Source organism: Streptomyces sp. NPDC001532 (genome assembly GCF_040298625.1).
Taxonomy (GTDB): domain Bacteria; phylum Actinomycetota; class Actinomycetes; order Streptomycetales; family Streptomycetaceae; genus Streptomyces.
In genome coordinates, this window is record NZ_JBEPAL010000041.1 from 1 (window position 1) to 56,795 (window position 56,795).

The window sequence follows — 56,795 nt, forward strand, 5'->3', positions numbered from 1 at the left end:
CGCACCGCCGCCTCCGCGGCCCGCCGGGCGGCGTGCTCGGCCCGCTCCCGGGCGCGCTGTTCCTCCCGGCGCCTGCGGGCCGCCGCCTGGGCCCGGCGCCGTTCCGCCTCGCGCCGGGCGTAGGCCGGATTGACGGTGACGGTGCTGTACTTCGGTGATCCGCTCATGCTTCCCTCCGCGCCTGGGTGTGCAGCACGAAGCCACGCGCCGCGAGTTGTTCCTCCAGGCCCTCCCGGAAGCCGGGGGTCGGTGGCACCCCGGCCCAGGAGAGCGATCCGTCGCCCTCCACGGACAGTTCGACGCCCGCGCCGGTGTCGGGCTGGTCCGCCAGCTCGGGGTGGCGGTCGGTGAGCGCGACGATGCGCTGGTTGGCCGAGCCGCGCCAGCGCAGATCGCCGTGGCGCGCGGCGATGTAGGGGCCGTCGACGAGCAGGTCGAGGCGCCGCAGCAGGGCGCGCCGGTCGGGGCCGCCCCGAAGCAGGGCCTCGTACCGGAATCCGGAGTACGCCATCGCGCTGAAGCCGGGCCGCCTCTCCCGGACGGCGTCGAGCAGCGCGGCCAGTGCCGCCGCCTGGCTGAAGGGTTCACCGCCGGAGAGGGTGACGCCGTCGATGCCGGGCAGGGCGCAGAGCCAGTCGGCGAGTTCGGTGACGGAGTGGGTGGTGCCGCCCTCGAACGGCAGGGTCTCCGCGGCGACGCAGCCCCGGCAGCGCAGGGGGCAGCCCTGCACCCAGACGACGGCGCGGGTGCCGGGGCCGAGCACGGTGCAGCGGTCGAGCCTCCTGGCCACCGAGACAAGGGTCGCTCGGGCTTGTGTCATCCGGCCTTCTCCTGCCCGTCGTCGGTGTCCCGGTCGGTGTCACGCTCGGTGGCCTCGTCGGCGCCGATATCGGTGCGGGCGTCGGTGCGGGCGTCGGTGCCGGCGTCGGCGTCTGCCTCGGCGTCGGTGCGGGCGTCGGTGCCGGTGCCGATGCCGGCGTCGGCGTCGGCGTCGGCGTCGGTGCTGTCGTCCGGGTCGTCGGCCGTGTTCCGCATGGCGCGGTGGGCGTGGGTGCCCGGCGGCCCGTGCGGTGCCGGACAGCTGTCCGTGCCCCGTTCGGCCAGGTCGCACCAGGGGCACCACGGCCGTTCCACGGTGTGCACATGGCAGGGGTTGGCCGCGCAGGTCCGCAGCCGCCCCGGCGCCGACTCCGCGGCCAGCGCCTCGGCCCAGGCCGCCGCGGTGGGCCGGGTGCCGCCGAACGCGGCCCGGAAGAGGGTGAGGAGCCGTCGCGGGAGCAGGTCGGCGGGCGGTGCGGAGCGGGGCAGCACCACCGATCCGCGGTCGAGCAGGCGGCACCGGCCGCGCAGCACGTTGTCGTCGTAGGAGAGGTAGTCGCCGCCGTCCGCGGGATGCCCGGCGAAGGGGTGCAGGCCGCACATCAGCACCTGGTGGACGAGGACGGCGAGCACGAAGTCGTCGGAGGCGTCGTCCGGTGCCGTGCCGGCGGGCGCGCCGATCCGCTCGGGGGCGGTGTGGCCGGGGGTGCCCATCCGGCCGGGGAAGCGTTCGGCGCCGTCCCGGAACTGCCAGGAATCGACGTCCGCGATACCGACGTCGCCGCGGGCGTCGACCCAGAGGTTGTCGGGTTTGAGGTCGCCCACGACATAGCCCTCGGCGTGCAGATCGGCGAGGAGCCGGGCCAGCGAGGCGGCGGCGGTGAGCGCGGTGGCCCAGGTCGCGCGGGGCGCGAGGACGCGGTGATCGGCCGGGGTCAGCAGGTGTGTGAACGGCTGGTGGGCGTGGCGCATGTCGGTCATGACGTAGCCGTCGACACCGTCGGCGCCGGGCCCGCCGGCCCGCACCCCGGCGAGCGGCCAGGCGATCCGCTCCGGTGTGCCGGTGAGCAGCCGGACGGTGCGGGGCTCGCGGCGCTGCCGGACCAGCCTGGCGATCCGGCGGCGGTAGGCGGCCGGGTCGGGCGGGTCGGGGACGAGCTTGGCCACCAGGGGCCGGGCGTCGTCGACGCCGTACACGACTCCTTCGGAGCCGCTGCCTATCCGCTGGGTGAGCCGCCATTCCCGGCCGCTCGCGGAGACCACCGTGAGGGCCACCGTCACCCGCCGTCCACCAGTGCGCACAGCACGGTCAGGTCGTCGCCGGTGCGGGCCGCCTCGGGTCCGGAGAGCAGGGCCCGCAGGGGTTCGGCGTCACCGCCGTTGGCGCGGAGCGTCGCGGCGAGTCCGCCGAAGAAGCGGTCGGACGGCAGCGGCCCGGCCTCGGGCGGGAGCCGGTGCACGCGGGGGTGGTCGAGGGTGAGGGCCGCGCAGCCGTCGGTGGCGAGGACGACTCCGCTGAGGTCCGGCTCCCACACCGCGAAGGTGCGGGTGCGCAGGGCGGCTCCGGGCGAGGAGAGGAAGACGGGTCCCGGTCCGCCGGGTGCGGGCGGTGGCAGCACCAGGTGGCAGCGCTCCGCGCGGTCGGCTGCCGCGCCGGTGGCGGCGGGTTCGCGGGTCAGCACCGTGCCGAAGCAGTCGCCGACCGAGACGAAGGCGGCCCACGGCGGCCGTACGGCGACCGCGGCGACGGTGGCGGCCAGCGCGCCGGTGTCCACCGGCCGGTCCGGCGCCGCCGCTGCCAGGACACCCTGGACGCACCGCAGGTGCTCCGCGACCAGCCGGGTGCCGGCGGCGGCGATCCACCGCGTCCAGGTCTCCGGCGGCTCCGAGGGGCCGGGTGTGTCCTCGGCGAGGACACGGCAGGCGGTGTCCACGGCGATGTGCGCGCCCAGCGCGCTGCGCTCGCGGCCACCCGCGCCGTCGGCGACGGCGAGCACCACCGTGTCGCCCAGGTCGGCGGCCTTGAAGGCGTCCTGGCACCCCTGCCCGGCGGCGAGGTGCCCGGTCCCCTGCACGGCGGCCCCGGCGACGATCACCGGACCCGGTCCTCGATCGCCTGGAGGCGCCGCCTGCGCTCCGCCAGGTTCGCCACCTGCTCGTAGATCTCGTCGGCGGCCTGCACCGCGCCGATCCGGTCGGAGCTGTGGAACATCAGCTCGAGGATCTGCCCGAAGTCCAGGCCCTCCAGCATCAGCGCGGACTTCGGTGCGAGGACCCGCAGCAGTTCCAGGTCGGCGCCGCGCACCCCGATCGCCTGGAGCACGCACTCGCCGCGCTCCTCGCCCCGGCGCACCCGCTCCGCCGTACCGGCCAGGGCGGTGGGGTCCATCGGCTGCCCGTGCGCGTCGCTCGGCGCGCCGTCCGTCAGGACCCACAGGAAGGGCCTGCGCACCTGTACGCGCTGCTGCTGGAGGGTGCGGTAGCGGGCCCGGGCCAGGTCCAGCGCGGTCTCGACGGCGTCCGTCATGCGGGTGAGCCCCGAGGCTTCGAGCCGGGGCGGGCGCATCCGGTCCACCGGCACGAACAGGCTGTCGCGCGGCGCCTGTTCGACGGGCACCAGCCGCTCGCGGGCGGGGTCGAAGACGCGCACCCGCGAGTCGAAGGTCATGAGGCAGACCTCCACCCGGGCCCGCAGCCTCGCCTCGTTCCGCACCTCGGCGAACCAGCGGGCGAGCGCCTCGGACAGTTCCACGATGCGAGGGCTGTCGGCCGGGCGGCCCATGGAGGCGGAGGTGTCGAGGATCAGGACCACGGGCTGCCGTTCGTCGTAGCCCCGCGCGAAGCCGAAGCCGAACTCACTCATCCCCGGACCACCCCGCCCTCGTCCCCGCCCGGTTCCGCCGCTTGCGCGACGAGCCGGCCGTGTGCCGCGTCGTGGCGCACGACGACCTCGGTGCCCGGGGGCAGACCCGGGGGGTCGGGGAGCATCCGCAGCAGCACCCCTTCGACCAGTACGTACGCGTCCGGAGCCGGCCAGGTGACGATCCGGCCCCGAGCTCCATGACCCCACACATCCATCCCGCCACTCATGCGCTCACGTTAGGTGACACCACGTCAACTGTCCGCGCGCCTGCGGAAATCAGGCGGCAGAAGGTCTCGGCGTGCTTCCGTGCGCCCCCCTACGCCTCCCTGCTCGCGCCGGGGCACTCTTCCATTGCACCGGATCACCCGGTCGGCCTCGGGTCACGGACGGGGCGGATTCCGGCCGGGAGGCGCTCCACGAGATCCGCCGCCGCGGCGCTGCGCACCACGAAGTGGACGTCCCAGCCCGCCCCGCGCGCCAGCTCCGCCTCGACGGCCGCCCACACGGCGGCGAGCGAGACGTGGTACGGCAGTCCGCCGCGACCGGAGCCGAGCAGCGGGAAGCACACCGAGCGCAGCGGCGGGGTGTGGTGGTCGTGCTCCTCGCCGAGCACGGCGAGGACTCGGGCGACGGCCCGGGTCACGTCGGCCGGCAGCACGTTGTAGTCGTTGGTGCCGGCACGGGGCACGGCGATCGCCGCGTGGTAGATCCGCCGTACGCCCTGCGCGGCGAGGGCGCCGGCTCCGGTGGCGGCGACGGTGCCGGGCAGCACCGCCCGCCCCGACGTGCCGTGCCGCGCCGCCCACCGGCGCAGCTCCTCGGCGAGCGGGTCCTCCATCACCTCGCCGGTCACACCGTGCACGGCGGCGGCCCGGCGCAGCGACGCGGCCACGGACCCCTTGTAGCGTTCGGGCAGCGCGAAGTAGACGTTGGCCGGCGAGACCACCACGTCCACGTCCCGCAGCAGGTCCACGGAGTGCAGATGGACGGTGAGCCGCACCGGCCGGCCGCCGGCCTGCGCCTCCACGACCCGGTGCGTGCCGGTCCGCCACGCGGCCGCGTCCGCGCCGGGAGGCGCCCCGTCGGTCTCGCCCGCCAGCCGGACGATGTGCTCGGCGAGCTGGCCGAGCACCATCACCTCGTGGTCCTTGCGGAAACGCTCGACGCTCACCCCGTACACCGAGGCCGCCCGGGAGCGCCGGGAGGACGCCGGCCAGTCCCGGGTGCCCTGCGCCAGGCCGAGGGTGTACTCGGCGGCGGTGCGCAGGGTGCCCGCGTCCAGCCGGGACGCGGCGAGCCGCAACAACGCCTCGACGGCCGCGCCGGGCGTGCGGGCGGCGGTCGCGGCCACCGTCCGCGCCGCCGACTCCAGCGCGGGCAGCGAACGCCCGTGCAGCCGGACCAGTCCCGCGCGCCGAACTTCCTTCAGTTCCAGCAGAAGTGACGCATAGTCAGGTAAAGACGTTGCCATGCGACCACCATGGCACCAGTCTTCTCAGGCGGACAAGCCGAATCCCCGGGCCCCGAGGCCTCACTGCCACACGGGTTCCGAGATCTCCGCGCGGAGCGGTTCGAGGATCTCGTTGGCGCGTTTCATGCCCTCCTGGGAGCCGAGGTCCGCGATCCCGGTGTCCGTCAGCACCTCCAGCGGTCCGCCGTCGCGGTCCTCGAAGCGGTCGTGGTAGAGCACCAGGGCGAGCCGGGACCGGTTGCGCCGGGACTCCCAGACCAGCCCCATGGCGTCCGGTGCCTGCGCGCGGATCTCGCTGGACCAGCGCCGCGCCCTGGCGTAGTTGCCCTCGTCCTCAAGGAGTGTGGCGTCCTGGCAGACGGCGGCCAGGTCCTGTCCCTCGATCAGGGAGACCAGGTGCAGGTCGTAGCGGGTGCGCAGGCCGCTGAGCGAGCGCTGCCAGACCGTGCGGTAGGGGATCCGCCGCATGCCGACGGGCCGTTCGAAGGGCCGGGAGCGCAGCACGCTCTCCGCGAGGGCCGTGAGCGGGTCGTCCGCCAGGTAGAGGCTGTGGTACGGATCGAGCACGGTGCCCTCGAAGCGGCCGCCGTCGAAGTGGATGTCCGACAGCTTCGGGTTGAACTGGTCCGGCGCGTACTTGGAGTGGTGCACCCGCCACAGTTCCGTGCCCGCCGGGATCACCTTGCGGTGCGGCCGCAGCTCCAGGTCGATCATGGGGAAGAAGCCGTTCATCATTCCCCCTCCGCCAGTGCGCCGGCCGCCCCGACCAGCCGGTGGTCGGGCAGCCGGCCGAGGAGCGACGCGGGTGTCCCGCCGAGCCAGGTGTTGCCGCTGAGCCACCAGGTCGCGGCGCCCCACGGGTCGATGTCGGCGAGCAGCAGCCGGTTGACGCGCAGCACCACCTGGTGCGGGCTGCCGGTGCCGGCCGGGAACTGGAACTCCGGGTAGCGGTCGCCGTCGTGGGGATCGGCGAGCCTGATCAGCTCGGCGGGCGGCGCGCCGCCGCAGCGGGCCCAGGTCTCGTCGGTCGTCAGAGCGGGTGCGCGCAGCAGCTGCTGCTGTCCGGCGTCGAGGGTGTACGCCGGTTCCGTCGGCGGCGGCGGAAGGGTCAGCCACGTCATCAGTTCTTGTGCGCCCGCCACCGTGGACGGCCCCGGCGGTGCCGCGACCAGCCGGATCGAGTCCAGCTCCTCACGCACCGGGTGGGCGAGCGGCAGCGGCAGCAGCGCCAGGCGCACGCCCTGGAGCGCCCTGCGGACCGCCCTGTCGTCGCCCGGCGCCGTGTCGGCGAGCGCCGCCAGCCGGGTGAGCAGCAGCGCGTGCTCCTCGTCGTCCAGCGCCTCGCGGATGCTGTCCCGGTGTTCGCCGATGAGACCGAGCAGCCGCTCCGCCGCGTCCGCGCCGTCGTCGTTCACGCCTTCCTCCCTTCAGTCGTGGCCCCGCCGGCCTCGGCGGTGGCCTGGCCGGCTTCTGTCCGGGGCCGGGCCGGGCCGGGGTGTCCCTGGTGGATGAACGGCGCCCACAGCGCGGTCCGTTCGAGCCCCGGCCGCCTCATCTGCCGCAGCAGTTCGCCGTGGAGCGAGCCGGGGTTCTCGCGCTCGGGGTCGAGCATCCACAGCTGCGCGGCCCGCAGCGCGTCGACCGGGCTGAGCCCGGTCACGGCGAGGTGGTGGTGGAACACGGCCATGAGCAGCGCCGACGCGCTGTCCGTGGCCGTCCACCGGGTGCCGACGACATCGCGCGCCCCGCCGGCGAGGAACGCGGTGGTGAGGGTCAGCGCCTCGTCGTGGTCACGGGTGCTGAGATCGGTCTCGCAGGCACTCAGCACGACCAATGGTCCGTCGGCCGCGGCGGAGGCGTCGGCCCTGGCGGCAGCGTCCGCCTTGGCGGCCCCGGCGGCAGCGTCGGCCCCGGCGGCCCCGGCGGTCCGGGCGGCAGCGTCGGCCCCGGCAGCAGCGTCCGCCCCGGCGGCAGCATCGGTCCGAGCGGCAGCATCGGCCCCGGCACCAACGTCCGCCCCGGCGGCAGCGGCCCGGGCGGCAGCATCGGCCCCGGCGGGTCGCTCCTCACGGTCGAGAAGTTGGGTCACCGTCAGTCTGCCGTCGTCAGCGAGATCCAGGCCCGAGGCGGTGGGTCGCGTCCCTTCCGATCCGTGGCAGGCCACATGGAGCAGCGAGGCCCCGTCGGCGAGGAAGCCGAGGATTTCCTCCGGTGTGCCCGCGGCCGGGTCCGCCCCGTCCGGGTCGTAGAACGCCCCGCTCAGCCGCGCCTTGGGGTAGTGGGCGTCACGCAGGGCCATGACCTCGATCTCGGCGTGCGTCATGGACATCCGCGGGTCGGCCACCAGCACGGGTGCCGCCGCCGGGTCGCGCGGCGCGCGTGCCACCGTACGGAGGAACTGGCCGCCGGAGGCCGCGTAGCTGATGACCGCCGTCTCGCAGAGATACGTGTACGGCGCCCCGGGCGGGAAGCGGGCGGCGTGCCAGGGGACGATGCCGAGGCGTCCGCAGGGCACCAGGACGACCCGGAGCGGCGGCCGGTCCTTGCCCACCGGCTGCCCTTCGGCCGTCAGGCGCTGCTCGATGTCGGCGAGGACCGGGCCGAGCACCTGGAAGGCCCAGTCGCACAGCTCGTCGAGCGCCCTCTCCCAGGTCTGCGCGGTCGCCGCGTCACGGGGCTGCCGCTGACGGGCCGTCATCGCGTCGAGGTAGCGCTCCAGCGGGGCGCTCTCCGTGCCGGACAGCGGAGGCCGCCCGCCCACCCCGACCCCGATCCCCGGACCCACCGCGATCGTCAGGCCGGGGTCCGCGTCCTCGCCGGGGACCAGGTAGACGAGGGCGTCGGCGCCGCTCGCCTCGACGCCGTCGGCGAGGTCGCTCAGCGTGGGCGTGCCGAGCAGGCCGCCCTCCCGACGGTAGCCGAGGGCGTCCAGGGCGCGGCGGCGCAGGGTGCTCGGCAGCATGCCGGGGACCTGCGGGCCGCGGTCGGACCCGGCGCCGTCGGACCCCGTGCTGCCGGACCCCGTGCCGTCGTTTCCGCCGCCGTCGGGCCACGCGCCCGGTGCCGGGCCGGCCGCCCGCCAGGCCTCGGCGAGGTCGGGGTGTCCGGAGCGTTCCAGGAGTTCGGGCACGGCCGCGGAGGCGGACGCCGCCTGGAGCACCAGGGCCCGGCCCAGTTCCAGGACGGCGACGGCGTCGTGGACGTTCCCGCGCCAGGCCGCCCATCTGGCGGCCTTCCCCGCGCGGCTCGCCCCGGAGCGGGCCGCCATCAGCCCGTGCTCGGCGCCGGTCTGCAGGAGGACGTCGGCGGCCAGGGTCGTCAGCGACTCCTTGACCGCCTCCAGGGCCGCGGTGTCCTCGCGGTCCTCCCGGACGAACGCGCGCGCCTGGTAGGCCTCGGCCAGGTTCCACAGCGCCTCGGCGGCGATCCGTGGCGCCCGTCCCTGCCGTACCCCGTCGCGCACCCGCTCCAGTTCGGCGATTGCGGGGTCGAGGAGGGCCGGGTCACGGGTCAGGTCGTAGCGCATGATCAGGTCCGCCGCGGAGGCGTGGAGGTCGGACGTCGAGGCGTCCGTGGGCGGCGGCACATGGTCGGGAACGTCCGCGGGCAGCTCGCCGGTGAGGCCGGCGCGGAGCAGGCCGAAGTCCGGGAGGTACGGCAGCGGGATCTCGTCGCCGTAGGGCAGGGGGCTGTTCCTCGCGCCCGCCATCCCCTTCTCCATAAGGGACACGGACCGCAGCAGGATCTCCTTCTCGCGGGTCAGGACGCCGAGCCGGCCGTAGGCCGCGCCCAGGACGCTGTCGGCCATGAAGCGGAAGGTGTGGTCCTCGGGGACGGTCTCGCTCATCGCCTCGGCCTCGTCCACCAGGCCTCGCAGCGCCTCGGTGTCCGCCGCCTCCCCGGCGGCCATCACCCGGGAGTACAGCGCCAGGGCACGGCCCAGCACGGCGGGGTCGCCGATCCCCGGGGGCATCGATCCGGCGATCTCCGCCATGTGACGGGTGATCGCGTCGGTGTGGGCGCGGCCCGCCGACCAGTCCTGGAAGGTGCCGCCGGCAGCGGGACTGATGTGGAGCAGCAGCGCCCGCAGGCTCTCCAGGGCGGAGGACGCGTCCGGTCCCGGCAGCGGCAGGCCCTGCGCGGAACGCAGCTTGCCGAGCAGGTCGTCGAGCGCCTGCGGGGCGCCGCTGCGCAGGACGTCGTCCAGCCCCAGGGTGGTGGCGTGGACGGCGTCCATGGCGGCGGCGAGGTTGCGCAGGTCGTCACGGGTGAGGGGCGGCGCCTGGGCCGCTTCCGGTTGCGGCTCGGGCTCTAGCTCCGGCTCCGGCTCGGGCCTTAGCTCCGGCTCGGGCTCCGGCTCCGGCTCCGGCTCGGGCCTTAGCTCCGGCTCCGGCTCCGGCTCCGGCTCCGGCTCCGGCTCCGGCTCCGGCTCCGGCCTGAGCTTTGGTTTCGGCTCCGGCCTGAGCTTCGGTTTCGGCTCCGGCTTGTGTTCCGGTTCCGGTGTGGGCGCCGCGGTGGCCCGCTGGTGACCGGTGGCCCCGGCCGTCCCGAGGAACTGCTCCAGCCGCTCCCGCGTCTGGTCCGCGAACGGGGACCCGCCGGGCGCCATGCTCATCAGCAGATCGGTGAAACCGGGCCCCGCCGGAGCCGACATGAACGCCAGCACCTGCCGCAACTGCCCCACGAACTCCGGCGGAAGGGGCAGCTCCACCGCCTCCGCCAGGAGCTGGGGGAACTCCGCCGTCAGGGCTGCCGGCCCGGCCGGCCCCACCCGCGCGCACCAGTCGAGGTAGGCGGAGAGATCGGGTGGCGCTCCAGGGGCGCCCTGCTGCGGCGGGACGGGCGAGAGGAGGGCCACCAGGAACAGCGCGGCCCAGCGGCGGTCCTCCTGGGTCACCGAGGCGCCCAGCGGGGTACCGCGGTCCCGGGCCTCCCGCAGCATGCGCTCGGCCCGCTCCCGGTCCGCGGGCGTCCCGCCCCCGGCGAGGTGCCGCGCGGCCAGCGCCGCCCCGAGCCAGAGGCCCACCGAGGCGCGCAGCTCCTCGTCGTGGTCCACCAGCCGTGCGAGCTGGTCGAGTTCCGTGACGGAAGCGTCGTAGGGCCGGGCGGACACCGCCGCGGACGCGCCCAGCGCGGGGATCAGCCGCTTCACCCGCTCCGCGGCGTCCGCCGCCCAGACGCGCAGGCCCTGGACACCGCCGCTCTCCTCCTGGCTCACCGGCATCCCGCCTCTCCGCGACCGACCGCCCATGAAGGCACCTCACTATGCCGAGCCGCCGGGTGGGCGGGGGCGGATTCCACCGGTTCTCCCGCTCAACGCCCCGAATCCGCCCGGGCCGCACCCAGATCGGCCCGCATCTGCCGCCGCATCTCCCGCAGCCGCTCCCACAGCGCGTCGATGCCCCGCTCCACGGCGGCGGGCGACTCCCCGGGCCTGGCCGTGCCGTCGTCCAGCCGCCGGACCATGCCGTACAGCGCGCCCAGGTCGTGGCTGACGGTGGCGGCCGGTCCCAGGACCCGCTCGGGCAGCCGCATCTGGGCCTCCGCGTACACCTCCCGGTGCTGGTCGCGGGCCGCGGTGAGCCGCTGCCGCACGGACGGCAGATCCGTCTCGCGGTCCAGTGCGTGCAACTGGTCGGTGAGGGCGGCCAGATAGTGCCGGGCCACGGTGTTGAGCGCCACGTAGCAGGCGCGCAGCTCCAGTGCCTCACTGCGCCGCTCCCACAGCTCCTCGGCCCTCTCCTGCTCGCGCTGCCGACTGCGGTCCGCCGCCCGCTGGGTCAGCAGCGCGGACAGCAGCGTCCCGACCACTCCGACGACCGCCGCCACGGTCGCGGTCCCCAAACCGACGTCCACCGGGCCCCCATCCCTCGTGCCGCTCGGACCAGCGAAGCAGCCGGCCCGCACCGCGTGAACCGCCCGGCCGGACGTCGCCCCGTGTTCGCCCGGTGTTCGCCCTGCCTGCGACCGACCGACCGGGCGTCGCCGGTGTCCGGGCGGCCGTCGGGCGAGTTCCGGTTGTCCGGCGGGTGGTTGGCGCCGAACGTGCGCGGGCCGCGGGTGCGCCGCAGCATCATGGGGCCACGGGAGCGACCGGGGCGCTCCACCGCGGCGGGCGAGGCGTGGAGGCAGTGTGAGCGACGAGGAGAGCGGCGGCGTACGGGGGCTGCGGGCGTGGGCCGCCGAGGCGACGGCGCGGGCCGACGAGGTGGTCCGGCGCGTGAGCCAGGAGCCGCTGACGGCCGAGGACTTCGACGGCCCGGTCGCGGAACTGCGCCGGCTGCGCGGGCTTCTGGACCACGACGTGGCGACGCTCGGCAGGGTCACGCTCAGCCTCGGAGCGCTGCTCGCCATGCGGCATGTGTCGGGGCAGGGCGAGCCCGGGGACCGGGCGGAGGCCGGGCGCCTGCTGGAGGAGGTCCGGGACCCCACGGCCCCGGCCGGTACGGCGGTGACCGAGGAGGGCCGGCGGTGGGCGGCGCTGTTCCTGCTGACGCTGACCGGCCACGCGGTGCCGGGCGCCCGGGGATCGGCGCCGGACTTCTGGCCCGTGTTCGACGGGTCGATGCGCACCCTGCCGGTCGATGTGAACGCCGAGGCGGCGAAGGCCGCCGCGCTGGCCGCCGAGGTGCGGGAGCTGTCGGTGCCGCCGGAGGACCAGGAGCGGCTGCGTCAGATGCACGACGTGCTGTCCTACGCCTCGCGGACCGACTTCTCCGATCCCGCGACGCTGGTGAGCATGCTGCCCGCGGACTTCCCGTTCACCGATCAGCTGCGGATGCTGATGAACGTCCTCACCACCCTGCCGGACGCACCGGCGCCGGCGCCCCACGGCGAGGGCGGGGACGACGGCGGGGACGGCGGCGGTGAGGGCGGCGGGGACGGTGGGAAGGCCGGCGGTGAGGGCGGCGGTGAGGGTGAGGGCAGCGGCGCTGGTCAGGCGCGGGTCCCCGACGCCGACCACACCGTCACCGGCGCGTGGCTCGCCGGGCTGCTCGGCACCGCGGAGGCCCTGAAGAGCGGGGACCCCGAGGCCGTCGGCCGGCTGCTCCAGCGGCTCGCCGGTGACCTCGACCGGCTGCCGGACGGGCATGGCAGGGCTCCGGAGATCGAGCAGGTGATGCGTCTGGTGATGCAGACGAGCGAGCCGCTGGGCGGCAGCCGCAGCGACGGGGACGTCGCCCGCGACCAGTGGAAGGCGGTCAGCGAGCACTACGGGCGACTGGCCGCCGACGATCCCGCCGCCGCCCGACTGACCCTGGCCCTGCGGGTGATGAACCTGCTCAACCGCATCCAGGCGGCGGAGGAAGGCGAGCACCGGGAGGAGTTGCCGGCGCTCTTGGCCGAACTGGAGGCACTGGAGCGGTCCGTGCCCGAGGAGCACCCGTTCCGCTCGCTGGTGGTACTGGCCTACGGCAACGCGCTCGCCCAGCACGGCCACCACACCCGGGACAGGGAGACGACCGAGCGGGGCCTGGCCCTCCAGCAGCAGGCCCTGGCCTCCCCGACGATCCGCGAACTCGGGCTGCCCGCCGCCCTGCTCACCTCGGCCGAGGAGGCGCTCCAGGCGGTCCGGGCGGTCCTGGGCGAGAGCGTCGACCTGATGCCCGCGCCCACCCCGCTGCCGCCGGACGCCTCCACGGAGACCCGCTATCTCGCCGGGCTCTCGGCGACCCTGCGGCACTCCATGAGCCACGACCCCGCCGACCTGGACTTCGCCATCGACGCGCTGGAGCAGGTCCGCGAGCGGGTCCGGCAGGGCCGCTCGCCGCAGCTCGCGGCGCGCGCCCTGTGGCAGCTCGCGGAGAATCACCGCGTCCGGCTGCGCCGCACCGAGGACGAGGCGGACCGGCGAGCGGCCACGGACGCGGCGCTGGAGTCGTTGCAGGCGCTCGCCGGTGACGTCGTCCTCCAGACCGGGCCCGACCACGGTCTGCTGGCCGCCCGGTCCGGTGCCGACCGTGGCGTGCGGGCCGCCGTCTGGGCCGCTTCGCAGGGCCGGGTCGAGGCGGCCGTGGCGGCGCTGGAACTGGGCCGGGCGCTGGTGTTGCGGGCGGCGGCCACCTCGCGGGCCGTGCCCGAGCTGCTGGAGGCGCGCGGCCACCACGAGCTCGCCGAGGCGTGGCGCGCGGCGGGCGGCACGCCGCAGCCGCGCTCGGACGCGCCGCCCCGCGAACTGCCCGGCTCGCTGCGCCGCCGCGCGCTGGCGGCCCTGGGGCACCGGGATCCGAACGGAGTGCTGTTCCGCACCCCGACGGTCGGCGAACTCAAGGCCGGTGTCGCCCGGGGCGGCGCGGACGCGCTGGTGTACCTCCTTCCCGGCGAGGGCGACACGCCCGGCACGGCCATCGTGGTGGGGCCGGACGTCGGCACCGGCGTACGGGCCCTGCCGCTGCTGTCCGAGGAGCGGAGCGGTCCGCTGGAGCGGTACGTCGACGCGACGGCCGCGCATCAGCGGCGGCCCTCGGACACCGCTGCCGCGCAGGCCTGGGAGGAGGCGCTGGCCGAGCTGTGCGACTGGGCGACGGAGGCGGTGATCGGCCCGGTGATGACCGGCGTCGCGCAGCGGCTCGCCGCCGACGGGAACCGGCGCCGGGACCGTACCGGACCGCCCAGGATCGTGCTGGTGCCCTGTGGCCGGCTGGGCATCGTGCCGTGGCACGCGGCCCGGCTGCCGGCCGGGGCGCCGCACGACTACGTCTGCCAGGCGATGGTGATCAGCTACGCCGCGTCCGGCCGTCAGTTCCTCGGCACCGTCCGCCGCGGCCGGCGGGCCCCGGACACCGCGCCCGTCCTGGTGGCCGACCCCACCATCAGCCTGTCGTTCGCCGAGCTGGAGGTGGCCGCCCTCCAGCAGTCGCTGTACCCGCGCGCACGGCTGTACGGCGAGTTCTACGAACCCCCGGCCGAGCCGGCGGGCGAGGGCACTCCCGACGACCTGCTCGACGCGCTCGCCGGGGCACCGTCCCTGCTCCACCTGGCCTGTCACGGCTCGGCCGGCACCAGCCCGACGGAGTCCGCGCTGCGGCTGGCGTCCCCGACGGCGGCGGAGGGCGCGGACGCGGCGGAGCCGGACCCCGCTCTGCTGACCGTCACCCGGTTGCTGAGCCGTCCGCCGGCCGGACAGGACGCCGACGACGGGCCGCTGGTCGTGCTCAGCGCCTGTCAGACGGATCTCACCCGGCGCGACCACGACGAGGCGCTGACGCTGACGACGGCGTTCGTGGCGAGCGGCGCCCGGGACGTGGTCGGGTCGCGCTGGACCACGCGTGACTCCGCGTCGGCACTGATGATGGCGGTGTTCCACCACTACCTGGCCGTGGACGGGCTCAGTCCCGTCGACGCGCTCAGGGCCGCCCAGTTGTGGATGCTGGACCCGGACCGGAAGAACCCGGGCTCACTGCGCGGCCGTCTCCTCGACGAGCTGGCCAAGGGCCCTCGGCTGGACCGCCTCGCGTCGTGGGCGGCCTTCATCCACCAGGGTCATCCGGGGCCGTCCGGGACGTGACCGGCGCCGTGCGTCACTCGGCGGGGCTGGTGACCCAGCGCAGGACAGCGGTGGTCACCGTCTCGCCGAGGGAGCTGATCGCGTCCACGGCGTGCTGGTCGCCGGGGAGCGGGGCGATGCCGCGGATGGTGAGGGCGGCGTGCAGGTCGAGGCGGCGGCGGTCGGCGGGGCTGAGGGGGATGTCCAGCCGGGTCGCCGGGTTCGGCGGCGGCAGCAGATAGTCGCCGCCGGTGCCTTCGTCGGGGGTGGTGGAGCCGTACGGGTCGCAGACGGGCCAGGCGTCCATGGCCGGGGCGATCGTGTCGCTGTAGGGGTGCACGGCGAGCTCCCTCGTTCGGGGTGGTCTGTCTGTCCGTTGAAGTCGCCAAGCCGTCCGTCGCGGTTGCGGTGCGGCGCGACGGTCCCCCGGATGCCGCAATAAGTCGGGCTACCCGCCTATCGGACCCCGGAGGCGGCCCGGCCCGGCGGCTATCTCTTGTGGACGGGCGTGAGGACGGCGAGGGTGCCGTTCGCCTCGCGCAGGGCGAGCTCCAGGACGGCCGGGGTGTGCAGGGCGCCCGTCCCGTCGGGCGGCACGATCCACTCCAGGCCCGCGACGGCCCGGCAGGGCGGGGGCACGGCCACCCAGCAGCCCCGGCCCGCGTGGCGGACGCCGTCGCCGACCCACTCGCTCTCCGGATCGGGCGGCAGGAAGAAGCCGACGCGGCGGGCCGCGCAGTCCACCAGCGTGGGACCGGGGACGTCCAGCGGGTCACGCCACAGTAAGTCCAGTGCCAGCAGGCCGAGATGCTGCGGAACGCTGAGCACGTCCCAGAAGCGGCCCGCCTCCAGCAGCACGGTTCCCGCCCCGTCGTCCCACTCCCGCTTGCAGGCGCGGGGGTCGGTGGCGGCGGCGGCGAGCCACTCGACCCCTTGCTTCCAGGTTGTGCTCGGCATGTTCCGTCCCCGCGTCGTTCTCGGCCTGTGTGAACGGGTCCGCGCGCGGCGGAACGGAGTCACGGCCCCAGCCATGCCCCGCGCCGTCCGCGCGCCAACCCGGCATATGCATGGTGGTGGATATTTCTATCCGCCGAGAAGGGTGGCGTGCCGTGGCGTTTCCGCCGACCACCGTGCGACACGCGGCCGTTGAGCCCCGGGGTGCCACAACGGCCCAGGTCGGCACGGGTCCGGCGTGAGCCGCCACCCACGGCGCCGCCACCACCGCCCCGAACGGCACCCAACGGCACCCAACGGCACCGATCAGCACCGATCGGCGCCGGTCAGCACCAGTCGGCAACGATCGGCGTCGATCAGTACCGGGAGACGCCGACCGCGGGGACGCCACACCCTCGCTCCCCGCACCTCGACCACCGCAGCACCGAAGGCCCGCAGCACCACAGCACCGCGCGAGAACCCGCGCACGCGACCCGCGCATGCGGCGGCGGCCGAGACGACCGTCCGCGACCGGCACACACCACCCGCCCACCGCCGCCCGCCCCACCGCAGCCCGCCCCCGCGCTCACCCCAGCCGCGCGACCCGCCCGCCTACCACCCGGGCCCCACCCCGCGCACCACCCCGGCGGCACCCGCCGAAGCCCCCACCGCCGCCCTCGTCCGCACCGACGACGGCCCGCGCTCCGACACCGCTCCCCCGGACACCGCTCCCCCGGTCTCCACCTCCGCCATCAACTGCCGCAGCGCGGCGCGGATCTCGGGCGCCGCCGGTTCGGTGTGCGGGCCGCCCAGGGCGCGGTGGGCCCGGTTCCAGGCACGGGCGTTCCGGCCGGTGCGGTGGTCGACGTAGGCGCGGGCGTAGCGGGCCAGGAGACAGGCCCAGGTGTCGTCGCGGACGCCCGGTTCGGTCAGGGCGCGCCGGGCGTCGCGCCGGGCGGCGTCGGGGGCGAAGCCGGCCTGGGCGACGGCCGCGGCGGCACGGCTGACGGCCGGGGACGGGCCGCCCGGGGCGTGCGGCGGGATGGTGTCGGCGGCCTCCCGGAAGTGCGCGGCGGCGGCCGGGGCGTCGCGGGCCAGCAGGCCGTGCACATGGGCGATCCGGCCGAGGGTGGCGTCGTCGCCGGCCAGCACGGCGGCGGGCCAGGCGCGCGCCAGCAGGGTGCGCGCCGCCCGGGGGTCGGCGGCCGCGCTGAGCCAGGCCGCCAGCCACAGCCCGCGCACCACGGCGGGGCTGTCGGCGTCGCAGCGGGGCAGCAGCCGGGTGAGGTGCTGTCGGCCCTCTTCGGCCCGGTCGTGCACCGCCCACCAGAACCACAGGGCGACGACGGTCTCCAGGGCGTCCTCGGCGTGTTCGGGGTGGGCGAGGGCGTACCGCACCATGGGGTGGATCTCGGCGTGTTCGTCGCGGACGAGCTGGACTGCCTGGCGCTGGCTGCCCTGGTTCCACAGGTTCTCGGCGACGGCGGCCGTCCGTCGGCAGTGCACGAGGTGCCGTTCGGCCGCGACCGCCGACTCGCCCGCCGCGCGCAGCCGTTCGGCGCCGAACTCGCGCGCGGCCCGGCGCATCCGGTAGCGGGGCTGGAGCGCCCCGCCGGGGGTGCCCACCGGTTCCAGGACACCGGCCGCGGTGAGCTGGACCAGGCAGGCGGCGACCCGGTCCGGTGCCACGCCCGCGCCGCCGCACAGGAACACCGCGGTGGACTCGGCGAAGGAGCCGGTGAAGACACTGGCCCGGCCCCAGACGATCCGTACGTCCCGGTCGCAGAGCACATAGCCGGCGGCGATCGCCTCGCGCAGTGAGCGGTGCCTGCGCAGGCTCGGGTGCGGGCTGCTCAGCCAGCCCTGGTGGCGTTCCAGGAGTCCGGCGAGTTCACCGACGGGGTGCCGGGAGGTCTGGGCGGCGGCCAGTTCGATCGCCAGCGGCACTCCTTCCACCAGCCGGCAGACCTCCGCCGCCGCCCGCAGCTGGTCGTCCCCGGCGCGGAACTCTCCCGCCGCGCGGGCGCGTTCGACGAACAGCCGTACCGCCGGGGCCGGTTCGCCGTCGGCCGCCTCCCAGCTCAGCGGGGCGAGCCGCAGCACCTGTTCGTCGCCGAGCCCGAGGACGCGGCGGGCGGTCACCAGCACCCGCAGATCCGGGACGGCCATCAGCAGCCGCTGGACGAGGCCCACGCACTCGGCGTGCACGGGGTCCGCGTCGTCCAGGAACAGCAGTACGGGGGCGGAGCGCAGCCCGCGCATCAGGGTGATCGCGTCGGTGTCCGCGGCCGGCCGGCCCGGGCCGGCCACCGCCCGGCCGAGCGCCGCGCCGAGCGCTCCGGGCGCGCCCTGTCCGCTGCCCTGCCAGCGCACCCTGACCGCGCGCCGCCACGGCACGCCGTGTCGCGCCGCCGCGGCCTCGGCGGCCAGGCGGCTCTTGCCGACGCCGGCCGTGCCGGTGACCGTCACCAGCCGGTGCCCGGCCAGGTAGCCGCGCAGGAGGTCCGCCTCCCGCTCCCGGCCGACCAGCGCGTCCGATTCCCAGCTTCCCGCTTCCCAGCTCCCCGGTTCCCGGTTCTCCGGTTCCGGGTCCTCCGACGCGGAGGGGGACCCGGTACTGCGCACACTTGTCCACACTTGCCTCGACTCCCCGTGCCGTTCGCCACGTGACCGTCCGCCGACGCCGCCGTCCGGAGCCGGCACCTGCCGGTGCAGAACCGTCACTGCAACGGCGTCATGGCAACCCCAACGCCACCTCGCCTCCGGGGTGGCGCCGACGCGCCGGGGATCACCTCAGGCGACGAAGCCTCGAACGCCCACGCGTCAAGGCCCCGGCACGGCACGGCGGTGCCGCGCGGACGTCAGGGGAGGATGTCCGCGCGGCACCGGGCCTTCCGGTCAGCCGGTCGCGCGGACCGCCTCGCGGATCAGGTCGGCGACGTCCTTCGGCCGGGAGACGGCGACCGCGTGGGACGCGCCCTCGATCTCGACGACGGTCGCGCCGGCGCGCTTCGCGGCGAACCGCTGCACCTCCGGGTTGATCGCCCGGTCGGCGCCGGCCACCAGCGCCCAGGCCGGCGTGGTCCGCCAGGCCGCGGCGGTCGCGGTCTCCTCGAACGCGGCGGCGGCCAGCGGACGCTGGGCGACCGCCAGGACCCGGGTGACGTCCCGCGGCACATCGGCGGCGAACACCTCGGGGAAGGCGTCCTCGGCGATGGTGACCTCGACGGCGGGAGCACCGTCCGGCCCCGGGTACGTCCACTGCTCCAGGCTGCTGCCGAGCGGGGAGGCGGGGAAGCGGCCCTGGAGCTCGCCCAGGCTCTCGCCCTCCTCCAGGACGTACGCCGCCACGTAGACGAGCCCGACGACGTTCTCGGCGGCGCCGGCCACGGTGATCAGCGCACCGCCGTAGGAGTGGCCGACCAGGACGACGGGACCGTCGATCCGGGCCGCCACGGAGGCGATGTAGTCGGCGTCGGCGGCGAGGCCGCGCAACGGGTTGGGCGGGGCGACGACGGGGACGCCGTGGCTCTGGAGTTCGGCGATGACGCCGGACCAGCTGCCGGCGTCGGCGAAGGCGCCGTGGACGAGGACGACGGTGGGAGTGTTCATGATGCTGTGTCCCTCGTGGGTCAGGCGGTGTGCAGGGCGGCGCGCAGGGTGCCGGTGGCGAGCGTGATCGCGGCCTCGGCGGCGTACGTCCCGCGCAGGGCGTCGAGCATCACGAAGTCGTGGATGATGCCCTGGACGCGGACGGCGGTGACCGGGACGCCGGCCTCGCGGAGCTTGTTGGCGTACGCCTCGCCCTCGTCCCGCAGCACGTCGGCCTCGGCGGTGATGACCAGGGCCGGGGGCAGGCCGGTGAGCTGTTCGGTGCTCGCGCGCAGCGGCGACGCGGTGATCTGGGCGCGCTCGGCCTCGTCGGTCGTGTACTGGTCCCAGAACCACTGCATGCCGTCGCGGCGCAGGAAGTAGCCGGTGGCGAACTGCCGGTAGGAGCCGGTGTCGAAGGCCGCGTCGGTGACCGGGTAGAACAGCACCTGCTGCACCAGCGGGACGTCACCGCGCTGCTTGGCCATGAGGGTCAGCGCGGCGGTCATGTTGCCGCCGACGGAGTCACCGGCGACGGCCAGCCGGGAGCCGTCCAGGCCCTTCTCCGCGCCCTGCCGCACCACCCACTGGGCGACCGCGTAGTTCTGCTCGATGGCGACGGGGTAGCGCGCCTCGGGCGACAGCGCGTACTCGGGAAAGACCACGGCGGCTTCGGCGCCGACGGCCAGTTCGCGGACGAGGCGGTCGTGCGTGTGGGCGTTGCCGAACACCCAGCCGGCGCCGTGGATGTAAAGGATCACCGGCAGGGTGCCCTCGGCGCCCGCGGGCTTGACGACGCGGGCGCGGACGCTGCCCGTGGGGCCGCCGGGGACGGTGATCCACTCCTCGTCGACGGCGGGCTTGGCGATCTCGCCGGACTGCACCTCGTCGACGGCCTTGCGTCCCTCCGCCGGAGGGAGTTCGAACAGGTACGGCGGATTGGCGGTGGCCTGCGCGAACGCGGCGGCCGCGGGTTCCAGGACCGGCTGTACCGGTTCTATGGCGTCGGACATGTGCGTCTCCTGCGAGATCTCGGGGTGTTCGATGTCGTGCCCCGCCACGCTAGAACCGGCGCCGGCAGGGGAACCGCCCGCGAGTGCAGCGGCACTGTTCCTGGAGCGCACGTGGTCGCTCGGCGGGAAGCACGCCTTCAGGGGCGCTTCGGCGGACGGCAGCACGTCTCCACATCGGCCCCGACGGCACCGGCGGAGCGCCGCGTCCGGCACCGGACCGGTGGCATCAGCAGCTGTGCGACGCCATCGGCGGCCGGGGTCGGCCGAGCCGGAGCAGCAGACCGGCGAGTTCGGCCGGCGTGGTGATCATGCAGTCGTGGCCGGTCGCCAGCTCCCACACCTGCGCCGGGGCGCCGTTGGGCTGGGTCGCGGGGACGGGGCGCCGGACGAGTCCCTCGGGCTGGACGGTGCAGTGGATGTGCGTGCGCGGGATCCTCCTCGCGGCCGGCTCGTTCAGCCGCACCGGTTGCCGGAGGCAGCGCACCGGCTGGTCCGACAGCATCGTGCGCAGCCAGGCGACATCGTCCGGGTCGGTCACCCCGAACAGGCCGACGGGCGGCGGCATCTCGGGCGGCGGCGGCAGCCTCCAGCCGCTCTCCGACCGCAGGGCGAGGTCGATCAGGTGCTGGGTCACGGGCATGACGTCGACGGCCGTCTCGCCGTGTTCGGGGACCATCGCGTCGAGGTAGACCAGCCGCGCGATCCGGTCCGGGACGTCATTGGCCACGGACGAGACCACCAACCCGGCGTAGCTGTGCCCGACGAGGATCACCTCGGTGAGGTCCTCCTCGGTGATCAGCGCGACGATGTCGTCGACGTGCGTGTCGAGTCCCACGTCGGGGCCGGCCAGATGGGCCTTCTCACCGTAGCCGGTGAGCGACGGTGCCCTCACCTGGTGGCCCGCCGCCGTCAGCAGCGGAACCACCCGCTCCCAGCACCTGCCGCTGTGCCAGGCGCCGTGGACCAGTAGGAACGTCGACATGGTGGTGCTCCTTGCTGTGCCGGCCCGCGTCGGAGCGCGGGAGGAAGGGGGCGGCTCGGTCGGCCGACGGCAACGTTGGCGTGGCGGTGCCGGGCGAGCCAGGGCCTTCGCGATCCTGGGGGTGACAGGACCACCCGGACGCGCGGCCGTGGGCACTAGCGTGAGGTCATGACCGGCGAATCGAACCTCCTGGGCGACTACGTGCGCGCCCGCCGTGAGCTCGTCACTCCCGAGCGGGCCGGTGTCCCGGTCCAGGGGGTGCGGCGGGTACCGGGGCTGCGCAGGGAGGAGGTCGCCCTGCTCGCCGGCATCAGCGTCGACTACTACCTGCGCCTGGAGCAGGGCCGCGACCGTAATCCTTCCGCGCAGGTCCTGGAGTCCCTCGCCCGTGTGCTGCTCCTGGACGACGATGCGACGGAGCACCTGCTCGGACTCGGCGCGCACCGTCCCCGGCGGCGCCGGCGGCGGCCCGTGAAGGAGACCGTTCCGCGGGGCGTCGCGCAGCTCGTCGCCACGCTCGCGCTGCCCGCACTCGTCGAGGGCCGCTACTTCGACGTCCTCACCGCCAACACGCCGGCCACAGCTCTGTCGCCGCGCTTCACGGCGGGCGCCAACCGGCTGCGCAGCCTCTTCCTCGACCCCGCCGAGCAGGCCCTGTACCCGGGCTGGGAGAAGGCCGCCGCGGGCATGGTCGCAGGCTTCCGCCGGTCCGTCGGCACCGACACGGACGACCCCAGGTGCGTCGAGCTGGTCGGTGAACTCTCCCTCGCCAGCCCCCTTTTCAGCCGGATCTGGGCCCGTCACGACGTGGTGGCGTGCGAAGGCACGCCCAAGCACATCGACCATCCTCAGGTAGGCGGCCTGTGGCTGAACCGGGAGCGGCTGAGCGTCGACGGCGCGGTCGGCCAGACGCTCGTGGTCTACCACCCGGTTCCCGGTACGGACAGCGCTGACCGATTGGCGCTGCTCGCCTCCGCAGCACGGTCACCGGTCGCGCCTCCCGGCCGGAGCTGATCAGCGGCCCGCCACCCACACAGTGGGCGCCTCTCGACGCCTTCGGCCGGGTGCGTGCGAGCGAGCGCCGAAGCGTCCCCGTCCCGGCCGATCCTGCCCACCAGGGCGGCGGCCCCTGGCTGACCACTGGTCCACGGGCCTCCGGCGCGGGTGGCCCGCGGTCCGCGGGGTTGCGGTCAGCCGCGCGCCGGGTTCCGGCGCGGTGTGATCACGGCGTTCGGGAGGGCGGGCGCGGGCAGGCGGTCGCCCGGGTACCCCTCGACGGCGCCGAAGCGGTCGGAGGCGTTCTCCCAGTCCTCGCGCGCCTGGACGATGTCGTCGTGGCTGCGGCCGATGAAGTTCCACCACATGACGATCTCCTCCTCGAACGGAGGCCCGCCGAGCAGGACGATCCGGGCGGTGTCGTCCGACTCGTTGACGAGGGTCAGGGCGTCGTCGCCGGGATGGACGTAACCCAGTTCCGCCGGGTTCAGCACGGTGTCGGCGACGCGGACGTCGCCTCGGTCGACGAGGACGCCGTGCTCGAAGCCGGGGTCGACGGCGAGGGTGAGCACCGCGCGCGGGCCGAGGGTGATCTCGGCGCCGAGGAGCGGGGTGAAGGTCCGCACCGGTGAGGTGACACCGGCGAGCGAGCCCAGGAAGACGCTGATCGAGGCGCCTGGCGCCGCCACCGGTTCGGGCACGTGATGCTGGAAGTCGCGGTCCGCGTGCCGGTGTTCGCCGGGCAGCGCGACCCACAGCTGGACGCCGTGCAGGATCGTGGTGCGCGCGGTGGAGACCTCGGTGTGGCTGATGCCGTGGCCGCCCGTCATCAGGTTCAGCTCGCCGGGCCGTACGAAGGCGCGGCTGCCGAGGCTGTCGCGGTGTTCGATCTCGCCGCTGAACAGCCAGCTCACGGTCTGGAGTCCGGTGTGCGGGTGCGGGGCGACGTCCATGCCGCCGGTGCTGCCGACGTCGTCGGGGCCGTAGTGGTCGGCGAAGCACCAGGCGCCGATCAGGGTCCGGGCGCGCTGTGGCAGGGTGCGCCGTACGGTCATCGCGCGCGGTCCGCCGAGGGGTACGTCGCGCGGGGTGAGCACGTCCACGCGCGGCCGCCCGGTGGTGGACACCGTGTCGTCCTGCGTGGGTCCGCACCGCGTCTCGACAGGCACTTTCTCGGCATTGCTCATCGGGGACCGCCTCCTGCCGCACATGATAGTTTCATTTTCAACAATACCTCTTCAGGGAGCCTCACGGTGAGCAGCAGCCCCACGGCCGGTCCGTCGGCCCGGCGGATCTTCTTGGACAAGCAGAGCCCCAAGCCCTACCACGCGCTCGTCCAGACCTCGGAAGCGGTCCGCGCGACCGCCGCCGAGGCGGGCCTCGACCGTACGGTCGTGGAACTGATCAATCTCCGGGTCTCCCAGCTCAACGGCTGCGCCTTCTGCCTCGATCTGCACACCCGGGCCGCGCTGCGCGCCGGGGAGACCACCCAGCGGCTCGGCGTGCTGCCGGCCTGGCGGGACACCGAGCTGTTCACGCCCCTGGAGCGCGCCGCGCTCGCGCTGGCGGAGGCGACCACCGTGCCCTCCGACGCCGCCGCGCAGGAGTCCGCGTACGCCGCCGCCCGCGAGATCCTCACCGACGACCAGATCTCCGCGGTGACCTGGGTCGCGATCACCATCAACGCGTTCAACCGGGTCTCGATCATGAGCAAGCACCCGGTGCGATGAGTTCGCGGAGCACGGTGTCCCCCGGTATTTTCGTGATCATGCTCGGGGGCGGGCGGCGGCCGGGCGACGGGGAGGGAGCGGGATGAGCGGCGGGCAGGCGGCGTTCGGGGCGCTGCTGCGGGAGCTGCGGCTGGCGGCGTCCCTCACCATCGAAGGCCTGGCCGAGGCCTCGGGCGTGAGCGTGCGCGGCATCGGGGACCTGGAGCGGGGCCGGCGGGCCGCTCCGCAGCGGCGGACGGTGGCCGCACTCGCGGACGGGCTCGGCCTCGACGAGGCGGCACGCGAGCGGCTGCTGGCGTCCGCACGGGACGGACGCGCCCTGGGTTACAGCCCCGTCGGCGTGCGGTCCTTCCCCCGCGGCGTCGACGACTTCATCGGCCGGGAACGGGAGTTGCTGCGCCTCGCCGACCTCGCGGCCCAGACGGCTCAGGCGGCTCAGACGGCTCAGGCGGCTCAGGTTCAGGCGGCCCAAGGGCGTCCGGGGCACGCGGCCGTGCCGGACGCCTCCGCCACCTCCGCCACCTTCGACGACTCCGACGCCTCCCACGGCACCAGCGCGTCGGAGGTCGAGGTGGAGCCGGAGGTCCCGGGCGCGTCGGAACTCACCGCCCGGTCGGGCGCCGCCGCTCGGTCGGGCGCCGCCGCCGAGGCGGGTGGCGCCGCCGTACCGCCCGTGGTCGTGGCCGTGTCCGGGCCTCCGGGGACCGGCAAGACCACCCTCGCGCTGCACGCCGCCCGGCAGCTCGCCGACCGGTTCCCCGACGGACAGCTGCTGGTGGATCTGCGCGGCATGGACGACAGTCCGCCGGACCCGGCCGAGCTGATGCTCGGCGTCCTCAGAGCCCTCCAGGTCGCCGACCGCGACCTGATGAAGGCCGGACCGCAGGGCCACCCCGGCCTGTACCGACGGCTGCTGGCCGAGCGGCGGTGCCTGCTGGTCCTGGACAACGCCCGTGACGAGGCCCAGGTCCGCCCGCTGCTGCCCGGCACGGGCGGCGCGATGGTGCTGGTCACCAGCCGCCGGATGCTCACCGGCCTGGAGAGCGTGCACCGGCTGCCGCTCGGGGAACTGAGCGCGCGGGAGGCCGCCGCGTTCCTGACCGGCCTGGTCGGGGCCGAGCGCGCCGCGGCCGACCCCGCCGCGCTCACCGATGTCGCCCGGCGCTGCGGTCATCTGCCGCTGGCCCTGCGGGTGGCGGGCAACTGGCTGGCGACCCGCACCGGTTGGACCGTGCGCCGGCTGGCGGACCGCCTCGCCGTCGAGGAGCGGCGACTGGACGTCCTGACCGCCGGGGACGTGCGGGTGGCCGCCGCCTTCGACCTGTCCTACCGTCAGCTCACCCCGGCGGCGGCCCGCATGTTCCGGCGGCTGGCACTGGTCCCGGGCCCGGACGCCGGGGCCGCCTGCGCCGCCCGGCTCACCGGCCAGGAGCTGTTCGACGCCGAGGACACCCTGGAGGAGCTGGTCGAGGCCGGGCTGCTCGGCACGGACCAGGACCGCTACCGGCTCCACGACCTGCTGCGGCTGTACGCCCGCGCCCGGCTGGCGGCCGAGGAGGACGCCGGGGACGTGGCGCGGGTCCGCGCGGAACTGTCCGACTGGCTGCTGCGGACCACGGTCGTCGCGGGCCGCTGGTTCGAGCCCGGCCACGGAGCGCCGCACCCCGGCCGGCAGGACACGGTCGACCTGTCCTCGGCGGACGGCGCGCGCCGCTGGCTGATGGCGGAGGGCGCCAACTGGCTGGCCGCGCTGCGCGAGGCCGCGGCGGCCGGCGCACACGCCACCGTGGTGGAGGTGGCGGAGTCCCTGCACTGGTTCTCCGATCAGTGGATCTTCTGGGGGCACTGGCCGGAGGTCTTCGGCACCGCCGCCCGCTGCGCCCAGGCACTGGGCGACCCGGCTCTGGAGGCGACCCACCTCAACTACCACGCCTGGGCGCTGCTGCTGTGCGAGGGCCGCCCCCGGGACAGTCTCGAGCGCTCCGCCGAGGCTCTCACCGCCGCGCGGCGCGCCGAGGACGTCGTACAGCAGGCGTGGGCACACTTCTACCGCTCCTGGGCGCTGCGGGTGGCCGGTGACATCCCGTCGGCGCTGGAGCACAGCGCCCGCTCCGCCGAGCTGTTCGAGTCCACCGGCGACATCCACGGCAGCATCCAGGCCAAGTCGAACCACAGCCTGAGTCTGCTGTCACTGGGCCGCAGCGAGGAGGCGCTCGCCTCCCTGCGGGACTCGCTCGCCTTCCTGGAGCGGGAGAGCGCCCGCATGCTCCCGCACATCGCCGACTTCACCCGGCTCATGCTGTACTCGTCCATCGCTCACTGCCTCGCCCACGAGGAACGGTGGGAGGAGGCGGTGGCCCACCTCAGGACAGGCGTCGATCTCTCCCGCGCCGGCGGCAACACGGCCGTGGAGAGCCGTCTGCTGCTCGATCTGGGCGACGCGCTGCTGTCGGCGGGACGCACCCAGGAGGCCCAGGACGCCTTCGCCGCCTGTGTCGGGCTCGGCACCGGCGCCGACCCGCAGCGCGTCGCCGACGCCCGGGACCGGCTCGCCGCACTCGACACCGACGGCTTCGGCACCGAACGACGCCCTTGGAAGGACCGTAGGGCGTCCCGGTCCCGCGCGGCCACTCCCCCAGCGCACACCCCTGTTCCCTGAGCGCACGGCGCGGCACGGCGACCCTCGCGTCCGTGTTTCTGCCTCCTTTGTGCCTGGAGGTCCGGGCGGCCCGTTGCTTGGCTTCTCGCAGACGGGGTGGAGAGGAGAGCCAGGTGAGCCTGACGCCGACGACCGAGGCGGTGCCCGACCGGGGCGGACTCGCCCGCTGGAGCGAGGACCTGGGCCGGGCGCTGGCCCCGATGGACGTCACCCCGCACGGCGGCGGCCCGTTCTCGGGCCGGATCGTCACCGGCCGGCTGGGGCACCTGCGCGTGTCCCGCGTCGAGGGCGACGCCCAGCGCGCCGTGCGCACACCGGAGCACATCGCGCGCTCGCCCCGCCCGTACCTGGCCGTCGGCGTCCAGACGGCGGGGACCGCGACCCTCGTCCAGGACGGCCGGCGGGCCGACGTGGGCGAGGGCGACCTCATGGTCTACGACACCTCCCGGCCGTACTCCCTCGACCACCCGGTGCCCTTCGCCACCCGGCTCGTCCTGCTGCCCCGCCACGCGCTGACCGTGCCCGAGGCGGAGGCCGGGCGGCTCACCGGCACGGCGATCGGCACCACGGAGGGCTTCGCCGCGGTCCTGAAGCCCTTCCTGGCGAAGCTCGCCGACGCTCCGCCCCCGTATCCGCCCGCCGTCGCGGACCGGCTGGCCGCCTCGGTGATCGACCTGTTCGGCACGCTGGTCGCCGAGCGGACCCGGCGGGCGTCTACGGCACCGGACAGCGCGCGCGGCGAGCTGGTGCGGCGCATCCGCACCCACATCGACCGCAACCTCGGGGACGCGGCGCTGTCGCCGGAGGCCGTCGCGAAGGCGCACCACATCTCCGTGCGGTATCTGCACCGGCTCTTCGAGGAGGAGGGCGTCACCGTCGGCCGGCTGATCCAGCGGCGGCGTCTGGAGGAGTGCGCCCGCGAACTGGCCCGCCAGGGCTCTCCGGCGCCGACCGTGTCGGCCGTGGCCCAGCGGTGGGGTTTCGTCAACCCGGCCCACTTCAGCCGGGTGTTCCGCGGCGCGTACGGCCTGTCCCCGCGCGAGTGGCGCGTCCTGCGCACCACCGCCGCACCGGACACGCACAGTGACCGGATCACCCTGCCGCAGCCCGGTCGGCGGGCGATTGTCCGAGCCTGATGTCACGCTGGGTTCGTACAGGGTCGACGGAAGGAACACCTCGCCATGATCACGACCGACTTCGCCCCCGGCTCCCCCTGTTGGCTCGACCTCGGCACCCCCGACATCCGGGGGACGGCGGCCTTCTACAGCGCGGTGCTCGGCTGGGACTACGAGTCCATGGGCGAGAGCGAGGAGATGGAAGGCGGCATGTTCCGCAAGGACGGCAAGATCGTGGCCGGCCTCGGCAAGCTCACCGAGGAGGGCGCCCGCTCGGCGTGGATGCTCTACTTCAGCGTCCCCGACGCCGACGCCACCACCGAGGCGGTCAGCGAGGCGGGCGGCACGGTGCGGGTGCCGCCGATGGACCTGGAGGAGTGGGGCCGCATGGCGCAGTACAGCGACCCGCTGGGCGGCCAGTTCGCCGTGTGGCAGCCGGGCACCACCAAGGGCGTGGACCTGGTGGACGCGCCGGGTTCGCTGTCCTGGACCGAGCTGATGACGAGCGACGCCGCCGGCGCGAAGGAGTTCTACGGCCGGATCCTCGGCTGGCAGTTCAGCGACATGGAGCTGCCGGGCGGCGCCGGCACCTACTCCCTCATCACGCCCGCCGGGCAGTCCGAGGACCGGATGCACGGCGGTGTCATGCAGCTGCCCCCGGAGAACCTGGAGCTGGCGAACGGGCGGCCCTACTGGCACCCGGTCTTCAACGTGGACGACTGCGACGCCGCGGTCGCCAAGGTCACCGACAACGGCGGCAGCGTGCAGATGGGGCCTGAGGACGTGGAGGGCGTCGGGCGGCTGGCCGTCTGCCTCGACCCGTCGAACGCGGACTTCGTCGTCCTCACCCCCTCGGAAAGCTGAGCGCCGGCGAGCCGGCCGCCGGGCCGGACCGGGCTCCGGCTGCGGAGGTGCCCGGCGGCCCACGGGTGTATGCAGGTTCCATGAGCCCTCGACCACGGCGCGGCGGTCACCGCGGGGCATGGGAGCCGCAACGCACCCTGCTGGCGGTACCGCTCGGGCTCATCGTGCTCGTCACGGTGGTCGACTCGCTCGCCCCGCCGGATGTGCACCTCGGCCCCTTCCTGGCCGCCGCCCCGGCCGTCACCGCGTCCTTCGCGGGCCCTCGGACCACCGCGTGCGTCGGCGCCCTGGCCGTCCTGGCACAGATCGTGGTCGCGGCCGTGCGCACCACCGTCACCGACCTCAACCACAGTGTCCAGATCACCGCGCTGATCCTGATCTCGGCGATCGTCACCTTCTTCGCCCACCGGCGGGAGCGGCACGAGAAGGAGCTGACGCAGCTGCGCACGGTGGCCGATGCCGCCCAGCAGGTGGTGCTGCGGCCACTGCCCCGCCGGATCGGCCCGCTGCGCGTCGCCTCGGTCTACCTGGCCGCCGAGGCGGAGGCGCAGATCGGCGGGGACCTGTTCGCCGCGGTGCGCACCACGCGCGGCACCCGGTTCATCGTCGGGGACGTCCGGGGCAAGGGCCTGGAGGCGATCGGGGACGCGGCGCTGGTGCTCGGCGCCTTCCGTGCCGCCGCGCACCAGCAGGCCGACCTCGCCACGCTCGTCGCCTATCTGGAGGGGACCGTCTCGTCCGACCTGGACGACCCGGCCGCCGCCGCCTCCGGCCCCGGGTTCCCGCCGGGAGACCCGAGCGAGGCCTTCATCACGGCCGCCGTGCTCGACGTCCCCGACGACGGCGCGGTGCTGCGCCTGATCAACTGCGGCCATCCGCCGCCCCTGCTGCTGAGCGGGGGCCGGGTCACCGCGCTGGAGGTGCGCGACCCCGCCCCGCCGCTGGGCCTGACCGCGTACGGCGACATCCCGTTCACCACGCAGACCTTCGCCTTCGGGCCCGGCGACACCCTGCTGCTGTACACCGACGGTGTGATCGAGGCCCGTGACGGCGCCGGGGTCTTCTACCCGCTGCCCGAGCGCCTGGCCGCGCTCCCCCACGGCGGCCCGCAGGCCCTGCTCCGCGAGCTGCGCGAGGACCTTCTCGGCCACACGCTGGACGGGCACCTGGGCGACGACGCCGCGTTGGTGGCGATCGAACGCTGGGAGAACGAGTAGGCGGCCGCCGCCGGCCGTCTCCGCCCGCACCCGGCGGGGGTGATCCACACCGCTATCCTTCTACTCTTCTACGTGCTTGTAGAAGCATAGGTATGTGCGTGAAGGAGCGGACCCCACCATGGCGTTCACACGACTGCCCGGACCGCCCGGCGTGGGCGGCCCCACGGTCGACACGGTGCTCGACCCGGGCACGGTCCGGCCCGGCGGCACCCTCACCGGCCGGGTCCGGCTCCACGGCGGCGCCGCACCCATCGAGATCGAGCACATCGCCGTGGAACTGGTGGCCCGGGTCGAGGCCGAGCAGGAGGGCGGCGGGAGCGAGGACGTGGTCGTCTTCGAGCGGTTCACCGTGGGCGGCGGGCTGCGGCTCGGCGAGGGCGAGCGGCAGGAGGTGCCGTTCGCGGTGACCCTGCCGTGGGAGACCCCGGTCACCGAACTGTACGGGCGGCGACCGGGTGCCGTCCTCGGGGTGCGCACCGGGCCGGCGGTGGCCGGCGCCGATCATCAGGGCGACCTGGACCCGCTGACCGTCCTGCCGCTGACCGTCCTCCCGCTGCCCGCCCAGGAGGCGGTCCTCGAGGCGTTCGGCCGGCTCGGCTTCGGCTTCCGGTCCGCCGGCCTGGAGCACGGCCGCATCGGCGGCACCGGCCAGCGGCTGCCGTTCCGCCAGGAGATCGAGATCGCCCCGTCGCCACGGTGGGCGGGACAGGTGAACGACATCGAGGTGACCTTCCTCGCGAGCCCCGGCGGGTTGGAGGTGGTCCTGGAGGCGGACAAGCGCGGCGGCGCCCTCTCCCCCGGCCATGACGCGCTGACCCGCTTCACCGTCCCGCACGACGGGGTCTCGCACCAGGACTGGAACACGGTCGTCGACGACTGGGTCCGCGAACTGATCGAGCACCGCGCGTCGTACGGCTCCCAGGCCGCGTACGGATACAGCGGCGCGCCGGAAGGAGCGAGGGGTTGAGCGGCGCGGCGGGCGGGTCGACCGTGGCGGGCGGCGCGGTCCGCAACCGGGCGGCCCGGGTCAGCGTGTCCTGCGCGCTGGCCGGCGTCGGATTCCTGCTCAACTTCGGCACCCCGCTCGCCTGGCTCAATCCCCCGATCTTCCTCGGCCTGGCAGCGCTGTGCGGGCTGGCCGCCGTGCCCATCGGGCATGTGGGCCGGTTCCGGGGCCGCCGCCGGGACAAGCCGGAGCGCGGTCTGGCGCTCCTGGGCATCGTGACGGGCTGGCTGGTCCTGCTCACCTGCCTGCTGGCGACGGCGGCGTTCCTGGGCCTGGTCACCGGCCTCGCGGTCATCGCGGACCGCACCTGAGCGCCGACGTACGGAGCGTCGTGGCGTGCGGTACCGGGATCGTGGTCACCGCGGCGTGCGGCGTCGGCATCACCGGCGCGGCGCGGGCGATGCCCGTCGCGCCGCACCGACGCGCCACTGGGCCGACCGCCCCGAGGCTCGCCGACCCGCCGGCGCGCCGACCACCTGGGCCCCGGCGCCGCGGCCTCAGATCTCCCGCTCGCCGCGGCCGTCCGCCAGCAGTTCGCGCAGCAGCCGCTCGTCGGCCGGGTCCAGGCCGCCGACGAAGCTGGCCAGGACCGCGCGCCGGTCGCGCTCGGCGTCCAGCACCTTGCGCATCTTGCGGGCGGCCAGACCCGCCTGGTCCGAGGCGGGTGTCCAGGCGAAGGAGCGGCCCGCCCGCTCCCGGGTGACCGCGCCCTTGTCCAGCAGCCGGGTCAGGATGGTGATCACCGTGGTGTAGGCGAGGTCGCCGCCCAGGCGCTCCTGCACCCAGCCGGCCGGAACCGGCCCGTCCGCCTCCCGCAGCGTCGACAGGACCTGTGCCTCCAGCTCCCCCTGCCCGCGTCGCCGGGGACGCTGCCGGTGATCCGTCACACCCTGTCTCCCTTCCCGTTGCCGCGTGCGGCGCGTACGGGCGTTCCTCCGCGTCATCGTAGAGGCGGCGCCGTGCGCGGCAGCGGCTCGCCGCGATCCCCGGGCCATCGCTTCTACAGTGCCGTAGATTCCTGTCCCGGACACCGACACACATCTCACGTAGGGGGAGAGCAATGGGAGTTTCCCTGTCCAAGGGCGGCAACGTCTCGCTCAGCAAGGAGGCGCCGGGCCTCACCGCCGTCCTGGTCGGCCTCGGCTGGGACGTCCGCACGACCACCGGCACCGACTACGACCTCGACGCCTCGGCGCTGCTCCTCGGCGCCGACGGCAAGGTCCCCTCCGACGGGCACTTCGTCTTCTACAACAACCTGACCAGCCCGGACGGTTCGGTGGAGCACACCGGCGACAACCTCACCGGTGAGGGCGAGGGCGACGACGAGGTCGTCAAGGTGAACCTCGCGAGTGTGCCGGCCGATATCGACCGGATCGTGTTCCCGGTCTCCATCCACGACGCCGCCGCCCGGGGCCAGAGCTTCGGCCAGGTCCGCAACGCGTTCATCCGCGTCGTCAACCAGGCCGGCGGCGCCGAGATCGCCCGCTACGACCTGTCCGAGGACGCCTCCACCGAGACCGCCATGGTCTTCGGCGAGCTCTACCGCAACGGCTCGGAGTGGAAGTTCCGCGCGGTCGGCCAGGGCTACGCCTCCGGACTCGCCGGTATCGCCGCCGACTTCGGCGTCAACGTCTGAGGCCGGGACGTCATGTTCGGACTGAGCGAACTCGCGGTCGTCCTCGTCGTCGCCATCGCCGTCATCGGCGCCCGGAAGCTCCCCGAACTGACGCGCTCGGCGGGCAGATCCGCTCGCATCCTCAAGGCCGAGGCGCGGGCGGCGAGGGAGCCGGAGACCGGGGCGGCACCCCGGGTGATCAAGGGCGAGACGGTCGCTCCCGGCACTCGCCCAGGCGCTCCCTCCGGCACTTCCGCCGCCACGGACGGCCCCTGACCGGAGCGGCCCTGACAGTCCTCGGGCCCGAACGGCGGGGGCCGGCCGCCGCGTCCGCGGCCGCCGGCCCCTGCCGCGCTCACCGCCGGTAGCCGGTGACCTCGCCGATCCACCGCATGAACGCGGGAGCGTCCTGGTTGACGCCGTGGCCGCCGTCCCAGTACATCGCGGTGTCCACGTCGTCGCCCAGGTTCTCCAGGCTGAGGTGGAGGTTGCCGACGACGGTCAGCGAGGTGTCGCTGTCCTTGGTGCCGACGCGGATGAACCAGTGCCGGGCCCGGTGGGGATTGCGGCGCCCGAGGAAGTGCATCGGGTTCATCAGCTCGATCTTCTCGGGGAGGTCGGCGTCGAGCCGGGCGCCGCTGTCGCCGGTGGCCTTGCGCAGGCTCCACTCCGTGAAGTGGCGGGCCTTGATGGTGCCGACCCCGAACAGGTTGTTCTCCGGCGAGGCCAGGGTGAACGAGTCGAAGGACGGGACGTTCTTCTTGCGGGCGCCGACATGGGCGAGGAAGTCGCTCCAGCCGAAGGACGCCTTGCCGCCGGACCAGCTGAGCCACGGATTGGCGGCCAGGTAGGCGGCCCGGTCCGCGTCCGGCAGGCCGGCCAGATGACGCGTCGCGGACGGCTCCAGGAAGGTGCGGACGAGGTAGGCGTCGTAGTTGCGGGCGGTGACACGGCCGAAGCCCTGCCCGCCCCGGAGCTTCAACGACGCCTGGTACTCGGCGAATCCGGCCCGCAGCTCCTTGGAGAGCTCCTGGTCGACCTGGGCGCCGGAGGCGAGCGGGTTGGCGCCCCAGCACCACTCGTACGCCATGTCGGCGTGCTCCAGGTCGATGATCGGGCAGTACGGGGCGGCGGCGAAGACGGCGTCACCGGCGTCGGCCGCGCCCAGCTCCGCCAGGTGGGCGTCGTAGCGGTGGCTGTCGCCGGAGGCGCCGAGCAGCGCGGTGAGGGCGCCGCCGGCGCTGACGCCGGTGGCGACGATGCGGCCGGTGTCGCCCGGGACACGGCCCTCGTTGTGCCGGAGGTAGCGCACCGCCGCCTTCAGGTCGACGATCGCGGCGGGGGCGACGCCGTAGTGGACGCCGTCGGCGTCGACGAGGGTCCGGCCGCGCGCCCCGGGTTCCACCACGACGTAGCCCGAGGCGAGGGCGAGTTGCGGGTTCGTGCCTCGGCCGACGCCGGTGGCGTTCGCCGTGGAGGACGGCATGTAGCCGCCGACCTGGTTGGCGAGCAGGATCGGCGCGCGGGACGCGTCGACCGGCTTCCCGTCGATCTCGACCGGGACGCTGATGTTCAGGGACTGGTGGGCGGCGTCGACGGGGCGGGCGACGTAGGTGAGCGCTTTGTGGAAGCGGTAGGTGACGGTCCTGGGGCCGTCGTCGGTGGCGACGGTCGTGGTGAGGACGGTGTGGGCCGCCGGGTCGAAGGCCAGCGGGTCCGCGGCCCGCGTGGCGCCGGACGTGCGTGCGGAGCCGGCCGGGGCTCCCGCGGCGTCGGCGGCCCGCGCGCCGCCCGCCGTCCCGAGGACCGCCGGGACGGCCGCCGTCGTGGCCAGCGCCTTGACCAAGTGCCTGCGCTTCATCGCGTTCTCTCCTCCGGGCAGGGAAAACCGGAAGACGGAGACCGCTTCCGGCGGAAGCGAACGTATGCACAGCCGAAGCGATCGTCAACAATTTGGTCAACTATTCTTTGGTCACGGATGCCCGGCGCGGATGCCCAGCGCGGAGGCAGGGCACGGAGGCGGGGCGCTGAGCCGGTCAGTCCACCGGGTGGCCGGGAGAGATGTCGAGGGCGTCGCGCAGCCGCAGCAGCGGGCCGTCGGCCCTCGCACCGCACTCCACCGGTTCGAGGACGAAACCGACGTGATCGCCGGCGTCGAACCGGCCGGTCACGGTCCCGACGAACCAGGCCGCCGCGTCCTGAAGGACGGCCGCGCCGCCGTGCGCCGTCCGCCAGCCCACCTGCCGGAACTTGTCGGTCTCGTCACCCGTCTCCCCGCCGAACAGCGCGGCCAGCGCGTGCTGGTCGCGGGTCAGCAGATGCACGGCGAGGACGTCGGCCGCGCGGGCCACCTCATAGGTGTGGTTGACCTTGGACAGCCACACCACGTAGCGCACCGGCCGCATGGAGCACTGGGCCGAGAACCCGACCAGGCAGCCCGACCGCTCCTCCCCCACCGCGGCGGTGACCACGCACATCTCCGGATCGAGCCGTTCCATAAAGGTGTCGGCGTCCGTCACGTCCTCGTCCTCCGCCGTCACCACGTGTGGCCCTGCGCGGCCAGCCACCTGTGCAGGCTCTCCTTGTCGGCCGGGGTGATGCGGGCCGGGCCATTGACGTCCGGGCCCTCGTCCTCGTTGAAGCCGGTGTCCGTGACCCGGGCCGTCACCCAGGTCGCCAGGTCCCGCGCGGCCTCCTCGGGCAACTTGCCGTCGCGCCAGCTCTCGCGCGTGCGGCGGGCCGCGTCGGCGTCGTGGTCCGCCAGCTCCGCCAGCCAGACGGGCACCAGCCGGTCGGCGACCTGCCGGTCCGTCCCGGCGGCGGCCTGTCGCTGTTCGTCTCCGCTCATGGGAACCGGGTTACCCGATCCGGCCGGGCGAAGCGGATGACGGCACCGGCGCGGGGAACCCGGGGGGTACGGGAGGCGTCCTTCCTCGTGGACGGGGCGGGCCGGCCGGCCCGCCGACGACGAGACGAGGACGACCCATGAGTGACCAGGCCCGAAGGCTGTTCGAGGCGCTGGACCTCGACCATGACGGGACCCTGACCCGCGACGAGGTGATCGTCGCCCTGCGGTCCAAGGGACCGTCCCTGGCCGCGACGGGCGTGCTGCCGTTCTGGGGCGTGCAGGACGTCGACGCCAACTCCGCGCTGTTCGACGCCGCGGACCAGAACGGGGACTCGGTGCTGACCCTGGAGGAGTTCGCGGCGGTCGTGGACCGCCGGTTCGGCTGGAGCTGACGGACGGGGACGCACGGACCTGAGCGGACGGACGGGTCCCGCACGCGCAGCCGGGCGCGTGCCCCGGCCCCGCGTGTCGGCCCCTGGTCTCGGCCCCGCGTGTCAGCGGGCCCGGCGTGTCACCCGGTCTGGCCGGGCAGGCGGACGACCTGGACGAAGAAGTCGTCGATCTGGCGCACCGCGGCGATGAACTGGTCGAGGTCGACCGGCTTCGTGACGTACGCGTTGGCGTGCAGCTTGTAGCTGCGCAGGATGTCCTCCTCGGCCGCAGAGGTGGTGAGCACCACCACCGGGATGAGGGACAGCTCCGGATCCGACTTGATCCGCTCCAGGACCTGCCGGCCGTCGTACTTGGGGAGGTTCAGGTCGAGCAGGATGAGGTCGGGCCGCGGCGCGCCGGTGTGGTCGCCGCGCCGGTAGAGGAAGTCCAGGGCCTCTTCGCCGTCCCTGACCACATGGAGCGTGTTGCCGATCTTGTTGTCCTCGAACGCCTCCCGGGTCATCAGCTCGTCGCCGGGGTCGTCCTCGACGAGGAGCACGTCGATCGGGGTGGCGGCTGGGGTGGTCATGTAAGAGCCTTTTCCTCGGTGTCCGCGGCGGGGATGCCGGTCCCCTCCGCGGTGGCGGACAGGGACGGCAGGGTGAAGTGGAACCGGGTGCCGTCCGTGTAGGCGGTGTCGATCCAGATCCTGCCACCGTGATGTTCCACGATCTTCCGGCACAAGGCCAGTCCGATCCCGGTGCCACCGTAGGCGTCCCGGCTGTGCAGCCGCTGGAAGATGACGAAGACCTTCTCCGCGAACTGCTCGGGGATGCCGATGCCGTTGTCCGTGACGCTCACCCGCAGGCTGTCCTGCTCGTCCGGGTCGGTGCCGCACTCGATGGACACCCGCGGGGTGACGCCGGGCCGGCGGAACTTCAGGGCGTTGCCCACCAGGTTCTGCCAGAGCATGGCCAGCAGGGTCGGGTCCCCCACGACCTCGGGCATCCGCTCCGGGCGCTCCACCTGGGCGCCGGACTCCTCGACGGCGGCCCCGAGGTTGGCCAGCGCCTTGTCCAGCGCCCGGTCCAGGCCGACGGGCACCCGGGCGTCGTTGAGGCGTCCGACGCGGGAGAAGGTCAGCAGGTCGTTGATGAGCACCTGCATCCGCTTGGCACCGTCGACGGCGAAGTCGATGTACTGCCTGCCGCGGTCGTCCAGGCTGTCGCTGTAGCGCTTCTCCAGCAGCTGGCAGAAGGAGGCCACCTTGCGCAGCGGCTCCTGGAGATCGTGCGAGGCGACGTAGGCGAACTGCTCCAGTTCGGCGTTGGAGCGGCGCAGCTCGACGGCCTGGGCGTTGAGGTCGGCGGCCTGCTGGGTGAGCACCCGCTGCTGGTCGCGGGAGGCGTCGAGCTCGGCCACGATCCGCCTGCGCATCCCCTCGACGTCCTTGGCCACCGCGATCAGGTCGACGGGGCCGCCGCTGGTGATGACGTACGAGAAGTCGCCGCGCGCCACCCGCCGCGACTCCCTGCGCAGCGCCTCCAGGGGCCGGGTGACGAGCAGCCGGACCAGGACGGCGAGCGCCACGCCGGTCAGCAGGAACGCCGCCACCATGCCGGCCAGCACCGAGTTGCGCACGGAGCGCTCGTGGGCGAGGCGGGACCGGCCGTCCTTCAGTGCCTCGGCCAGGGAGGCGTTCTGCGCGTCGAACCGGCCGCGCAGCAGGTCGAACTCCGTCTTGCCCCGCTCGGCCGCCCGCTGGTCGATCGGCTTGGGCCGGCCGGGGGTGACGGAGGCCGTGAGCGGTTCGGCGTAGCTGCGCCGCCAGGCCTCCGCCTGCCGTTCGACGGCACGCAGGTCGGCCAGGAGCCGGGGCTGGTCGCCGATGAGTTCGCGCAGCCGGGCGGCGGCCCGTTCCTCGTCCTTCTTGCCCTGGGTGTAGGGGTCGAGGAACTGCGGGTCGGCGGTGATCGCGTAGCCGCGGCTGCCGCTCTCCTGGTCGACCAGGGCGCCCTGGAGCCGGTACGCCTCGGTCTGCGCGGGCTGGACCCGCTGGAGCAGCCCGTCGGTGACGTCGGCCGTGCGTTGCAGCAGGCCGGCGCCGATCACGGCGCCGACCACCACCAGCAAGGCCATCAGCGCCAGCACCAGATAGAACCAGCCCTGCACCGTCAGCCGGCGCCCGTTCCACGTGCTCCCGGTCATGCCCGCCACCGTCTGCCTCGCCACCACTCGTTCCACTCGTTCAGTTCCAGCTCAGATGGACGACGGCCACGTCGTCGGCCAGGCCGCCGCGCTCCTCGGCCAGGCTCTCGGCCTTTCCGATGAGCCGGTCCACGAAGGCCTCGGGCGGCAGCCCGGCCGCCTCCTGGGCGAGGGTCAGCAGACCCTCCTCCCCCAGGCGCTGCGGGCCGTGGCTCACATGCCCCTCGAACAGCCCGTCGGTGAAGAGCACCACCGAGGACCCGGTCGGCACCGGCAGCTCCGCGGACCCCCAGCGCGCGCCGCCGGGGACCATGCCCAGCGCAGGTCCGCCGGGGACCTCCACCCACTCCACGTCCCGTCCGGTGCGCTGGAGCAGCCCGTGGTGGCCCGCCCGCACCACGCTGGCCCCCTGCTCCCCGGGGACGGCGGCCAGGCTCACCAGCGTGGCGAAGACCTCGTCGCTCGCCCGTTCCGCCACCAGCAGTTCCTCCAGCCGGCCCATCTGCTCGGAACCGCTTATCCCGCTGAGGACCAGGGTGCGCCAGGCAATCCTGAGCGCCACGCCGAGCGCCGCCGCGTCCGGGCCGTGCCCGGAGACGTCGCCGACCAGCGCGTGGACGGTGCCGTCGGCGCTCTGCACGATGTCGTAGAAGTCGCCGCCCAGCAGCGCCTGGGCCCGTCCGGGCCGGTAGCGGGCCACGACCTCCACGCCCTCGGCGCGCAGCAGCGGGCGGGGCAGCAGCCCGCGTTCCAGCCGGGCGTTCTCCTGGGCCTGCATCTGGCTGGCCTGGAGGGCCACCGCCGCCTGCTCGGCCTGCTTGCGCTGGATCGCGTAGCGCACCGCCCGGCCGAAGAGCTCGGGTTCGACCCGGCCCTTGACCAGGTAGTCCTGTGCGCCGGCCGCGACCGCGGCGAGGCCGGTCTGTTCCTCGGCGAGTCCGGTGAGGACGACGACGGCCACCTGGTCGGCGTGCGCCTGCACCAGTGAGACCGCCTCCAGCCCTTTGGCGTCCGACAGATGCAGGTCGAGGAGCACGCAGTCGGGGACCTCGGTGGCGAGCGCCTCGGCGGCCTCGGTCATCGAGCGCACCCAGCGCAGCCGCATCTTGACGGCGCTGTCGGCCACCAGCTCCTCCACCAGCAGCGCGTCGCCGGGGTCGTCCTCCACCAGGAGGACGAGCGGTTCCCAGCGTTCCCACTCCGCCTCGGCGGCGCGTTGGGCCGCTGACATCAGGTCGGCAGCCCCGGCCTGTGACGTCACCATCGTCCCGACCTTCCCGCCCCGTGAACGCCGCATGGGCTCGGGCACCGTCGGCCGACGACGGTCGAGCACACGCGGAACGACAATCCGATCTTCACCAGTCACCTACATCATGGCCGCACGACGGCCGCGACTTCCACCCCGGGTCTTCACAAGTCGCCGCTGCCGTACGGACGTTGACCGCCCGCGCGCCGGCCGGGCGAGGATCGCCCGGCCCGCGGGCACTCAGAGCGTGGTCATGAGTCCGGCGCGCAGCCGTCCGAGCAGCTTGCCGAGCAGACGGGAGACCTGCATCTGGGAGACCCCCAGTCGCTCCCCTATCTCCGCCTGGGTCCGCTCCTCGACGAAACGCAGGTGCAGCAGCAGGCGGTCGCGGTCGCCGAGCCCCGCGATGAGCGGCGCCAGTGCCTGGACGTCCTCCACGAGGCCGAGCGCCGCGTCCTCGGCACCGACGAAGTCGGCGAGGGCGCTCTCCCCGTCCTCACCGGCGCCGACGGCCGCGTCCAGGGAGGCGGAGGTGTAGCCGTTCGCGGCCAGCCTGGCCTCGACCACCTCCTCCTCGGGCAGGCTCATCAGCTGGGACAGTTCGCGCACGGTCGGCGTGCGGCCCAGCCGGCTGGTGAGCTCGTCGGTGGCCCGCGCGAGCTGCACACGCGCTTCCTGGAGCCGGCGCGGCACATGGACCGCCCAGGAGGTGTCACGGAAGAACCGCTTGATCTCCCCGACGATGTAGGGGACCGCGAAGCTGGTGAACTCCACCTCCCGGGAGAGCTCGAACCGGTCGATCGCCTTTATCAGGCCGATGACCCCGACCTGGACGATGTCCTCCATCTCCTCCCGGCCCCGGCTGCGGAACCGGGCCGCCGCGTAGCGGACCAGCGAGAGGTTCATCTCGATCAGGGTGTCGCGTGCGTACTGGTACTCGGCGGTGCCCTCCTCCAGCCGGGCCAGCCGCTCCAGGAACAGCCTGGTCAGCGCCCTGGCGTCCTGCGGAGTCACCTGGGCAGGGTTCTCCACCCCCGGAAGCGTCGTCGCCTCCGTGTCAGTCGTCACCGACGTCGTCATCGTCCGCCCATTCGCAAGAGTCCGGCTGTTCTGGCGGCGTCTACCCCCAACCTCCGACGCTATGCAGCATTGTTTTCCGACATCCCGGCAAGACTCGGACCGAGGGGCGGCGCGCTCCGCCCCGGGCGAACCGGGACACCGTCCGGGGTGTCCGTGGGGCCTGCCGCAACTGCCCCGACATGTGTGCGACTTGTGCGATTCTCAGGCCGCACCCCTGCCTTCCGACGATGTGGGTATGCGTATACGAACGACATAGCCCGCGCAATCGAACGAGCCACCACCCGTACCCAAGGAACTCTGCATGGAGATCTCGCTCAGGCAATCGGCGAGGAAGGTCCAGGCAGCACCTGACCGCGTCAGCACCGGCCTGACCTGTGCGTGGGACCTCACGGTCCCCGACATCGCCGAGGCACGTCACGCGGTCACCACCCTGCTGGACCAGGTCGAACCGCCACCCCACCACCGGGCGGTCGAGGACGCGCGCCTCGTCGCCAGCGAACTCGTCACGAACGCCGTCCGCCATGCCCCCGGGCCGTGCGTCCTGACGCTGCACGTCGACCCGCAGCACCGGCGGCTGCGCATCACCGTCCAGGACACGTCCGCCGTGCTGCCGCGTCTTCCGGCCCGTGACCCGGCCCGGGTCGGCGGGCACGGACTGCACCTGGTGCACGTCCTGAGCCTGCGGTTCGAGGCGACACCGCGGGCGACCGGCAAGGACGTCACCGCCGTGCTGTCCCTCGACCGCCCGGACGGGCGCTGACCTCCCGGCCGCCACCCGCGCGGCGGTCCCGCCGGCGCCCGGACGTGTCGCTGAACCGGGCAAGTGGCCCGGCTCACATGGCCAGAAAGGGCCCACACCGAGACCATGGTCCTCGTCACCGGCAGGCCGAAGGGATCCAGGATGTTCCGCAAGGTGCTGGTCGCCAACCGAGGCGAGATCGCGATTCGCGCGTTCCGCGCCGGCTACGAACTGGGCGCGCGCACGGTCGCCGTCTTTCCGCACGAGGACCGCAACTCGCTGCACCGGCTCAAGGCCGACGAGGCGTACCAGATCGGTGAGCCGGGCCACCCGGTGCGCGCCTATCTGTCCGTGGAGGAGATCGTGCGGGCCGCCCGCAGGGCCGGCGCGGACGCCGTGTACCCGGGTTACGGGTTCCTGTCCGAGAACCCGGAGCTGGCCCGCGCCTGCGCCGAGGCCGGCATCACCTTCGTGGGCCCGGACGCGGACACCCTCGAACTGACCGGCAACAAGGCCCGCGCGGTCGCCGCCGCACGGGCGGCCGGTGTGCCGGTGCTCGGCTCCTCGGCCCCCTCCACCGACGTGGACGAGCTGGTCCGCGCCGCCGAGGACATCGGGTTCCCGGTGTTCGTCAAGGCGGTCGCGGGCGGCGGCGGCCGCGGTATGCGCCGCGTGGAGGATCCGGCGGTGCTGCGCGAGTCCATCGAGGCGGCATCGCGCGAGGCGGCGTCGGCGTTCGGCGACCCGACCGTCTTCCTGGAGAAGGCGGTCGTCGACCCGCGCCACATCGAGGTGCAGATCCTCGCCGACGGCGAGGGCAACGTCATGCACCTCTTCGAGCGGGACTGCTCGCTCCAGCGGCGCCACCAGAAGGTGATCGAGCTGGCGCCCGCGCCGAACCTCGACCCCGCGCTGCGGGAGCGGATCTGCGCCGACGCGGTGCGGTTCGCCCGGGAGATCGGCTACCGCAACGCCGGCACCGTGGAGTTCCTGCTCGACCGGGACGGCAATCACGTCTTCATCGAGATGAACCCGCGCATCCAGGTCGAGCACACCGTGACCGAGGAGGTCACCGACGTCGACCTGGTCCAGGCGCAGCTGCGCATCGCCTCCGGCGAGACGCTGGCCGACCTCGGGCTCTCCCAGGAGACCCTGACCCTGCGCGGCGCCGCCCTCCAGTGCCGGATCACCACCGAGGACCCGGCCAACGGGTTCCGCCCGGACACCGGCCGGATCAGCGCCTACCGCTCCCCCGGCGGCTCGGGCATCCGCCTGGACGGCGGCACCACGCACGCCGGTACGGAGATCAGCGCGCACTTCGACTCCATGCTGGTGAAGCTCACCTGCCGGGGCCGGGACTTCACGGCCGCGATCGGCCGCGCGCGGCGTGCGGTGGCCGAGTTCCGCATCCGCGGTGTCGCCACGAACATCCCGTTCCTCCAGGCCGTGCTGGACGACCCGGACTTCCAGGCCGGACGGGTGACCACCTCGTTCATCGAGGAGCGTCCGCACCTGCTCACCGCGCGGCACTCCGCCGACCGCGGCACGAAGCTGCTGACGTATCTCGCCGACGTCACCGTGAACAAGCCGCACGGCGAGCGGCCGGTGCTGCTCGACCCCACCACCAAGCTGCCGCCGCAGCCGGCCGGGGCGCCGCCCGCGGGCTCGCGCGGGCGCCTCGCCGAGCTGGGCCCCGAGGGCTTCGCCCGCGCGCTGCGCGAGTCGCCGACCCTCGGCGTCACCGACACCACCTTCCGCGACGCCCACCAGTCGCTGCTGGCCACCCGGGTGCGCACCAAGGACCTGCTGGCCGTCGCCCCGGTCGTCGCGCGCACCCTGCCCGGGCTGCTCTCCCTGGAGTGCTGGGGCGGCGCCACCTACGACGTGGCGCTGCGCTTCCTCGCCGAGGACCCCTGGGAGCGGCTGGCCGCGCTGCGCGAGGCGGTGCCCAACATCTGCCTCCAGATGCTGCTGCGCGGCCGCAACACGGTCGGCTACACGCCGTACCCGACCGAGGTGACCGACGCGTTCGTCCAGGAGGCCGCGGCCACCGGCATCGACATCTTCCGCATCTTCGACGCGCTCAACGACGTCAACCAGATGCGGCCGGCCATCGACGCCGTACGGGAGACGGGCACGGCGGTCGCGGAGGTGGCGCTCTGCTACACCGCGGACCTGTCGGACCCCTCCGAGCGGCTCTACACCCTCGACTACTACCTGCGGCTGGCCGAGCAGATCGTCGAGGCCGGCGCGCATGTGCTGGCCGTCAAGGACATGGCCGGGCTGCTGCGCGCGCCGGCCGCCGCCACGCTGGTGTCGGCGCTGCGCCGCGAGTTCGACCTGCCGGTCCATCTGCACACCCACGACACGGCGGGCGGCCAGCTGGCCACCTACCTGGCGGCGGCCCAGGCGGGCGTGGACGCGGTGGACGGGGCCGTCGCCTCGATGGCGGGCACCACCTCGCAGCCGTCGCTGTCGGCGATCGTCGCCGCGACCGACCACTCCGACCGGCCCACCGGACTGGACCTCCAGGCCGTCGGTGACCTGGAGCCGTACTGGGAGGGCGTGCGGAAGGTGTACGCCCCGTTCGAGTCCGGGCTGGCCTCGCCGACCGGACGCGTCTACCACCACGAGATCCCGGGCGGGCAGCTGTCCAATCTGCGCACCCAGGCGGTGGCGCTGGGCCTCGGCGACCGCTTCGAGGAGATCGAGGCGATGTACGCCGCCGCCGACCGCATCCTCGGCCGTCTGGTGAAGGTCACGCCGTCCTCCAAGGTGGTCGGTGACCTGGCCCTGCACCTGGTGGGCGCCGGGGTGACGCCGGAGGACTTCGAGAGGTCGCCGGACCGGTTCGACATCCCCGACTCCGTGATCGGGTTCCTGCGCGGTGAGCTGGGGACCCCGCCGGGCGGCTGGCCGGAGCCGTTCCGCACCAAGGCGTTGAAGGGGCGCGGCGCGGCCAGGCCGGTGACGGAGCTGACCGACGAGGACCGCGACGGCCTGGAGAAGAACCGGCGCTCCACCCTCAACCGGCTGCTGTTCCCGGGCCCCACGCGGGACTTCGAGGCCCACCGGCACGCGTACGGCGACACCGGTGTGCTGGACAGCAAGGCGTTCTTCTACGGGCTGCGTCCGGCCAAGGAGTACGCCGTCGACCTGGAGCCCGGGGTGCGGCTGCTCATCGAGCTCCAGGCCATCGGCGAGGCCGACGAGCGCGGTATGCGTACGGTGATGTCCAGCCTGAACGGCCAGCTGCGGCCGATCCAGGTGCGGGACGTCGCGGCCGCGGCCGACGCGCCCGTCACCGAGAAGGCCGACCGGACCGACCCGGGCCATGTGGCGGCCCCGTTCGCCGGTGTGGTGACGCTGTCGGTGGCCGAGGGCGACGAGGTGGCGGCGGGCGCGACGGTGGCCACCATCGAGGCGATGAAGATGGAGGCCGCGATCACGGCCCCGACGTCCGGCCGGGTGAGCCGGCTCGCCATCAACCGCGTCCAGCAGGTGGAAGGCGGGGATCTGCTCGTCGTGATCGTCTGAACCACGCGGCACCGCAGCCCGGCCCCGCCCGCCGTCGAACCGACGGCGGGCGGGGCCGTTCTGTTGCCCGGTGAGGTTCAGCCACGGCAGCATGCTCATTTCTGCTCGCAACTCCTTCTTTTCGAGCACCTATTGACACGCGCGTCATGCGTGGACAAAGTCATGCGGCAGCAAGAGCAGCCGGCCGCCACGCATAAGGAGCGATCCGCGCCATGCCTGAAATCCCCGCTGTCTCACGCCGTGCCGTCATGGGCGGTGCCCTGGCCTCCGGTGCCGTCGTCGCCGGACTCGGCACCGGCGCCGCCGCCGCGCCCGCCTCCCTCACCGCGACAGCCGCGGCGGCGCCCGCGGCACCGGCCGCCGACCGCGCGCCGGACCGCCGGCCGGGCCAGAAGTCCATGACCGGCGTCCCGTTCGACGAACACCGCACGGTCCGCGTCGGCATGATCGGCCTCGGCAACCGGGGCCACGGCATGTCCTCGGGCTGGGCCGCCGTACCGGGCTGCACCGTGACGGCCGTGTGCGACATCCGCGCCGAGCGCGCCCGACGCACCGCCGACCGGCTCGTCGCCGAGGGCCGGCCACGGCCCGCCGAGTACGGCGGCTCCGCCGACGCCTACGCGCGCATGCTGCGCCGCGAGGACATCGACCTCGTCTACATCGCCACACCCTGGGAGTTCCACTACGAGCAGGGCCGCGCGGCGCTGCTGGCCGACAAGCACGTCCTGGTCGAACTGCCCATCGCCACCGAGCTGGACGAACTGTGGGACCTCGTCGACACCAGCGAGCGCACCCGCCGCCATCTGATCCTGTCCGAGAACTGCTCCTACGGCCGCAACGAGCTGGCGATGCTGAGGATGGCCCACGACGGCCTGTTCGGCGAGGTCACCAACGGCCACGGCGGCTATCTGCACGACCTGCGCGCGCTGTTGTTCTCCGACACCTACTACACCGACGCCTGGCGCAGACTGTGGCACACCCGCAGCACCGCGTCCTTCTACCCGATGCACGGCCTCGCCCCGATCGCCGCCGCCATGGACATCAACCGCGGCGACCGGATGACGGCCCTGCGGGCCACCGCCACCGAGCCCCGCGGCCTCGCCGACTACCGTGCGCGCTTCGTGCCGAAGTCCCACCCGAGCTGGAAGGAGACCTACGTCAACGGCGACCTCGTCACCTGCCTGATCGACACCGCGCGCGGCCGGGTCGTCCGCGCCGAGCACGACGTCAGTTCGCCGCGCCCCTACAGCCGTATCAACTCGCTCGCCGGCAGCCGCGGCATCTTCGAGGACTACGCGGGCGTCACGTCCGCGGGCGGCGGCCGGGTGTACATCGAGCCGGACCACAGCGGCCACACCTGGCGGGCGTTCGACAGCTACCTCAAGGAGTTCGACCACTGGCTGTGGCGGAAGATCGGCGACGACGCGGCCAACAACGGCGGACACGGCGGGATGGACTACGTCCTGCAATGGCGTACCGTCCAGCAGATGCGCGCCGGACTGGTCCCCGACATGGACGTCTACGACGGCGCCGTCTGGTGCTCACCGATCCCGCTGAGCGTCAAGTCGCTGGCGGCGGGCGGCCGTCCGGTCGCGGTGCCGGACTTCACCCGCGGCTCCTGGGTCAACCACCGCACGGGCCTGGACTCCCGGCCCGCCGAGATGCCGCCGGCCGGCTGAGTCCGGTCCGTCACCGGGCCGGTCGCCGGTGACGGTGTCCGGTCACCGGGCCGGTCGCCAGTGACGGTTTTCCAGCCGCTTCCGGGCTGTTTCGCGTCCATGGGCAACCCGGGGCCCCCTCTCGCCCTCCTCCAGCCCGAGGAGCGCCCGCACCCAAGGCGCTTCCCGTACGAGGATGTGAGGAGAGGGTCGTTGATACGTGCCCGGAAGACCTGGGCCGCCGCGATCGCCGCGGTGACGCTGGCGGGTGTGGCGCCCGCCGTGGCCCACGCCCGGCCGCAGCCGCCCGACGCCGCCGCCGTCGCGTCGTACGACGGCGGCGGTGAGCTGCCGCCCGGCTGGCGGATCACCACCACGGACGAGGGCGAGGCACTCGAGTGGCGTGCGCCGCGGCGCGTCCCGCCCGGCGACGCGCGCGTGGAGTTCCGCACCGGCGGCGGCCTGGTCGGCGTACCGGAGGCGGACGCCGACGGCCGCACCTTCCGGCTGCCCCTGAAGGAGGCCGCCATGAGCGCGCCCGGCGGGCTGACGGGTCTTCAGGTGGTGGCGGGCGGGCGCCGGCTGGACCGTGAACCGGCCGCCGCGGACCGGTCGGACGCCGCCGCGCCGCGCGCCCCGAAGCCGCCCGACCGGCTGCCCGCGAGCGCCGTCGACCCGGGCAGGCCGGGCCGGTACGGCACCACCACCGGCGAGTACGCCCTCGACCCGATCCGGCTGCCCGGCTACACCGCGCCCGTCGAGATGCGCGGACTGGTCGTCGCCCCGAAGGGAGCCACCGGCAAGCGGCCCCTCGTGCTCTTCCTGCACGGCCGGCACGCCACCTGCCACGTCCCCGGCGGGAGCGAGGCGGACGTCACGATCGACTGGCCCTGCGCCTCCGGCGCCCAGCCGATCCCCAGCCACCGCGGCTATCTGCGCGACCAGAAGCTGCTCGCCTCCCAGGGCTATGTGACGGTGTCCGTCGCCGCCAACGGCATCAACGGCCAGGACGCCGACGCCGAGGACGCGGGCGCACAGGCCCGCTCGTCGCTGGTGCGCACCCACCTGGCGCGCTGGGCGGGCTGGGCCGCCGCACCGGCCACCGCCCCCGCGGCCGTCCGCGAGGCGCCCACGGCCGATCTGTCCCGCGTCCTGCTCGTCGGCCACTCACGCGGCGGCGAGGGCGTCGACCGAGCCGCCCTGGACAGCCTCTACCCGCCCCCCGCCGAGCAGGACGGCCACCCCGCGCCGGCCCGCTGGACCATCCGCGGCACCGTGCTCATCGGCCCCACCGTCTTCGGCCAGAACCCGGTGCCGGACGTGCCGTCGCTGACGATCCTGCCGGGCTGCGACGGCGACGTCTCGGACCTCCAGGGCCAGGTGTACGTGGACGGCACCCGAGGCGTGAGCCGCGGCAAGGCCCTGCACAGCGCGGTCTACATCCCGGGCGCCAACCACAACTTCTTCAACAGCGAATGGACGCCCGGCGAGGCGACGGCTCCGGCGAGCGACGACTTCTGGGACGATCCCGCGGCCAAGGACCCGGTCTGCTCCCCGGGCAGCGCCACCCGCCTCACCGCGAAGCAGCAGCACCGCGCCGGCGCCACCTACATCGCCGCCGCCGCACGGCTGTTCGTCGCCGGTGACGACCGGGTGCGCGAGCTGATCGACGGCACCGGCCGCCGGGCCCAGTCGGCCGGTCCCGCCCGGGTCCTGACGCACGCGGTGGGCGCGGGCCGCGGTGCCGGGTTCCGGCCCGACGACACGGTGAAGGTGACCGGCGGACGGCTGTGCGCCGCGGTCGACCCGGACCCTCGCGCCGCCTGCCTGGGCCGTGACGCGTCCGGCGCGTCACCGCACTTCGCGCGCTGGTGGCCGGAGCGCGAGGCCGGACGCCGGGCCGTCGCGCTGCGCTGGACCGCACCGGGTGCCGCGACCCTGATCCGTCCCGGCAAGGCCGTCTCCCTGAAGGACGCGAAGAGTCTCGCGCTGCGCGTCATCGTGCCGCCGAACAGCGAGGACACCCGTCTCGACGTCGCCGTCACCGACGCGGCCGGCCGGCGTGCCGTCCTCGGCGGGGTCCGGATCGACGGGCTGCCGGGCAGCGAGCGCACGGCCTCCCACTGGGCCCAGGAGCTGCGCGTGCCGCTGGCCGTCGCCCGGCAGGCAGGACTCGACCTCGCGCGGGTCACCACGCTGGAACTGACGCCGCGTTCACGCTCGGGCCAGGCGTGGCTGATGGACGCCCACGCCTGGAGCCCGGGCACGCCGGCGGTGCGGCCGGCCCCGCTGACCCGGGTCGACATCGGCCGCACGACGGTCGACGAGGGCGACTCGGGTGTGCGCACCTATCAGGTGCCGGTGCGTGTCTTCGGCCCGGGCAGCGGCACGGTGCGGCTGTACGTCGTGGACCCGGAGACCGGAGCGACCCGGCACCGGCTCGTCCGCCTGCGGCCCGGACACCCGGTCACCGAGGTGACGGTCCGCGTGGAGGGCAACCCCCGCTACGGCTACGACGTCTCGCACAACCTGCTCGTGAAGGCGGTCCGCGGCGCGGTCGTCGGCTCGTACTCCGGTGGTGTCACGGTCCGCAACGACGACCCGATGCCGCGGATCGACGTGACGCCGGTGGCCGCCGACGTCACCGAGGGCAAGCCGCTGCGCTGGAAGGTCTCGCTCTCCGCGCCCGCCGACGTGCAGCTGACGGCGTCGCTGGCGGTCGCGTCCACGGGCGGCCGGCCCGAGCTGTCCACCGGCGACCTCGACCCCGCGTGGCTGCGCGACATGATCGGGGAGGTGCCCGAGCACGAGGTGCCGCTCTCCCGGCTGGAGTACTTCGGACTGTGGGCCGCGGTCCCGCCCGGTGGCCGGAGCGCCGAGGTCTCGATGCCGACCGTCCGCGACCGGCGCGCCGAGCCCGCGGAGTACGTGGTGCTCCAGCCGACCGACGACGAGGGCGCGCCGCAGGGCCCGCCGGTGACCGGTACGGTCCACGACGCGTCGTAGCTCTTCCGGTTCGCGCGGCTCCGGCGGGACGGTCGTCCCGCCGGAGCCGTTTTTCGCGTCGCCGGACCTCTGGCGGACGCGCGTAGACCTCGGGCATCATCTGGGCTGCACCGCCTGCACAGTCACCTCATAGGCAACTCGGTTTCTCGCAGGAAGGGTTCCGCATGAAGGCCCACAAGGCCCGCCAGGCCCTCAGGGGCGGGAGGATCCGCTCGATCCTGACCGCTCGTGCTCCTCGTCACCCCGGGAATCGTCGTCGTCGGCGGCGCCGGCGAGGCGTTCGCCGTCACCAAGATCAGCCATGCCACCGCGACCTCGATGTTCCGTGAGGTCGGCATCACCTGGTCGTCCTCCGGCGGCTGCTCCGACCGCAACAACTCGACGTGTACGTCCTTCGAACAGCTCAACCTCGCCACCGCCCAGGGCGCCCAGACCCTGAAGCGGGCCAGCGGGTGCGCGCTGAACATCACCGGCGGCACGGAGACCGGGCACGCGTCCGGCACGTACTCGCACTGGAACGGCTACAAGCTCGACTACAGCAAGTACACCTGCATCGGGAACTACATCAAGAACACCTTCACGTACATCGGGGTGCGCGGTGACGGCGCCCCGCAGTGGCGGTCCGGCTCGGGCAACATCTACGCCGACGAGGGCAACCACTGGGACGTCCTGTACTACAACTGCGGCGGCTGCTGAGCCTCTTGGCCGCCAGATCCTGAAAGCGCGTGCAGGGCCGTGAGCCCTCGGCGCGACCACCGCGTGCCCGCTCGGAACCGGGAGATCACCCGGGTGCCGCGCGGGCACGCGTGTGCGGAACCGGCCATGGTCACCCACGGCCTCAACGGGGCTCTGAGCGGCCGGGAGAAAGCGGTTCACCGCCGATTCGCCCGGCCGAAACATGACCGAAACACTGTTCCCCCGGCAACTATGCCAACGCCCGCTGGCGCCTTTAACCTGACTCGTCAGTAACCCTCGCACCGCCTTCCGCGGCGTGGCCTCCGCGCGACCGCTCACGCGCTCCCGCTCACGCCGCCGATCGACCACGCCCCTCCCTCACAGGGCGCTCTTTTTCGCGATCGAAAGGACAAAGGGGATGAAAGACGTGCAAGGCAGTCAGGTTGTCGGCCGGATCAGGTGGAGACGATTCGCTCTGCTCGCCGTGCCCGGCTGCGCCGCCACCGCCGCCCTCGGGATCGCGCTGGCGCAGGGCGTGCTCGCCGCCTCGTTCGCCGTCTCGGGCCAGCAGTTCAAGGTCTCCGCCGACCGGCTCACCGGCCAGGGCTTCGCCCAGTACGGCAACATCGACACCAACGCCCGCAACGACCTGCTCCCGGTCGCCACCGTCGGCATCAGGACCGCGCGGATCGACAGCCTCTGCCAGTCGGTGGTCACCAGCCTGCCGGTCCTCGGCGACGTCTCGCTCAACCTGACCGCCGGAACCGGCGCCACCCCGGTCGAGGCGGAGAACCTGTTCCTCGACGCCACCCAGCTGGAAGGCAACGCCTCCTTCCACAACATCGAGATCGGCCGGGACGCCTCGACGCTCGACAAGGGCCCCGACGGCGCCCAGGGCATGCAGGACGCCTTCTCCCAGCAGGCCGACGACATCACCATCTCCGACCTCAAGCAGGTGGCCTGGGCCGCCAACGCCGGCACCTTCAAGCTGTCCGGGCTCAAGATGAAGATCTCGAAGGGGAAGACGGAATGCTTCTGAGCCGGCACGCCTGGCGCACCTGGCGCCGCAGCCGGCCCTTCTGGGGCGGCCTGGTCACCGTGCTCGCCGGAGCGGAGATCACCGTCCTGCCCCTCGCACCGCTCGAGGTCATGCTTCAGCAGGGCATCGCCGGACTCCCGTCCGTCCTGCTCGGGCTGATGATCATCATGATGGGGCTGTCCGCCTGGGTCGCCCCGCACTACCGCGGCCTGGCCGGCGCGGTCACCGTGCTCCTCGCCGTCGCCGCCCTGGTCATGTCCAACCTGGGAGGGTTCCTGCTCGGCACCCTCCTGGGCATCGTCGGCGGTTCGATGATCTTCGCCTGGCAGCCGCTGCCGGCCGCCTCGGAGCCCGCGCCGCCCACCGCCGAGACACCACTCCCCGACCCGCACCCCCACCCGTCCCCCGACGGCACCACCCGGCACCACGACGCACCGACCGCTCATCCGACATCCGTCGAACAGCTCTGAAGGGAGCACGACATGGCACTGCGTCCCCACAGTGCGCGAGCCCTGCTGGCCACCGCCACCGGAGCCGCCGCGACCGCCGCACTCCTGATCGCCGGATCGGCCGCGGAGGCACAGACCGCGGCCGCCGCCTCCACCACCGTCACCCCGGCCGGGCACGCCTACAAGGCGACGTTATCCGGCAAGGCCACGTTCAAGGCCGGCTCGGTGACGCTCACCTGCTCGGTCTCCACCACGACGGGCCAGGTCCCCGCCGCGCCCGGCAACCAGAACGCCGCGGGCCCGGTGTCCTCCACCATCGCCGCCCCGGCCTTCAGCTCCTGCACCTCGAGCCTGCCCGGGGTGACCCCCACGATCACCACCAGCGGCACCTGGGGCATCTCCGTCCAGAACGGCAGCCCCTCCACGGCGACGCTGACCGTCCCGCAGGGCGGCCTGGTCGTCAAGACCACCGGCCTCGCCACCTGCACCATCGTCTCCGCCCCGAGCGGTGCCGCGCCCATCGCGGGCACCTGGACCAACGGGGCGCCCTCCAGCCTGTCGTTCGTGAACGCCGTGGTGCCCGTGACCGTCACCGGCACCTTCGGCTGTCCGACCAGCGCGACGACCTCCACCGTCAACCTGGCCTACACCGTGGCCGACACCACCGACCCCACCCAGCAGATCACCGTCGGCCCCTGACCCCACACAGGGTGCGCGGACCCCACCCGCGCACCCGCCACGGGCCCCATGGGCCCGCGGTTCGTGACCCCGCCCGACGGCGGCGGGGTCACCACCGAAGGACGAGCCGCCGGGGCGAACGGAAGCCGCGACCTGACACGCCGTCGGTCTCCAGGACGACACCCGGCAGTCGGCCGGTCGCCGTCACCCGGAGCAGCGCGTCCACCAGCTCCCCGGCCTCCAGCGCCGCGAGGTGCCGGCCCAGGCAGATGTGCGGGCCGGTTCCCATGGCCAGGTGCGGCCGCGGCGGCCGGTCCGGGTCGAACCGGTCGGCACGGGCCCACCGTCGCCCGTCCCGGTTCGCCGACGCCAGGTTGACGCAGACCAGGTCACCGGCGCCCAGCCGCTCGCCGTACAGCTCCGTGTCAGCGACGCACCGGCGCAGCGCCCACGTCAGCGGGCTCTCCCAGCGCCGGCACTCCTCGATCACGGCGGACGCACGGGACGCGTCCCGGCGCACGGTCTCCAGGACCCGCGGATCGGCCAGGGCGACGTACATCAAAGTGGCCAGGGAGCGGAAGGGCGGCTCCGTACCGGTGGACAGCAACAGCCGCACCGCGGGCAGCAGTTCGGCACCGGTGCCCACCTCCGGGTCGTCGCAGCGCAGGAGCCGTCCCACCAGACTGTCCGCCGGCCACGCCGACGGGGTGCCGAGCCAGTCCGCCATCGCGCCGGCGATCTTTCCGTCGGTGTCGTCGAGCAGCCCGACCGCCCAGGTGTACAGGGTGCCGACGCGGGTGCCGGGCGGGAAGCCGATCAGGTCCGCGATCGTCGTCAGCGCCGCCGGGAAGGCGACCTCGGCGACCAGGTCGCCGCCGCCCCGGTCGGCCAGGAGCCGCAGCCGCGACACGAGGTCGGTGCGGAGCCGGGCCCGAAGCTCCGGCACCTTGTGCCGGTGGAAGCCGCCGTGCAGGGCGTTCTTCCACACCCGGTGCTCATGGCCGTCCATCTCCAGGAAGGACCGTCCGATCACCCGGCCCATGCTGTCGTCGTACGCGGAGGACGAGAAGGCCTGCTCGTCGCGCAGGACCCGCTCGGCCGCCGCGTAGGACACCACGTGCCAGACCGGGAGCGCGTCCGCGCCGGAGACGTCCGCGCCGGAGACCTCCGCGCCGAGGAACACCCGTTCCAGCGTGGACCGGTGCACCGCGCCCCGCTCGCGCAGCGCCGCGAACTCGGCGTGCGGGTCACCGGCCAGCGGTCCCCGGTCGTCCGCGTCGAAGGCGCGGACCAGCGCGTACGCCTCGGCGATGTCCGCCTCGACGCCGCCTGGGCCGACGTCGAGGACGGCGGGTACGGCCGTCACGAGGCCTCCGGGAGATGGCGCACGGCGGTGCACAGGTGCCGTTCCGCCGGGCGCCGCAGCCGGTTGCCGACCACGGCGGACGGTTCCGGGGCCGGCTCGTGGATCTCGAAGCCCAGCCGGGTCAGGAACGCCCTGCCGGGTGCCCAGCCCCGCGGGCAGGTCGCCGTGACCCGCCGGGTCCCGCGGGCGGCGGCAGCCCGCAGCAGATACCGTGCCGCCCGGGTGCCGAGGCCCTGTCCACGGGCCCGCGGGGCGAGGAGGAAGAGGCCCACCGAGCAGGTGGCCGTCTCGGGATGGTCCTCGACGGCGTCGACCAGGCCGACGAGGACGTCCTCACGGACCAGCACCAGAAGGTGCTTGCGCTCGTACGACGCTCCCTCCGGCAACGAGTAGTACAGGCTCTGCACGTCCGCGGGCAGGGCGGGCGAGCCGGTGGCGGTGACGAGATAGTCGTCGCAGGCCGCGAGCAGCCGGGCCGCGTCGGGTTCGTCCTCCGGCCGCAGCGCCCGCACGGCCAGCGGGCCGGGCCCGGGAACGGGGCCCGGAACGGGAGCGAGGTCGGAAACGGGATCGGGAATAGAGCCGGGATCGGGAACGGGGAACTGCTCCACTTCTCACACCGCCTGTCCCTGGGTGACGTGGGCGGCCCGTGCCGTCAGGGCGTCGGCCGGGCCGCGGTACAGGAATCCGTAGCGTGCCAGGGCGTCGGTGACGGCCGGGTCCGTCCCGGTCTCCTGGCCGCTCGACCACCGCTCCCAGGTGCCGAGGGCCGGGCCGCGCAGCCGGACCGACACACCGGTGACGGGGTTGGTGAGGCAGTGGACGCCGTCGCGGCTGTCCACGGCGATGCCGATCTCGGCCCGGAGGCGGCCGCCGGACGGCTCGGGCCGCCGTCGCGAGGGGACCAGGAAGCCGTGCCGCACCAGCAGCGCCGCCGTGGTGGCGGGGTCCGCGCCCAGGTAGTGGCAGCCGTGGTCGGCCAGCCAGGTCTCCAGCTCGCGCCAGGTCAGGCCGTCCGTCTCGGCCCAGTCCATGTGCGGGCCGTTGAGCTGGAGGAACCGGTCGTGCACCGGGTGGTACAGGGCCGTCGCGGGAGTGGTGTCCGTCTCGGTGGCCGGCCATGGGACCCGGCTGTACGTCATCTCCGGGGCCGGTGTGAGCCGGGCGTCCGGTTCCGGCGGCGGCCAGTCGAACAGCGGGACGGGAGGTGTCTCGGGCAGCGGCGCCGCCACACAGGCCCGCAGGAAGGTGAACTCCTCGATCTCCCGGGCCAGCGGGTCACGGGCGGCCCGGAACCAGACGTTGGTGTCGCTGACGGAGCCCGCCGCGGTCTCGGCGACCTTGGCACTGGCCTCCTGGGACAGTCCGGAGCCGACCGTGTAGTTCCGCCACAGGCTCAAGTCGTCCGCCGGGTCGGTGGGTTCGATACGGACGCCGAAGGCGTCGGGGCTCGTGCCGACCGGCGAGTGCACGTCGAGGACGAACGGGGAGCCGCCCCACGTCGTGTGCGGGACGCCGTAGGTGTCGGCGGACAGGCGCCTGACGCCCTCCGCGAACGCCACGGTCCGCGCCGCCTCCTGCTCCGTCTCCCCGGGGAAGCCGTGGATGACGAAGAGGTGCAGGGGCACGCCCGCCGAGAGCATGGCCTCGATGTTCGCGCAGCCGTCGTCGATCCGGGTGCCCTTGCGCATGAGGTCCAGCACACGCTGACTGGCCGACTCCAGGCCGAAGTTCATCCGGCGGCAGCCCGACTCGTACAGCAGCCGCGCCAGTTCCTCGTCGAGGCCGCGCGCGAACCGGGTCTCGCCGTACCAGCGGACGCCGGCCGACGTCCGCACCAGTTCCTCGGCGACACCGCGCAGCGTCCGCAGGCTCATGATCTCGTCGACGAACATGAAGTACGGGGTGCCGAGTTCCGTCCGCAGGGCGCGCACCTCGTCGGCCACCGCCGCGGCGGGGCGCTGCCGGAAGGAGTTGCTGGCGAAGGGGATCGAGCAGAAGGCGCAGTCCCACGGGCAGCTGCGGGAGGCGAACACCGGCAGGACCGGGCCGGGCGCGAGGTACTTGTGCAGCGGCAGATCGGCGTAGGCGGGCCGGGCGGCGGCCGAGATGTCGGCGCTCTCGCGTGGAGTGCGCAGCAGGATGCCGTGGTCGTCCCAGACCGCGCCCGGGATGCCCTCCCGGAAGTCGGCACCGTGCGCCTTGGGCGCGTCCAGTCCCTCGACGACCGCGGCGAGGGCGCCCTCACCCTCGCCCGTCACCACCGTGTCGACGAGGTCGAACAGGGGGTGGCGGTGTGTCCAGCGGTCCACCAGGCGGGTCGCGTAGTTGCCGCCGAGGACCACATGGACGTCCGGCCGCATTTCCCTGAGCAGCCGCAGGAAGGTGACCCCGGCGATCAGCTGGGTGTCGGCGGACATGCTCAGTCCGACGACGGCGACGGACGGATCGAGGAACAGTTCACGGTCGAGCATGCGCTCGAAGGCCCAGCGGTAGGGGTTGCCGTCGGGGTCGGTGGCCGCGGCGAGCACCTGTGCAGTGGAGTCGGCGGAGTAGGCCGAGGTGTTGGACACCAGGTCGAACTCGCAGTCGGGGAACGCCCCGGAGATCAGCCACAGCGCGTCGCGCAGGGTGCGCCGCGCGGCGCGGAACGTCTCGGGTTCGTGCAGGGTGGCGAGCGACCTCCAGCGCGCCTTCGCCTCCTCGATGCCGGCGATGGCGGCCGGCGCGACCAGGAGCGCCCGCTGCCGTGCCCACTCGTCGCGCAGGCCGGCCGTCCGGCGCCGCCGCGCCTTGTCCCGCAGCCGGGTCAGGGCGGCCGGGGACAGCAGCCAGTCGACGCACTCGATGCTCAGGTCGTAGGCGGCGGCCTCGTGCCCGCGGGCCCTCAGGTCGCCCAGCAGCAGGGGGACGGCCAGATGCGGCGCGTAGGCGTTCCACAGGGGCGGGTTCACCAGGACGGTCTTCTTGCCCATCTTCTTCCCCCTCGCTCTCGGGGCCGGCCGGCACCCGGGCGGTACCCGGGTGCCGGCCGACGTGGCACCGGACGTCCGGTGTCACTTCTCGCTGTCCGCCTCCGACTGCGCCGCGGCACCGGACGCGTCCGGGCGCTTGGCCTTCATCGACGGCAGCAGTGCGTACTGCGCGCCCGTACGCACTTCGGGCTGCACCACCTCCACGGCGGGGCCCTCACCGGTCGCGCCGGCCGCGGCCATGAGCTGCTCGAGGTCCGTCTTCTTCTTCGTCATGACTTCACCTCCTTCCGGTCCGGGGGCCGAATCGGTCGGGTGGTGGCGACCAGCCCACCGTGCACGAGCTGGTCCATGGCCGACTCGAACGCCTCCTTGAGTTCCGGTTCACCGATCCGACCCTTGTCGAGTTGCTTCAACGCGGCGTAGATCTGCGATCCGGACGATCCGTCGCACAGCTCGATGACCACCCAGGCCACGGGGTTGAGGTAGTGGATGGCGGGCTTGTGCGGGGTGTAGGCGAGCATGCAGTTCCACTCCGGGATCGGGCGGAACCTGGCTTCG

Annotated in this window: 49 protein-coding genes and 1 pseudogene; 20 read left to right on the forward strand and 30 right to left on the reverse strand. The window is 74.1% G+C overall.

Annotation, left to right across the window (positions count from 1 at the left end; all coding sequences use genetic code 11):
- Nucleotides 1–163 precede the first annotated feature (163 nt).
- From ABT232_RS29805 to ABT232_RS29850, 10 genes are all read right to left on the reverse strand, one after another.
- Nucleotides 164–820: a 4Fe-4S single cluster domain-containing protein gene (locus ABT232_RS29805; protein ID WP_351845484.1), complete on the reverse strand. Its 657-nt coding sequence runs from the start codon at nt 818–820 to the stop codon at nt 164–166.
- Nucleotides 817–2,100 carry a protein kinase domain-containing protein gene (locus ABT232_RS29810; RefSeq protein ID WP_351845486.1) on the reverse strand — a complete coding sequence of 428 codons (1,284 nt, stop codon included), beginning with the start codon at nt 2,098–2,100 and terminating at the stop codon, nt 817–819. Before ABT232_RS29810 ends, ABT232_RS29805 begins: the two co-directional genes overlap by 4 nt.
- Nucleotides 2,097–2,915, reverse strand: a complete 819-nt coding sequence (locus tag ABT232_RS29815; RefSeq protein WP_351845488.1) for a protein phosphatase 2C domain-containing protein — start codon at nt 2,913–2,915, stop codon at nt 2,097–2,099. The genes ABT232_RS29810 and ABT232_RS29815 overlap by 4 nt, the downstream gene beginning before the upstream one ends.
- Nucleotides 2,912–3,682: a vWA domain-containing protein gene (locus ABT232_RS29820; RefSeq protein WP_351845490.1), complete on the reverse strand. Its 771-nt coding sequence runs from the start codon at nt 3,680–3,682 to the stop codon at nt 2,912–2,914. The genes ABT232_RS29815 and ABT232_RS29820 overlap by 4 nt, the downstream gene beginning before the upstream one ends.
- On the reverse strand, nt 3,679–3,909 hold the full coding sequence (locus tag ABT232_RS29825; RefSeq protein WP_351845492.1) for a hypothetical protein: 231 nt from the start codon (nt 3,907–3,909) through the stop codon (nt 3,679–3,681). Before ABT232_RS29825 ends, ABT232_RS29820 begins: the two co-directional genes overlap by 4 nt.
- Before the next feature lie 134 nt (nt 3,910–4,043).
- Complete coding sequence (locus tag ABT232_RS29830) at nt 4,044–5,153, reverse strand: macro domain-containing protein (RefSeq protein ID WP_351845494.1); 1,110 nt, start codon at nt 5,151–5,153, stop codon at nt 4,044–4,046.
- A gap of 60 nt (nt 5,154–5,213) precedes the next feature.
- Entirely contained in the window at nt 5,214–5,888 is a 675-nt protein-coding gene (locus ABT232_RS29835; protein ID WP_450872015.1) for an RES family NAD+ phosphorylase, read from the reverse strand.
- Entirely contained in the window at nt 5,885–6,568 is a 684-nt protein-coding gene (locus ABT232_RS29840) for a hypothetical protein (RefSeq protein WP_351845496.1), read from the reverse strand. Before ABT232_RS29840 ends, ABT232_RS29835 begins: the two co-directional genes overlap by 4 nt.
- Nucleotides 6,565–10,377 carry a CHAT domain-containing protein gene (locus ABT232_RS29845; protein ID WP_351845498.1) on the reverse strand — a complete coding sequence of 1,271 codons (3,813 nt, stop codon included), beginning with the start codon at nt 10,375–10,377 and terminating at the stop codon, nt 6,565–6,567. Before ABT232_RS29845 ends, ABT232_RS29840 begins: the two co-directional genes overlap by 4 nt.
- 89 nt (nt 10,378–10,466) lie before the next feature.
- Nucleotides 10,467–10,997, reverse strand: coding sequence for a hypothetical protein (locus ABT232_RS29850; RefSeq protein ID WP_351845499.1), 531 nt, complete (start codon nt 10,995–10,997; stop codon nt 10,467–10,469).
- 289 nt (nt 10,998–11,286) lie between these two features.
- Here ABT232_RS29850 and ABT232_RS29855 point away from each other — a divergent pair, with 289 nt between their 5' ends.
- A complete protein-coding gene (locus tag ABT232_RS29855) occupies nt 11,287–14,661 on the forward strand; it encodes a CHAT domain-containing protein (RefSeq protein ID WP_351845501.1) in 3,375 nt (1,124 codons plus the stop codon).
- Between the two features lie 13 nt (nt 14,662–14,674).
- On the opposite strand, the gene ABT232_RS29860 is transcribed toward ABT232_RS29855, so the two are convergent.
- The 6 genes from ABT232_RS29860 to ABT232_RS29885 all read right to left on the reverse strand — a co-directional run bounded on the left by ABT232_RS29860 (nt 14,675) and on the right by ABT232_RS29885 (nt 21,159).
- A complete protein-coding gene (locus ABT232_RS29860) occupies nt 14,675–14,980 on the reverse strand; it encodes a hypothetical protein (RefSeq protein WP_351845503.1) in 306 nt (101 codons plus the stop codon).
- 149 nt (nt 14,981–15,129) lie between these two features.
- The gene (locus ABT232_RS29865; protein WP_351845505.1) at nt 15,130–15,597 is read right to left on the reverse strand and encodes a hypothetical protein; all 468 of its coding nucleotides are present in this window, start codon (nt 15,595–15,597) and stop codon (nt 15,130–15,132) included.
- 588 nt (nt 15,598–16,185) lie between these two features.
- The gene (locus ABT232_RS29870; protein ID WP_351845507.1) at nt 16,186–18,198 is read right to left on the reverse strand and encodes an ATP-binding protein; all 2,013 of its coding nucleotides are present in this window, start codon (nt 18,196–18,198) and stop codon (nt 16,186–16,188) included.
- 273 nt (nt 18,199–18,471) lie between these two features.
- Nucleotides 18,472–19,188 carry an alpha/beta fold hydrolase gene (locus ABT232_RS29875; RefSeq protein ID WP_351845617.1) on the reverse strand — a complete coding sequence of 239 codons (717 nt, stop codon included), beginning with the start codon at nt 19,186–19,188 and terminating at the stop codon, nt 18,472–18,474.
- 17 nt (nt 19,189–19,205) lie between these two features.
- Nucleotides 19,206–20,177, reverse strand: coding sequence for an alpha/beta hydrolase (locus ABT232_RS29880; protein WP_351845509.1), 972 nt, complete (start codon nt 20,175–20,177; stop codon nt 19,206–19,208).
- 226 nt (nt 20,178–20,403) lie between these two features.
- On the reverse strand, nt 20,404–21,159 hold the full coding sequence (locus ABT232_RS29885; RefSeq protein WP_351845511.1) for an alpha/beta fold hydrolase: 756 nt from the start codon (nt 21,157–21,159) through the stop codon (nt 20,404–20,406).
- 168 nt (nt 21,160–21,327) lie between these two features.
- Between ABT232_RS29885 and ABT232_RS29890 the strand changes: the two genes are divergently transcribed.
- Nucleotides 21,328–22,173 (forward strand): helix-turn-helix domain-containing protein, encoded by an 846-nt coding sequence (locus ABT232_RS29890; RefSeq protein WP_351845513.1) that lies wholly within the window; start codon nt 21,328–21,330, stop codon nt 22,171–22,173.
- Nucleotides 22,174–22,349: 176 nt separating this feature from the next.
- Here the strand turns inward: ABT232_RS29890 and ABT232_RS29895 are convergent, their stop codons facing one another.
- Complete coding sequence (locus tag ABT232_RS29895) at nt 22,350–23,342, reverse strand: pirin family protein (protein WP_351845515.1); 993 nt, start codon at nt 23,340–23,342, stop codon at nt 22,350–22,352.
- 66 nt (nt 23,343–23,408) lie between these two features.
- On the opposite strand from ABT232_RS29895, the gene ABT232_RS29900 reads away from it, so the two are divergent.
- The 7 genes and pseudogenes from ABT232_RS29900 to ABT232_RS29930 all read left to right on the forward strand — a co-directional run bounded on the left by ABT232_RS29900 (nt 23,409) and on the right by ABT232_RS29930 (nt 31,057).
- Nucleotides 23,409–23,885, forward strand: coding sequence for a carboxymuconolactone decarboxylase family protein (locus ABT232_RS29900; protein WP_351845517.1), 477 nt, complete (start codon nt 23,409–23,411; stop codon nt 23,883–23,885).
- 82 nt (nt 23,886–23,967) lie between these two features.
- Complete coding sequence (locus ABT232_RS29905; RefSeq protein ID WP_351845519.1) at nt 23,968–26,544, forward strand: ATP-binding protein; 2,577 nt, start codon at nt 23,968–23,970, stop codon at nt 26,542–26,544.
- Between the two features lie 113 nt (nt 26,545–26,657).
- A complete protein-coding gene (locus tag ABT232_RS29910) occupies nt 26,658–27,680 on the forward strand; it encodes an AraC-like ligand-binding domain-containing protein (RefSeq protein WP_351845521.1) in 1,023 nt (340 codons plus the stop codon).
- 45 nt (nt 27,681–27,725) lie between these two features.
- Nucleotides 27,726–28,523 (forward strand): VOC family protein, encoded by a 798-nt coding sequence (locus ABT232_RS29915; RefSeq protein ID WP_351845523.1) that lies wholly within the window; start codon nt 27,726–27,728, stop codon nt 28,521–28,523.
- 80 nt (nt 28,524–28,603) lie between these two features.
- On the forward strand, nt 28,604–29,740 hold the full coding sequence (locus ABT232_RS29920) for a PP2C family protein-serine/threonine phosphatase (RefSeq protein ID WP_351845525.1): 1,137 nt from the start codon (nt 28,604–28,606) through the stop codon (nt 29,738–29,740).
- A gap of 118 nt (nt 29,741–29,858) precedes the next feature.
- Nucleotides 29,859–30,686, forward strand: a pseudogene (locus tag ABT232_RS29925) (sporulation protein); the annotation flags it as partial.
- 17 nt (nt 30,687–30,703) lie between these two features.
- Nucleotides 30,704–31,057 (forward strand): DUF4190 domain-containing protein, encoded by a 354-nt coding sequence (locus ABT232_RS29930; protein WP_351845527.1) that lies wholly within the window; start codon nt 30,704–30,706, stop codon nt 31,055–31,057.
- A 186-nt stretch (nt 31,058–31,243) separates the two neighbouring features.
- On the opposite strand, the gene ABT232_RS29935 is transcribed toward ABT232_RS29930, so the two are convergent.
- The gene (locus tag ABT232_RS29935; RefSeq protein WP_351845528.1) at nt 31,244–31,633 is read right to left on the reverse strand and encodes a BlaI/MecI/CopY family transcriptional regulator; all 390 of its coding nucleotides are present in this window, start codon (nt 31,631–31,633) and stop codon (nt 31,244–31,246) included.
- Nucleotides 31,634–31,806: 173 nt separating this feature from the next.
- On the opposite strand from ABT232_RS29935, the gene ABT232_RS29940 reads away from it, so the two are divergent.
- Entirely contained in the window at nt 31,807–32,382 is a 576-nt protein-coding gene (locus tag ABT232_RS29940) for a TerD family protein (RefSeq protein WP_351845530.1), read from the forward strand.
- A 12-nt stretch (nt 32,383–32,394) separates the two neighbouring features.
- Entirely contained in the window at nt 32,395–32,637 is a 243-nt protein-coding gene (locus ABT232_RS29945; RefSeq protein WP_351845532.1) for a twin-arginine translocase TatA/TatE family subunit, read from the forward strand.
- Between the two features lie 79 nt (nt 32,638–32,716).
- On the opposite strand, the gene ABT232_RS29950 is transcribed toward ABT232_RS29945, so the two are convergent.
- The 3 genes from ABT232_RS29950 to ABT232_RS29960 form a co-directional block, all read right to left on the reverse strand.
- A complete protein-coding gene (locus ABT232_RS29950; RefSeq protein ID WP_351845534.1) occupies nt 32,717–34,222 on the reverse strand; it encodes a subtype B tannase in 1,506 nt (501 codons plus the stop codon).
- 175 nt (nt 34,223–34,397) lie between these two features.
- A complete protein-coding gene (locus tag ABT232_RS29955) occupies nt 34,398–34,859 on the reverse strand; it encodes a flavin reductase family protein (protein WP_450872058.1) in 462 nt (153 codons plus the stop codon).
- Between the two features lie 38 nt (nt 34,860–34,897).
- Nucleotides 34,898–35,209: a hypothetical protein gene (locus ABT232_RS29960; RefSeq protein WP_351845536.1), complete on the reverse strand. Its 312-nt coding sequence runs from the start codon at nt 35,207–35,209 to the stop codon at nt 34,898–34,900.
- Between the two features lie 137 nt (nt 35,210–35,346).
- Here ABT232_RS29960 and ABT232_RS29965 point away from each other — a divergent pair, with 137 nt between their 5' ends.
- The gene (locus ABT232_RS29965; protein WP_351845538.1) at nt 35,347–35,601 is read left to right on the forward strand and encodes an EF-hand domain-containing protein; all 255 of its coding nucleotides are present in this window, start codon (nt 35,347–35,349) and stop codon (nt 35,599–35,601) included.
- A gap of 119 nt (nt 35,602–35,720) precedes the next feature.
- On the opposite strand, the gene ABT232_RS29970 is transcribed toward ABT232_RS29965, so the two are convergent.
- The 4 genes from ABT232_RS29970 to ABT232_RS29985 all read right to left on the reverse strand — a co-directional run bounded on the left by ABT232_RS29970 (nt 35,721) and on the right by ABT232_RS29985 (nt 40,115).
- Nucleotides 35,721–36,170, reverse strand: a complete 450-nt coding sequence (locus ABT232_RS29970) for a response regulator (RefSeq protein WP_351845540.1) — start codon at nt 36,168–36,170, stop codon at nt 35,721–35,723.
- Nucleotides 36,167–37,789 (reverse strand): sensor histidine kinase, encoded by a 1,623-nt coding sequence (locus tag ABT232_RS29975; RefSeq protein WP_351845542.1) that lies wholly within the window; start codon nt 37,787–37,789, stop codon nt 36,167–36,169. The genes ABT232_RS29970 and ABT232_RS29975 overlap by 4 nt, the downstream gene beginning before the upstream one ends.
- Nucleotides 37,790–37,829: 40 nt before the next feature.
- Complete coding sequence (locus ABT232_RS29980) at nt 37,830–39,053, reverse strand: PP2C family protein-serine/threonine phosphatase (protein ID WP_351845544.1); 1,224 nt, start codon at nt 39,051–39,053, stop codon at nt 37,830–37,832.
- Between the two features lie 222 nt (nt 39,054–39,275).
- The gene (locus tag ABT232_RS29985) at nt 39,276–40,115 is read right to left on the reverse strand and encodes a SigB/SigF/SigG family RNA polymerase sigma factor (RefSeq protein WP_351845546.1); all 840 of its coding nucleotides are present in this window, start codon (nt 40,113–40,115) and stop codon (nt 39,276–39,278) included.
- A gap of 301 nt (nt 40,116–40,416) precedes the next feature.
- Between ABT232_RS29985 and ABT232_RS29990 the strand changes: the two genes are divergently transcribed.
- The 8 genes from ABT232_RS29990 (at nt 40,417) to ABT232_RS30025 (ending at nt 51,917) form a co-directional block, all read left to right on the forward strand.
- Nucleotides 40,417–40,875: an ATP-binding protein gene (locus ABT232_RS29990; RefSeq protein WP_351845548.1), complete on the forward strand. Its 459-nt coding sequence runs from the start codon at nt 40,417–40,419 to the stop codon at nt 40,873–40,875.
- Between the two features lie 141 nt (nt 40,876–41,016).
- The gene (locus ABT232_RS29995; RefSeq protein WP_351845550.1) at nt 41,017–44,391 is read left to right on the forward strand and encodes a pyruvate carboxylase; all 3,375 of its coding nucleotides are present in this window, start codon (nt 41,017–41,019) and stop codon (nt 44,389–44,391) included.
- A 212-nt stretch (nt 44,392–44,603) separates the two neighbouring features.
- Nucleotides 44,604–46,070 (forward strand): Gfo/Idh/MocA family protein, encoded by a 1,467-nt coding sequence (locus tag ABT232_RS30000; RefSeq protein ID WP_351845552.1) that lies wholly within the window; start codon nt 44,604–44,606, stop codon nt 46,068–46,070.
- Nucleotides 46,071–46,262: 192 nt separating this feature from the next.
- Nucleotides 46,263–49,055 (forward strand): alpha/beta hydrolase, encoded by a 2,793-nt coding sequence (locus ABT232_RS30005; RefSeq protein WP_351845554.1) that lies wholly within the window; start codon nt 46,263–46,265, stop codon nt 49,053–49,055.
- 228 nt (nt 49,056–49,283) lie between these two features.
- Entirely contained in the window at nt 49,284–49,751 is a 468-nt protein-coding gene (locus ABT232_RS30010) for a hypothetical protein (protein ID WP_450872055.1), read from the forward strand.
- Between the two features lie 397 nt (nt 49,752–50,148).
- Entirely contained in the window at nt 50,149–50,769 is a 621-nt protein-coding gene (locus tag ABT232_RS30015) for a DUF6230 family protein (RefSeq protein WP_351845556.1), read from the forward strand.
- Nucleotides 50,760–51,239, forward strand: coding sequence for a DUF6114 domain-containing protein (locus ABT232_RS30020; protein ID WP_351845558.1), 480 nt, complete (start codon nt 50,760–50,762; stop codon nt 51,237–51,239). Before ABT232_RS30015 ends, ABT232_RS30020 begins: the two co-directional genes overlap by 10 nt.
- Nucleotides 51,240–51,251: 12 nt before the next feature.
- Nucleotides 51,252–51,917 carry a hypothetical protein gene (locus ABT232_RS30025; RefSeq protein WP_351845560.1) on the forward strand — a complete coding sequence of 222 codons (666 nt, stop codon included), beginning with the start codon at nt 51,252–51,254 and terminating at the stop codon, nt 51,915–51,917.
- 88 nt (nt 51,918–52,005) lie between these two features.
- Here ABT232_RS30025 and ABT232_RS30030 read toward each other — a convergent pair whose 3' ends face one another.
- The 5 genes from ABT232_RS30030 to ABT232_RS30050 all read right to left on the reverse strand — a co-directional run bounded on the left by ABT232_RS30030 (nt 52,006) and on the right by ABT232_RS30050 (nt 56,758).
- Nucleotides 52,006–53,262, reverse strand: a complete 1,257-nt coding sequence (locus ABT232_RS30030) for a cytochrome P450 (protein WP_351845562.1) — start codon at nt 53,260–53,262, stop codon at nt 52,006–52,008.
- Nucleotides 53,259–53,873: a GNAT family N-acetyltransferase gene (locus tag ABT232_RS30035; RefSeq protein ID WP_351845564.1), complete on the reverse strand. Its 615-nt coding sequence runs from the start codon at nt 53,871–53,873 to the stop codon at nt 53,259–53,261. The genes ABT232_RS30030 and ABT232_RS30035 overlap by 4 nt, the downstream gene beginning before the upstream one ends.
- Nucleotides 53,874–53,876: 3 nt before the next feature.
- Nucleotides 53,877–56,237 carry a B12-binding domain-containing radical SAM protein gene (locus ABT232_RS30040; RefSeq protein ID WP_351845566.1) on the reverse strand — a complete coding sequence of 787 codons (2,361 nt, stop codon included), beginning with the start codon at nt 56,235–56,237 and terminating at the stop codon, nt 53,877–53,879.
- Between the two features lie 81 nt (nt 56,238–56,318).
- Nucleotides 56,319–56,510: a hypothetical protein gene (locus ABT232_RS30045; protein WP_351845568.1), complete on the reverse strand. Its 192-nt coding sequence runs from the start codon at nt 56,508–56,510 to the stop codon at nt 56,319–56,321.
- Entirely contained in the window at nt 56,507–56,758 is a 252-nt protein-coding gene (locus ABT232_RS30050) for a hypothetical protein (RefSeq protein WP_351845570.1), read from the reverse strand. Before ABT232_RS30050 ends, ABT232_RS30045 begins: the two co-directional genes overlap by 4 nt.
- Between the last annotated feature and the right edge of the window lie 37 nt (nt 56,759–56,795).

Excerpts from the sequence above, each read along its gene's own strand:
- ABT232_RS29805 (WP_351845484.1), bottom strand. The coding sequence starts at position 820 with ATGACACAAGCCCGAGCGACCCTTGTCTCGGTGGCCAGGAGGCTCGAC.
- ABT232_RS29830 (WP_351845494.1), bottom strand. The coding sequence starts at position 5,153 with ATGGCAACGTCTTTACCTGACTATGCGTCACTTCTGCTGGAACTGAAG.
- ABT232_RS29845 (WP_351845498.1), bottom strand. The coding sequence starts at position 10,377 with ATGCCGGTGAGCCAGGAGGAGAGCGGCGGTGTCCAGGGCCTGCGCGTC.
- ABT232_RS29885 (WP_351845511.1), bottom strand. The coding sequence starts at position 21,159 with ATGTCGACGTTCCTACTGGTCCACGGCGCCTGGCACAGCGGCAGGTGC.
- ABT232_RS30050 (WP_351845570.1), bottom strand. The coding sequence starts at position 56,758 with ATGCTCGCCTACACCCCGCACAAGCCCGCCATCCACTACCTCAACCCC.
- ABT232_RS30045 (WP_351845568.1), bottom strand. The coding sequence starts at position 56,510 with ATGACGAAGAAGAAGACGGACCTCGAGCAGCTCATGGCCGCGGCCGGC.
- ABT232_RS29970 (WP_351845540.1), bottom strand. The coding sequence starts at position 36,170 with ATGACCACCCCAGCCGCCACCCCGATCGACGTGCTCCTCGTCGAGGAC.
- ABT232_RS30000 (WP_351845552.1), top strand. The coding sequence starts at position 44,604 with ATGCCTGAAATCCCCGCTGTCTCACGCCGTGCCGTCATGGGCGGTGCC.
- ABT232_RS29920 (WP_351845525.1), top strand. The coding sequence starts at position 28,604 with ATGAGCCCTCGACCACGGCGCGGCGGTCACCGCGGGGCATGGGAGCCG.
- ABT232_RS29980 (WP_351845544.1), bottom strand. The coding sequence starts at position 39,053 with ATGGTGACGTCACAGGCCGGGGCTGCCGACCTGATGTCAGCGGCCCAA.
- ABT232_RS29990 (WP_351845548.1), top strand. The coding sequence starts at position 40,417 with ATGGAGATCTCGCTCAGGCAATCGGCGAGGAAGGTCCAGGCAGCACCT.
- ABT232_RS29985 (WP_351845546.1), bottom strand. The coding sequence starts at position 40,115 with ATGACGACGTCGGTGACGACTGACACGGAGGCGACGACGCTTCCGGGG.
- ABT232_RS30020 (WP_351845558.1), top strand. The coding sequence starts at position 50,760 with ATGCTTCTGAGCCGGCACGCCTGGCGCACCTGGCGCCGCAGCCGGCCC.
- ABT232_RS29820 (WP_351845490.1), bottom strand. The coding sequence starts at position 3,682 with ATGAGTGAGTTCGGCTTCGGCTTCGCGCGGGGCTACGACGAACGGCAG.
- ABT232_RS29890 (WP_351845513.1), top strand. The coding sequence starts at position 21,328 with ATGACCGGCGAATCGAACCTCCTGGGCGACTACGTGCGCGCCCGCCGT.
- ABT232_RS29955 (WP_450872058.1), bottom strand. The coding sequence starts at position 34,859 with ATGGAACGGCTCGATCCGGAGATGTGCGTGGTCACCGCCGCGGTGGGG.
- ABT232_RS29880 (WP_351845509.1), bottom strand. The coding sequence starts at position 20,177 with ATGTCCGACGCCATAGAACCGGTACAGCCGGTCCTGGAACCCGCGGCC.
- ABT232_RS29865 (WP_351845505.1), bottom strand. The coding sequence starts at position 15,597 with ATGCCGAGCACAACCTGGAAGCAAGGGGTCGAGTGGCTCGCCGCCGCC.
- ABT232_RS30040 (WP_351845566.1), bottom strand. The coding sequence starts at position 56,237 with ATGGGCAAGAAGACCGTCCTGGTGAACCCGCCCCTGTGGAACGCCTAC.
- ABT232_RS30025 (WP_351845560.1), top strand. The coding sequence starts at position 51,252 with ATGGCACTGCGTCCCCACAGTGCGCGAGCCCTGCTGGCCACCGCCACC.
- ABT232_RS29975 (WP_351845542.1), bottom strand. The coding sequence starts at position 37,789 with ATGACCGGGAGCACGTGGAACGGGCGCCGGCTGACGGTGCAGGGCTGG.
- ABT232_RS29995 (WP_351845550.1), top strand. The coding sequence starts at position 41,017 with ATGTTCCGCAAGGTGCTGGTCGCCAACCGAGGCGAGATCGCGATTCGC.
- ABT232_RS29940 (WP_351845530.1), top strand. The coding sequence starts at position 31,807 with ATGGGAGTTTCCCTGTCCAAGGGCGGCAACGTCTCGCTCAGCAAGGAG.
- ABT232_RS29965 (WP_351845538.1), top strand. The coding sequence starts at position 35,347 with ATGAGTGACCAGGCCCGAAGGCTGTTCGAGGCGCTGGACCTCGACCAT.
- ABT232_RS29960 (WP_351845536.1), bottom strand. The coding sequence starts at position 35,209 with ATGAGCGGAGACGAACAGCGACAGGCCGCCGCCGGGACGGACCGGCAG.
- ABT232_RS29950 (WP_351845534.1), bottom strand. The coding sequence starts at position 34,222 with ATGAAGCGCAGGCACTTGGTCAAGGCGCTGGCCACGACGGCGGCCGTC.
- ABT232_RS29895 (WP_351845515.1), bottom strand. The coding sequence starts at position 23,342 with ATGAGCAATGCCGAGAAAGTGCCTGTCGAGACGCGGTGCGGACCCACG.
- ABT232_RS29915 (WP_351845523.1), top strand. The coding sequence starts at position 27,726 with ATGATCACGACCGACTTCGCCCCCGGCTCCCCCTGTTGGCTCGACCTC.
- ABT232_RS29945 (WP_351845532.1), top strand. The coding sequence starts at position 32,395 with ATGTTCGGACTGAGCGAACTCGCGGTCGTCCTCGTCGTCGCCATCGCC.
- ABT232_RS29835 (WP_450872015.1), bottom strand. The coding sequence starts at position 5,888 with ATGATGAACGGCTTCTTCCCCATGATCGACCTGGAGCTGCGGCCGCAC.
- ABT232_RS30015 (WP_351845556.1), top strand. The coding sequence starts at position 50,149 with ATGAAAGACGTGCAAGGCAGTCAGGTTGTCGGCCGGATCAGGTGGAGA.
- ABT232_RS29825 (WP_351845492.1), bottom strand. The coding sequence starts at position 3,909 with ATGAGTGGCGGGATGGATGTGTGGGGTCATGGAGCTCGGGGCCGGATC.
- ABT232_RS29905 (WP_351845519.1), top strand. The coding sequence starts at position 23,968 with ATGAGCGGCGGGCAGGCGGCGTTCGGGGCGCTGCTGCGGGAGCTGCGG.